General features: G+C 70.9%; 34 protein-coding genes, 1 tRNA gene and 1 pseudogene. 27 read left to right on the forward strand and 9 right to left on the reverse strand.

Annotation, left to right across the window (positions count from 1 at the left end; genetic code table 11):
* Positions 1 to 652 precede the first annotated feature (652 nt).
* The 15 genes from TsocGM_RS21175 (at position 653) to TsocGM_RS21245 (ending at position 15,080) form a co-directional block, all read left to right on the forward strand.
* The gene (locus TsocGM_RS21175) at positions 653 to 1,018 is read left to right on the forward strand and encodes a hypothetical protein (RefSeq protein ID WP_126727462.1); all 366 of its coding nucleotides are present in this window, start codon (positions 653 to 655) and stop codon (positions 1,016 to 1,018) included.
* A 137-nt stretch (positions 1,019 to 1,155) separates the two neighbouring features.
* Positions 1,156 to 1,512 (forward strand): hypothetical protein, encoded by a 357-nt coding sequence (locus TsocGM_RS21180; protein ID WP_126727463.1) that lies wholly within the window; start codon positions 1,156 to 1,158, stop codon positions 1,510 to 1,512.
* 102 nt (positions 1,513 to 1,614) lie between these two features.
* Positions 1,615 to 4,251 carry a heavy metal translocating P-type ATPase gene (locus TsocGM_RS21185; protein ID WP_126727464.1) on the forward strand — a complete coding sequence of 879 codons (2,637 nt, stop codon included), beginning with the start codon at positions 1,615 to 1,617 and terminating at the stop codon, positions 4,249 to 4,251.
* Positions 4,252 to 4,258: 7 nt separating this feature from the next.
* Positions 4,259 to 4,462 (forward strand): hypothetical protein, encoded by a 204-nt coding sequence (locus TsocGM_RS21190; protein WP_126727465.1) that lies wholly within the window; start codon positions 4,259 to 4,261, stop codon positions 4,460 to 4,462.
* Between the two features lie 64 nt (positions 4,463 to 4,526).
* The gene (locus TsocGM_RS21195; RefSeq protein WP_126727466.1) at positions 4,527 to 5,042 is read left to right on the forward strand and encodes a hypothetical protein; all 516 of its coding nucleotides are present in this window, start codon (positions 4,527 to 4,529) and stop codon (positions 5,040 to 5,042) included.
* 71 nt (positions 5,043 to 5,113) lie between these two features.
* Positions 5,114 to 5,308: a hypothetical protein gene (locus TsocGM_RS21200; protein ID WP_126727467.1), complete on the forward strand. Its 195-nt coding sequence runs from the start codon at positions 5,114 to 5,116 to the stop codon at positions 5,306 to 5,308.
* Positions 5,309 to 5,571: 263 nt separating this feature from the next.
* Positions 5,572 to 8,034, forward strand: a complete 2,463-nt coding sequence (locus TsocGM_RS21205; RefSeq protein ID WP_126727468.1) for a P-type ATPase — start codon at positions 5,572 to 5,574, stop codon at positions 8,032 to 8,034.
* Positions 8,035 to 8,165: 131 nt separating this feature from the next.
* Positions 8,166 to 8,423, forward strand: coding sequence for a hypothetical protein (locus TsocGM_RS21210; protein WP_126727469.1), 258 nt, complete (start codon positions 8,166 to 8,168; stop codon positions 8,421 to 8,423).
* Positions 8,424 to 8,475: 52 nt separating this feature from the next.
* Entirely contained in the window at positions 8,476 to 9,027 is a 552-nt protein-coding gene (locus TsocGM_RS21215) for a hypothetical protein (RefSeq protein WP_126727470.1), read from the forward strand.
* Between the two features lie 50 nt (positions 9,028 to 9,077).
* On the forward strand, positions 9,078 to 9,524 hold the full coding sequence (locus tag TsocGM_RS21220) for a hypothetical protein (protein ID WP_126727471.1): 447 nt from the start codon (positions 9,078 to 9,080) through the stop codon (positions 9,522 to 9,524).
* A 177-nt stretch (positions 9,525 to 9,701) separates the two neighbouring features.
* Positions 9,702 to 11,021 (forward strand): transporter, encoded by a 1,320-nt coding sequence (locus TsocGM_RS21225; protein ID WP_126727472.1) that lies wholly within the window; start codon positions 9,702 to 9,704, stop codon positions 11,019 to 11,021.
* A 311-nt stretch (positions 11,022 to 11,332) separates the two neighbouring features.
* Positions 11,333 to 12,289: a helix-turn-helix domain-containing protein gene (locus TsocGM_RS21230; protein WP_158633687.1), complete on the forward strand. Its 957-nt coding sequence runs from the start codon at positions 11,333 to 11,335 to the stop codon at positions 12,287 to 12,289.
* A 114-nt stretch (positions 12,290 to 12,403) separates the two neighbouring features.
* Entirely contained in the window at positions 12,404 to 12,769 is a 366-nt protein-coding gene (locus TsocGM_RS21235) for a hypothetical protein (RefSeq protein ID WP_126727474.1), read from the forward strand.
* A gap of 180 nt (positions 12,770 to 12,949) precedes the next feature.
* The gene (locus tag TsocGM_RS21240; protein ID WP_158633688.1) at positions 12,950 to 13,657 is read left to right on the forward strand and encodes a TerC family protein; all 708 of its coding nucleotides are present in this window, start codon (positions 12,950 to 12,952) and stop codon (positions 13,655 to 13,657) included.
* Between the two features lie 100 nt (positions 13,658 to 13,757).
* Positions 13,758 to 15,080 carry a Gfo/Idh/MocA family protein gene (locus tag TsocGM_RS21245; RefSeq protein ID WP_126727476.1) on the forward strand — a complete coding sequence of 441 codons (1,323 nt, stop codon included), beginning with the start codon at positions 13,758 to 13,760 and terminating at the stop codon, positions 15,078 to 15,080.
* A 110-nt stretch (positions 15,081 to 15,190) separates the two neighbouring features.
* Here TsocGM_RS21245 and TsocGM_RS21250 read toward each other — a convergent pair whose 3' ends face one another.
* The gene (locus tag TsocGM_RS21250; protein WP_199756859.1) at positions 15,191 to 16,936 is read right to left on the reverse strand and encodes an amidohydrolase; all 1,746 of its coding nucleotides are present in this window, start codon (positions 16,934 to 16,936) and stop codon (positions 15,191 to 15,193) included.
* Between the two features lie 229 nt (positions 16,937 to 17,165).
* Here TsocGM_RS21250 and TsocGM_RS21255 point away from each other — a divergent pair, with 229 nt between their 5' ends.
* The 4 genes from TsocGM_RS21255 to TsocGM_RS21270 are packed head-to-tail and all read left to right on the forward strand — an operon-like array spanning position 17,166 to position 22,356.
* Positions 17,166 to 18,500 (forward strand): right-handed parallel beta-helix repeat-containing protein, encoded by a 1,335-nt coding sequence (locus TsocGM_RS21255; protein ID WP_126727478.1) that lies wholly within the window; start codon positions 17,166 to 17,168, stop codon positions 18,498 to 18,500.
* The gene (locus TsocGM_RS21260; RefSeq protein WP_126727479.1) at positions 18,500 to 19,708 is read left to right on the forward strand and encodes an acyltransferase family protein; all 1,209 of its coding nucleotides are present in this window, start codon (positions 18,500 to 18,502) and stop codon (positions 19,706 to 19,708) included. The genes TsocGM_RS21255 and TsocGM_RS21260 overlap by 1 nt, the downstream gene beginning before the upstream one ends.
* Before the next feature lie 54 nt (positions 19,709 to 19,762).
* Positions 19,763 to 20,965, forward strand: coding sequence for a M20 family metallopeptidase (locus TsocGM_RS21265; protein WP_126727480.1), 1,203 nt, complete (start codon positions 19,763 to 19,765; stop codon positions 20,963 to 20,965).
* A 5-nt stretch (positions 20,966 to 20,970) separates the two neighbouring features.
* The gene (locus tag TsocGM_RS21270) at positions 20,971 to 22,356 is read left to right on the forward strand and encodes an aminotransferase family protein (protein WP_233579081.1); all 1,386 of its coding nucleotides are present in this window, start codon (positions 20,971 to 20,973) and stop codon (positions 22,354 to 22,356) included.
* 93 nt (positions 22,357 to 22,449) lie between these two features.
* Here the strand turns inward: TsocGM_RS21270 and TsocGM_RS21275 are convergent, their stop codons facing one another.
* Positions 22,450 to 23,328 (reverse strand): creatininase family protein, encoded by an 879-nt coding sequence (locus tag TsocGM_RS21275; protein ID WP_126727481.1) that lies wholly within the window; start codon positions 23,326 to 23,328, stop codon positions 22,450 to 22,452.
* Between the two features lie 197 nt (positions 23,329 to 23,525).
* Between TsocGM_RS21275 and TsocGM_RS21280 the strand changes: the two genes are divergently transcribed.
* The gene (locus TsocGM_RS21280) at positions 23,526 to 24,929 is read left to right on the forward strand and encodes an MFS transporter (protein WP_126727482.1); all 1,404 of its coding nucleotides are present in this window, start codon (positions 23,526 to 23,528) and stop codon (positions 24,927 to 24,929) included.
* Between the two features lie 83 nt (positions 24,930 to 25,012).
* On the opposite strand, the gene TsocGM_RS21285 is transcribed toward TsocGM_RS21280, so the two are convergent.
* Together TsocGM_RS21285 and TsocGM_RS21290 are read right to left on the reverse strand one after the other, a co-directional pair.
* Positions 25,013 to 26,491, reverse strand: coding sequence for a DUF1501 domain-containing protein (locus tag TsocGM_RS21285; protein WP_126727483.1), 1,479 nt, complete (start codon positions 26,489 to 26,491; stop codon positions 25,013 to 25,015).
* A 34-nt stretch (positions 26,492 to 26,525) separates the two neighbouring features.
* Entirely contained in the window at positions 26,526 to 29,216 is a 2,691-nt protein-coding gene (locus tag TsocGM_RS21290; RefSeq protein WP_126727484.1) for a DUF1553 domain-containing protein, read from the reverse strand.
* 242 nt (positions 29,217 to 29,458) lie between these two features.
* On the opposite strand from TsocGM_RS21290, the gene TsocGM_RS21295 reads away from it, so the two are divergent.
* Positions 29,459 to 30,451 (forward strand): aldo/keto reductase, encoded by a 993-nt coding sequence (locus TsocGM_RS21295; protein WP_126727485.1) that lies wholly within the window; start codon positions 29,459 to 29,461, stop codon positions 30,449 to 30,451.
* A 289-nt stretch (positions 30,452 to 30,740) separates the two neighbouring features.
* On the opposite strand, the gene TsocGM_RS21300 is transcribed toward TsocGM_RS21295, so the two are convergent.
* The 4 genes and pseudogenes from TsocGM_RS21300 to TsocGM_RS21315 all read right to left on the reverse strand — a co-directional run bounded on the left by TsocGM_RS21300 (position 30,741) and on the right by TsocGM_RS21315 (position 36,501).
* Complete coding sequence (locus TsocGM_RS21300; RefSeq protein ID WP_126727486.1) at positions 30,741 to 32,849, reverse strand: S8 family serine peptidase; 2,109 nt, start codon at positions 32,847 to 32,849, stop codon at positions 30,741 to 30,743.
* 365 nt (positions 32,850 to 33,214) lie between these two features.
* Positions 33,215 to 34,384: a Gfo/Idh/MocA family protein gene (locus TsocGM_RS21305; RefSeq protein ID WP_126727487.1), complete on the reverse strand. Its 1,170-nt coding sequence runs from the start codon at positions 34,382 to 34,384 to the stop codon at positions 33,215 to 33,217.
* A 436-nt stretch (positions 34,385 to 34,820) separates the two neighbouring features.
* Positions 34,821 to 35,216 (reverse strand): annotated as a pseudogene (gene nikR / locus TsocGM_RS21310) (nickel-responsive transcriptional regulator NikR); the annotation flags it as partial.
* A 115-nt stretch (positions 35,217 to 35,331) separates the two neighbouring features.
* The gene (locus TsocGM_RS21315) at positions 35,332 to 36,501 is read right to left on the reverse strand and encodes a Gfo/Idh/MocA family protein (RefSeq protein WP_126727489.1); all 1,170 of its coding nucleotides are present in this window, start codon (positions 36,499 to 36,501) and stop codon (positions 35,332 to 35,334) included.
* Between the two features lie 284 nt (positions 36,502 to 36,785).
* On the opposite strand from TsocGM_RS21315, the gene TsocGM_RS21320 reads away from it, so the two are divergent.
* From TsocGM_RS21320 to TsocGM_RS21325, 3 genes are all read left to right on the forward strand, one after another.
* Positions 36,786 to 37,655 (forward strand): serine/threonine-protein kinase, encoded by an 870-nt coding sequence (locus TsocGM_RS21320; protein WP_126727490.1) that lies wholly within the window; start codon positions 36,786 to 36,788, stop codon positions 37,653 to 37,655.
* Between the two features lie 318 nt (positions 37,656 to 37,973).
* Positions 37,974 to 38,135 carry a hypothetical protein gene (locus tag TsocGM_RS26255; protein WP_158633689.1) on the forward strand — a complete coding sequence of 54 codons (162 nt, stop codon included), beginning with the start codon at positions 37,974 to 37,976 and terminating at the stop codon, positions 38,133 to 38,135.
* A 215-nt stretch (positions 38,136 to 38,350) separates the two neighbouring features.
* A complete protein-coding gene (locus TsocGM_RS21325; RefSeq protein WP_126727491.1) occupies positions 38,351 to 39,184 on the forward strand; it encodes a hypothetical protein in 834 nt (277 codons plus the stop codon).
* Here the strand turns inward: TsocGM_RS21325 and TsocGM_RS21330 are convergent.
* Positions 39,185 to 39,266: transfer RNA gene (locus tag TsocGM_RS21330), tRNA-Leu, on the reverse strand. It lies immediately after the preceding gene.
* 88 nt (positions 39,267 to 39,354) lie between these two features.
* On the opposite strand from TsocGM_RS21330, the gene TsocGM_RS21335 reads away from it, so the two are divergent.
* The 3 genes from TsocGM_RS21335 to TsocGM_RS21345 all read left to right on the forward strand — a co-directional run bounded on the left by TsocGM_RS21335 (position 39,355) and on the right by TsocGM_RS21345 (position 43,991).
* Entirely contained in the window at positions 39,355 to 41,073 is a 1,719-nt protein-coding gene (locus TsocGM_RS21335) for an FAD-dependent oxidoreductase (RefSeq protein WP_233579082.1), read from the forward strand.
* Positions 41,074 to 41,271: 198 nt separating this feature from the next.
* The gene (locus tag TsocGM_RS21340) at positions 41,272 to 42,294 is read left to right on the forward strand and encodes a nucleoside hydrolase (RefSeq protein ID WP_126727492.1); all 1,023 of its coding nucleotides are present in this window, start codon (positions 41,272 to 41,274) and stop codon (positions 42,292 to 42,294) included.
* 293 nt (positions 42,295 to 42,587) lie between these two features.
* Positions 42,588 to 43,991 carry a YcjX family protein gene (locus TsocGM_RS21345; RefSeq protein ID WP_126727493.1) on the forward strand — a complete coding sequence of 468 codons (1,404 nt, stop codon included), beginning with the start codon at positions 42,588 to 42,590 and terminating at the stop codon, positions 43,989 to 43,991.
* Positions 43,992 to 44,339: the final 348 nt, after the last annotated feature.

Below are 44,339 nucleotides of genomic sequence, written 5' to 3' on the forward strand. Positions count from 1 at the left end.
CCGCATCGCTGGTGGGCGTGGTCTGGGACGGGCAGGCCGACCGACGCCGACGGCGAGGGGGAGGTGCCGGGGCCCCGAGCCCACCGAACCTGCACCGGCAGCTTGACAGTCCCCCTCTCATAGATGGGTTCGCTCCGCACCCGACACGGCCCCGGCAATGGCTTCGCTCCGCTCGGGACGACGCCCTGAGCTTGGGTTCGTTCCGCGCCTCGGGCGCCTCGAACTTGGCGTCGCTCGGCGAGCGAAGGCGTGTTGCGGAATCGCATCACGCCGACGAATGCATGCACCATCTTGCCAAGGAGACTCCGGGCCGCCTGGCCGAGGGAGGGAAGGTCTCCGAGGCCGGCGGCGGGGGGGAGGAAAGGAGCGGGAGGAGGCCCCTGCTCCAGAGTTTCGGGGGAACCCGGGGAGCCGGTGAGGAGAACTGCCGGAGGGGGGGCGGAAGCGCGATCGGGAAAGGGGGGTGTCTGGGAAGGCGGGAGCCGCCGCGTACCTGATCGACCGGCTCGTCGGTGAGGCGGCCCTCCCCCGGCCCATGCCTCGGAGACCGTTGGATTTCGATATTCAGGGAAAGAATTCCGTGAAAGCCGGGGCCGGCGAGTGAGGCTATCTTTGGCGGGTGGGACCATGTGCACCCTGTGGAGCCGATTCGATGTCGGACGAAGCCGTCAAGACGACGAATGAGGATCCCCTGAAGGCAGTCGCCGACGCACTCGACGCGGCGGTGCAGGCTGCGAAGCAGGGGGTGGAAGGGGCGGCAGCGACCGCCTCGGGCGCCATGCCCGCCGTCAACGGCTTCCTCTCGGGGATCGCCTACAAGACATGCTATGCCGTCTCCTACGGGGTCGTCTTCCCGACCGTGCTGGTGGCTCGGGCGATTCCGAAGGAGAACGCCGCGGTTCACGGGCTGATCGACGGGGCTCGGGCGGCGATGGATCTGGTGGACGAGATGAAGTCGAAACCCCAGGGGGCCGAGCCGCCCTCCTCGGGCACACCCTCGGGGGCCGGCGGCTCCTGATCGGGGGCGATCGCCCTCCGGCCGGCAGCCGACGCCGGCCGAGCCGAGCCGACCGAGACCGGACGAAGTGATTCCCCCGGAGGGCGCCGCGCGAGGATGCGGGACGCCTCATCGGCCACGAAGGCAGAGGGAACGTCATGGCGCTATCGCGTTCGAACGTGCTCGTCTTCGGCGCCGGGATCGCGGCTGGAGCCGTGGCCTCGGCGACCTATCCGAAGTGGAAGCAGAAGGTGGCCCCGCTGGTTTCCGCCGTGGTGGCCGGAGCGACCGAGGCGTTCCGGGACGCGACCGCCGCCGGCGGGGCCGACGGGCCCGCGGCGGAGCCGTCGGGCCCGGAGTCGTCGGCATCGGCGTCAGCGGCGGCGACGGCGGCGGTGACGGCGACGGCGTCAGCGACGGCCCCGCCCTGCTCCGCGCACGCGGGGCACGACGCCCCGAGAGGCCCCTGGGGGGGCCTGGAACGCCACGGATCGGGCGTCGCGCCGACGGTCTGACACCGACCTCCCGGTCGCCCGGGGCCGCGCGCGCCCTCCCCGCGCCCCTTGAGAGGCCGACCGATCCGACTCCCCACCCGGTTTCCGACGAGGCATCTCCTGATGAGCAGCGCCGATCTGGCCGTCTCCTTCCCCGCGCGGGGGGTCATCCGGCTCTCCAGCCGCTCCGTCTTCGGCGACGCCGAGGGCCCCGCCTGTCGCCGCTTCCTCGACCGCGTTGCCCGCGCGAGGGAAATCTCCGAGGTCCGGATCCTGCCCGGCGGCTCCGCCGCGGCCGAGCTGCGCTACTGCCCGAACTCATGGACGCTGGAGGTGGTCGCCCGCCGCGTGGTCGACTTCCTGAGGCTCGACGGCGAGGCCAACGGCCATGCCTCGGCCAACGGCCATGCCTCGGCCAACGGGCACGCCCCGGCCAACGGGCACGCCCAATCCGGCTCGAACGGTGTCGCGGTCTCCTCCTTCCGGGCGGTGACGCAGGGGTCCGACGGGGTGGTCCGGTACGTGAGGGCGGATCGGCCGGCGTCGAGCTGGCAGGTCCTCCAGGACCGCCCCGGGCGGATCAAGCTGAAGAACACGGTGCTCTACCGCAAGAGCGACCTCTGCCACGCGATCGAGCGTGAGCTGATGACCGTGCTCGGGGTGGAGAAGTACACAACCTCGGCGTTCCGGTCGTTCGTCCAGGTGGACTACGACCCGAGGCAACTGTCTCGGGACCAGATCATCGAGATCATCGACTCGGCCCTGGCCAACGCCGAGCAGCCGACGACGCTCGACCCGCTGGACCTGCACCTGCCGATCTGCACCGCCTCGCTGCCGCTGGCGGCGGCGGCGCAGTTCGCCTTTCCGCCGCTGTTGCCGGTGGCGGCGGCGGTCTTCGCCTACACGTCGATCCCGACGTTCAAGGAGGCCAGGCACGTTCTGTTCACGGAGAAGCGGTTGGGCGTCGACGTGCTGGACGCGATCGTCGTCATCGGCTGCCTGGGAACGATGTCCATCTTCCCCGGAGCGGTGCTCTGCTGGTGCCTGAGCTTCGGCCGGATGCTGGTGAACAAGACGCAGGACGACTCGAAGAAGCTGCTGCTGAACGCCTTCGGCAAGCAGCCGAGGTACGTCTGGCTGCTCAAGGACGGGGTTGAGGTCCAGGTGTCGGTCGACACGCTGCACCCGGGGGACATCATCGTCGTCAACACCGGCGAGGTGGTGCCGGTCGACGGCCACGTCGTCGAGGGGATGGCGATGATCGACCAGCACGCCCTGACCGGCGAGTCGACGCCGGCCGAGAAGGGGGTGGGGGACCGGGTCTTCGCCTCGACGGTGATGGTGGCGGGCAAGATCTTCGTCTCGGTCGAGACGGCCGGCAGCGCGACGGCCTCGGCCAAGATCAGCCAGATCCTCAACGACACGGCCGGCTACAAGATGGCCTCGCAGCACAAGGGGGAGCGGCTGGCCGACAAGGCGGTGATCCCCACGCTGGCGATCGGCACGGTGGGCATGGCCGCGATGGGGCCGGCCGGCGCCGTGGCGGTGCTCAACAGCGACTTCGGCACCGGCATCCGCATGGCCGCCCCGCTGGCGATGCTCAGCTCCCTGGCGCTGTGCGCCAACAAGGGGATCCTGGTGAAGGACGGCCGGGCCCTGGAGCTGATGAACGAGATCGACACCGTGCTCTTCGACAAGACCGGCACGCTGACCCGGGAACGCCCGGAGGTCGGCCGCGTGATCGCCTCGAAGGGGTTCTCGACGGACCAGATCCTCTCCTACGCCGCCGCCGCGGAGCGGAAGTTCCACCACCCGATCGCGCTGGCGATCCTGCACAAGGCCGAGGAGCTGGGCCTGCCGCTGCCGGAAACCGACGAGACGCAGTACAAGGTCGGCTACGGGATCAGCGTGCACATCGACGGGCATACGATCCGAGTGGGCAGCCAGCGCTACATGGAGATGGAGGGGATCACCCTGACCCCCGAGGCCCGAGAGGCGCTGGACGAGGCGCACCGAGAGGGGTACACGATGGTCATGGTCGGCGTCGACGACGAGCTCGGCGGCGCCATCGAGTTGCAGGCGGCGGTACGGCCGGAGGTGAAGGAGATCATCGCCGGGCTGAGGCAGCGGGGAATCAAGCACATCGCCATCATCTCCGGAGACCACGAGGCGCCGACGAAGAAGCTGGCCGAGTCGCTGGGCATGGACCGCTACTTCGCCCAGGTCCTGCCGGCCGACAAGGCGGATTACGTCGAGCGGCTGCAGAACGAGGGATGCAAGGTCTGCTTCGTCGGCGACGGGATCAACGACTCGATCGCGTTGAAGAAGGCGAATGTGTCCATCTCCCTGCGAGGGGCGTCGTCGATCGCCACCGACACGGCTCACATCGTCTTCCTGGAGGAGGGGCTGGCCAAGCTCTGCGAGCTCCGCGACATCGCCCGGGATCTGGACCATAATATCAAGCGGAGCTGGACCATGATCCTGGCCCCGAACATCGCCTGCATCCTGGGGGTGTTCACGATGGGATTCGGGATCATGGCGTCGGTGGTCACGAACAACGTCGCCGCGCTGGCCGCGCTGGCCAACGGCGTGCTCCCGATGAGAAAGGTGGCGCAGATCGAGGCGGAACGCCGACACCGACTGGAGATGACGCAGAGCCATGCCCTGGATCGAAACGCTGTACACCCGGCCGCTCCGTCGGCCGCTGGACGGGCCGACGCGACAGGCGATCGACAGCGAGTACTCTCGGCGTCGGCATGAGATCCCGATGCCGACCGAGCTGCACTGGCACCCCAACCAGACGCAGTTCACCATCCGGGCCCCGTTGTTGTCGCTGATTGTCCGCTTCACCCCGGAGCTGCTCCGGGTCGACGCCGAGCTGTCCTGGGCCGCCAAGATGATGGCGACCCAGGGACACCGGCAGAACGCGGTGCGGTTGATCGACTCCATCGCCGCCGACCTGGGCCTCTGATCCGACTCGACTCGACTCGACCCGATTCGACCCGACCTGAGCGTCCCCTCGAGGGCCGGCCGCCATGAGCACCACCACGACCGAGGCCACCTCTCCGGACGGCCTGCGCAGCCGGCCGGCGGCCGAGCCCCCGGCGCCGACGACCAAGCGGTTCGACATCTTCCTGATCGACACGAGATGGAACCAGCCGGTTTCCCGGCTGGTCCGATCCCTCCTGCCCACCTTGTATGAGTACCAGAAGCAAGACGCGCTCTATCTGCTCTCCCCCGAGCAGTCCGTCGAAATCCTCCGCCGAGAGCCCGAGCTGATCGGCCTGGATCCGACCATCCTCGTCTACGACCTGCACGCCCCTCGCGGCCAGGGGGCGGGCAAGTACAAGGGGTTCCGGATCCACCTCGGCCGCTTCCGCAACGGCGAGCAGGCCATGGCCCGGCTCCAGGAGTTCCTTCGCTTCATCAACCTGCACCGCACCAGCCGTTGCCTGGAATGCGAGGTCCGCCGCGAGCTGCACCGCGAGGGGTTCTCCGGGGCGGTGAAGATCCTGCGGGAGGCCTCGCAGACGACCCTCGAACTCATGTGACCCGGCCCGGAGCGCCGACTCCTCGACCGCCTGCCGACCTCGCCCTCGAACCCGACCGGAGGCCGACCCCCATGCAAGAAGACGTCCCGATCCTGCCGGCGCTGGTGGGCGTGCTGATCGCCTCATATATCGGCTTCGAGCTCCACCGCCAGCGGCACCGCCTGCGCGAGATTTTCAACGTGTTCGATCGGGAGGACAGCCTCGTGGCGGAGGCGCTGGAGGGGATGGTCGCCCGGGGGGAATTGCAGCCCTACCGCCCGGCGTGAGGGGCCGGCGGCCGCTCTGAGAACACCGGTCATGGAGCCCGGCCCCCCGAGACGAAGCCCCGCCATCACCTTGAAGCCCGAAGCCAGTCCGAGCGCGGCGTTCGTCCCGACCGCCAGATCCCAAGCCAGATGGGCCGCCGAGCATCCCGCGCCACCAGCCGGATCGCACCGACCATCGCGCATCCGATCCGTCCCCGATCCGTCAGTCAAGGCCGACGCCCCGGGGCAGCATCGCGAACGACGAACCGAGGGGAGCAGCGCCCGTGATCGCGACGACCCCCGAACGCCGGGCCGAGCTGGTCGAGCGCCTCGTCTGCTGGAAGGACGGCGGGGTGATGGTCCGCGACGACCGGCTGCTCGGCCCGCGGGAGGAAGCGGATCGGGCGTCGTTGCGGTTTCTGGAGCGGGCGTTCCGGGTGCCGGAGGTGGGCAGCGTGGCGGTCGACCGGGACCAGGCGGCCGCCTGGATCCGGCCGGCCCGGGTTCCGGGCAATCCGGCGGGGTTCCTCGGCAAGCTCGCCGCGGCGCTGAGGGCCGACGACGAGCGGGGCCTCGGCTCGGCGACGACGCTGCCCAGGGCCGTCCGGCTGCGGAGCTTCACCGTCTACCGCCACGGGCAGATGCTGTCGACCTGCGAGGTGCTCGCCGACCGCCCCGGCTGGCTCCGTCTGCGGCACCCGACCCTCCGAAGCGACCCGCTGCTGGCCCAGCGGTTCGAGCGGATGATGGCGGCGGTGCCGGGCGTCACCCGGTCGGCGCTGTCGGCCCGGGGGAGCGTGCTGGGCCTGCGCTACGACCGGGGGGTGATCGCCCCGCCGAGGCTCCTCCGAATGGCCGAGGAGGTGCTCGACGCCCCGGCCTGGTGGGACCGGGCCGTCCCTCCCCCGGAGCGGACGTCGTTCGCACTGCCGAACGCGAACCTGGCGATCGGAGCGGCGGCCGACCTGGCGCTGCCGGCGCTGGCGCCGCTGAGCGCGGCGCTGCTGATCTATAGCAACCTGAAGACGTTCCGCCTGGCCTGGCACCAGGGAAGGAGACGGCAGGTCGGCCTGCCGGTGCTCTACTCGTGCATCGTGGTCGGCACGCTGGCGAGCGGGCAGTTCCTCGCCTCGGCCCTGATGTCGTGGTCGTTGAAGTTCTGGCACGACCGCCTGCGGCGAGACCTGTCGGCCGAGCGTCGCCGGCTGCTGGCCGAGTGTCTGCCGCTGCCCGAGCTGGCCCGGGTGGCGAACCAGGGAGACGTGGACGTGCTGGTGCCGGTCGACCGCCTCCGGCCGGGGGACCGCGTCGCGGTCGCCGCCGGGGAGGTCGTGCCGGCCGACGGGAAGGTGGTCGGCGGGGGAGGGATTGTCGACGAGGGGGCGGTGCGGGGGCGTCCAGGGGCGTCGCGGGTGGCGGAAGGGGACCTCCTGCTGGCGGGGTCGACGGTGAGGGCGGGCTCGCTCCTGATGGAGGTTGGCCGGCCGGTGGCGGCGGCCCGGGTGTCGGCGATCAGCCGGGCGATCCTCTCGGCGACGACGCTGCCCGGCGGCGTCACCGCGCCGACGCTGAAGGCCGAGCGATCGGCCGAGCGGGCGGTGGTGCCCACGATCACGATGGCCGGCGTCGGCCTGCTGACGGGGGACCTGGCCACCGCGGCCGCCATCCTCCGGCCCGACTACGCCACCGGCCCGGCGATCGCCGTGCCGCTGGAAACGGTCAAGGACGCCGCCGACTGCGCCCGGAAGGGGATGGTGGTGCGCTCTCCCGAGGCGTTCGAGCGGCTGGCCCGCGTCGACACGATCCTGCTGGACGACAACCGATTCCTCCGGGACCGGGGGCTGGAGGTCTTCGAGGTCCGCACCAGGCTGCCCGAGGACCTGCTGCTTCGCCTGGCCGCCAGCGCCTACCGGCACCTGGCCGACGACCGGGCCGAGGCGCTTTCCAACGCCTGCCGACGCCGTCGGATCCACCTGCTGGACCTCCCCCCCCGGGAGTTCGACCCGGGCGTGGCGGTGGAGTACGGCGGGCGGCTCGTCCGGGTGCGGGACCTGGACGACGGGCCGTTGCCGAAGCGGTCGGGCCCGCTGGCGGTGGAGGTCGACGGCACGGTGGTCGGCGTCGTCGAGTTCGAGCCGGGGCCAAGGCCCCGGGCGTCGGAGGCGGTCTCCCGGCTGAGGGAGCGGCCGGGAACGGCGGTCCTGCTGCTCTCGGGACGCCCCGAGCCGGAGGCGGCGGCGCTGGCGGCGGCGCTGGGCATCCCGGCCTGGCGGGGAGGGATGTCGGCCGGCGACAAGGAGGCCTTCCTGAGAGCCTGCCGGGCGCTGGGCCGCCGAACGGCGTTCGTGGGAGACGGCCGGGAGGCCCCCGGGGCGGCCTCGGAGGCCGACGTGGCGATCTCGACCGGGGGCGACCCCGACTGCCCCGACGACCCGTCGGCGGTCGTTTTGCTGCACCCCGACTTGGATCGGGTCCCAGACTTGCTGGAGATCGCCCGGGCGCACTCGACCCGGATCCGGGGGGCCCAGACGTTCGTGGTCCTGCCGAACGTGCTGTGCGTCGCCGGGGCATTCTTCCTGGGCGTCTCGGCGCTGGCCGTCGTCGTGGTGAGCAACCTGAGCACCTTCGGGCTCTACCGACGGACCGCCTCGGCCCTGCGGTCGCCCCGGAAGGGGATCGCGGCCCTGCCGGCGCCGGTACTGGCCCCCGTTTCGAGCCCGATCGCATCTGCTGGGGGAACCTCATGAGCCAAACGATCGCCCCGACCGCACCCACCGCGCCGCGCTGCCGGCCGCCGATGGCGCCGGAGCCCGAGCCCCGAGCCGCCGCCGACCCTCAGCCCTCGGCCGATTTCGGGGGGTCGGCGGGAAGGGAGACCGTGACCAAGATCGGAGAGCTGCCCAAGGAGGTGGGCGTGATGCTCCTCTCGGTCGGGGCGCTGGGCTTCGTCCTGCCGGCCGTGGCGGGGACGCCCGCGATCCTGGCCGGGGGCCTGGTCCTCTGGCCGCGCACGTTCGGCAAGGTCGACCGCTGGCTCCAGCGGCGCTGCCCTGTGGCGTATCGTCAAGGTATGAAGCAGATCGGCCGCTACCTGGACGACCTGGAGCGGCGATACCCGGCATCGGACGGGGCCTGAGGGGCCCCGATCGGGACGGGGAAGGGGCTCGGGGAACCGGAGGGGCGAACACATGTGGCGATTCCCGTGGCAATTCAGCGAACCGGGAGACGACGGTCCCGACCCCTCTGAGGACCGGGGCAAGGGCGGGCCCGGAGGCGAGGAGGCGCCCGACCTCGGGGGAGAGCCCGGCTACGACCGCCTCGGCCCCGATGCCCTGGAACGCGCCGCCCGGTCCGAGGCCGAGGTCCGCGCCGCCGAGGCCCGGGCCGGAATGGTCGCCAACGGCACCCTCTCTGGAGGGTCCGGCGTGGGGCGAGCGACCGGAGCCGGAGCCTCCCCGCCGCTGGGAGAGGACATGGAACAGGTCCGTCGGATCGAGGCGATGCCCAAGGAGGTCGGCGTTCTGCTGATGGTCGCGGGCGTTGGCGGCGTTCTGCTGCCCGGCCCGGTCGGCTCGCCGTTTTTGGTGCTCGGCGGCCTGATCCTCTGGCCGAAGGCCTTCCGCGGGGTGGAGGACTTCTTCGTCCGGAAGTTCCCGAAGCTGCACCACCGGAGCGTCCGCCAGATCTCGAGGTTCCTCGATGACCTGGAGCGGCGCTACCCCCGTTCTGAGGAGCGTTGACCGTCGCCTCGGGTCCGAGCGGGGCCCCGGCCCCTTGGGGGAGAACGGGCATGAGCCTGGAAGTCGACAAGGAGGGACGGCCCGAGCCAGGATCGCCGACCCGGACGCGCGGAGGGATCCGGGGCCGGGCGACGAGGGCCGTGCGGTCGCTGAGGCGGTCGCTCGGCCGGCTCTCGCCGACCCGGGCCCCGTCAACGCCCGGCGATTCGGCCGAGGTGATCCGCCTGGAGGATGAGGTCCGGGAGCTGGCCGGGCAGGTGGCCTACCTGGCGGCCTTCGGCGTTGGCTTCGGCGTCGCGCTGCCGGCGGCGGCGCTGGGACGGGCCTCGACCCGGCTGCCAGACCCAGCCCGCCGCGGCCTCCGGGCCGGCGCCCGGGACGCCCGGCGGGACGCCGAGGAATTCCTGGCCGGCTGGTCCGAGGCCGTCGGACGGGCCGGGGGAGGGAGCGGAGCCGGGGGCAGAGACGGGTCGCCGGTGCCCGGAGCGGTTGGCTGATCCCCCCTCGGCGACGATCAGGCGGAACTTGCGGATTGGATCAATTTCTCCGCACAGGCGGTCGATCCCAATGAAGCACGCTCGTCGGCCTGGGGGTCCGATCGCGCCCGAAGCCTCCCCGGCGGGCCCGGATCGGGGGACGGCGACGATCGATCGCCCCCCGACAGGATTCGCCGGATGCGAGCGAACGTTCCGAATCAGCGAGCCGACGGCCGATCGCCAACCCTTAAGATCGCCCCGGCCGTCGTGCTCTGGCTCTGTTGCGGCTGTGCGACGCCCCGAATGCCGGGCCTCCCGGCGGCGATCGGCCCGATGGCCGCCGACGGCCCGATCGTCCGCTCCCAGGAGCCGGCCGAGGGCGTCCCCGCCGAGCCGGCCCCGACGGCCATCGAAGCGCTGCCGCCGGAGGACCGCGAGGCAATCCCTCCGGTGCCGGATCCGGGCGTCTCCGCGCCGGTCATCCCCCCGCCCAGACCGGCGATCGACGCCCCGGGGTTGCAGGGGCTCAGCCCGGCCGAGCGCGCTCGCCTGGCCTACGCTCCTCCCTCCGCTGGCGAGGAGGACGAGGTGGAATTCCCCCGGCTCCACGACGACCCGCTCAAGAACTCCGGCATCCCCCCGCACGAGCGCGACCCGTTCCTCTTCCCGGCCCTGATGAACCTGATCCACGAGGATCGCTGGCTGCTGGCCGAGAATCCCGCCCTGGGCCTGGCCCGACGGCAACGCCGCTGGTCGGTCGTCGACATCCGAGATCCGGCGCCCGACACGGCCAACTTCCCCAACGGCCCCTACACCCTGCCCAAGGGCCGCGCCTACGTGGAGAACTCGCCGCTGGGGCTCTACGGCCAGAGCCGCAACGGCGGCCAGTCGGCCATCTACCAGTGGGACTACCTGCTCCGCTACGGCCTGACGGACAACCTGGAATTCCGGCTCTTCTCCAACGGGATCACCTACCAGGACGGCCAGGGGCCCAGGCAGCCCGCCCAGTTCGGCTACGCGCCGTTGGCCTTCGACTTCAAGATGAACTTCTGGGAGGAGAACCTCCGCTACCACGTGCCCGCGCTGGGGATCGAGGTTTACATCCAGACCGAACTGGGCTCGCCCGCCTTCAACGCCGGCACCCAGCCGTCGATGAACCTGTTGCTCAGCCAGAGCCTGCCGTTCGAGCTGGGCCTGGAATACAACTTCGGGATTTCCGGCGTGCGGAACGCCGCGGGGCAGACGACCTACCAGTTCAGCGCGCAGTGGTCGCTGGAGCGCGAGGTGGTGGAAGATTTCGACGTCTTCTTCCACGGATTCTACAACGCCGCGGCCCTGCCCCGGCTGATCCGCTTCCAGTCGGTCGCGGCCGCCGAGGTCCCGGAGGTCATGGTGCTGGGGGTAGGCGCGATCTGGTCGATCAACGACCGCGTGGCGGCCTTCGGCAGCTACAACTTCGGCCTCACCGACGCCGCCCCCGAGACGATCGCCCTGACCGGGTTCGCCATCGCCTTCTAATTCACGATGGCCCGGAGGCTCGTCTTGATTGGCCGGTCCTTCCGGCCGATCACGGCTGAAAAAATCCGAAAACGATCCTATTAATGGTGGAACCTGGGTGTGCCGGGTTGTATGATCGGCCCGGAGTTCGCGACGGCTCCGGCCTCGCCGCCACGTCGCGGCCGGCAATCGCGGGCGGCGTCCCTCCCCGCCGTCCCGAGCGGGGCGACGCCGGGAAGAACCGATCGGCTTCCGATTGGTGCGGGCCATCCCGGCGGGCTGAGGATCGACGTCGCTGGGACTCGATCGGGGACTTCGGGAGATCCGAACCGATGATCGGCGAACAGGCCGCCTTCGAGCCCCAAGAGGCCGCGATGCGGTGGTCGGGGGCGGATCGAGTGAAGCTCATCGCCTCGAGCGCGGTCGGCGTGGGGGAAGTGGGGCACGGGATCATCCTGGAGGGGTGGCTGCCGGAATTCCGCTGGGACGACCCGGACTCCTCGGCGCTGTCGTTCGTGCTGGGAGGCCGGTCGTCGGTGGAATGGATACGGGGGGGACGGACCTGCCGGTTCGTGGCGGCGCCAGGCGGGTTCACGATCGCTCCCCCGGGCCAGGAGGATCGCTTCCGGCTGGACCGCCCGCTGCGGTCGCTGATCCTGACCTTCGGCATGGCCCGGCTCCGCGACCTGGCCGAGGAGGAGGAGCTGCTCGAGGGAGAGACGCTGGAGATCCTGCCGGCGGCCCAGCAGCGGATGCCGGAGCTGGTGGGCCTGGGCCAAGCGTTTGCCGGGCTGCTGAGGGCCCCGAGGAGGGGAAGCCGGCTGTATGCCGAGACGCTCTGGACCCAGATGGCGTTGCAGATCCTCTGGAACTACTCGACGCTGCCTCGGCCGGGATCGACCCCGGTGGAACGGCTCTCCGACGCCCGGCTGAGGAGGGTGGTGGATTTTCTGGAGTCGTCCCTCTCGGAGGAGATCTCCCTGGCCAACCTGGCCGACCTGGCGGGCCTGAGCCCCAACTACTTCCTCGCCTGCTTCAAGCGGGCCACGGGCCAGACCCCGCACCGCTTTTTGACCGAGCGTCGGGTGGCCCGGGCGTGCGAGCTGCTGCACAACCCGCAGCTTCCGATCGCGATGGTGGCGCTGCTGGTCGGCTACTCGTCGCAGAGCCACCTCACAACCGTCTTCCGACGGCACATGAAAACGACGCCCGCGACCTATCGTTCTCGTATTCTGGGAGGGCGCCCCGGGGAGCCGGCCGGCGACGGCGGGCCGCCCGATCGGCCGTAAGAACCGAGATCGCCAGGCGTGCCGATCCTGGAAGAATCGGAGCCGGACCGAACTCGAGTGGGTAGCGTGCCCGCTCTCGGATCGAGAAGACCTCCAACGCGAGGGCCAGCCCCCATGTCCGACCGCCCGCAGGCCAACCCGGCCTCCGACCCGATCGCCTCGGCCAACGGGACGCTCGACCTCGTCTCGCAGGCGGCCCGCCAGGGGGCCGTCGACGCCAGCGAGGCGGCCGCGCGCAGCTGGACCGCCGCCAGCCGGTTCGCCCGGCGGTTCGTCTACACGACGACCTACACCGTCTCCTACGGCGTGGTCTTCCCCTGCGTCTTCCTGGCCAAGTCGGTCCCGGTGAACAACGCCGCCGGCCGGGGGCTGATTGACGGCGCCCGGGCGGCCCGCACGCGGGTGGACCGGATGCTGTCTCCCGCCCCTGAGGTCGAGATGACGACCAACGGGGCCCTGCCGTCCTTCTCGCCGGCCTGAGATCGATCGGCCCGCCGGGCTCCCCGGTCATCGGGGTCTTCGCCCCGCTCCGCCCTGATCGGGGCGAGTCGGGGGCGTCCCCGGTGCGCGCCCGGCACCTCAACGCGACGACGCCACCCCCCCGAAGGCCGCGATCCCGGATGGGCTGGATCGCAACGTGCTCGACGAGGAGACGCCCCCTTGGAACCTTCGCTGCTCGCCTTCGCCTCGCTCTTCCAGATCATCCTGATCAACGTGGTGCTCTCCGGCGACAACGCGCTGGTGATTGCCATGGCCAGCCGGCACCTGCCCCCGCACCAGCGGAAGGCGGCGATGCTCTGGGGGGGAGCCATGGCCATCACGCTCCGGCTCGTGCTGACGCTGGCCGTGTCGTTCGTGATGCTCGTGCCTGGGGTTCGGTTCCTGGGAGCGCTGCTGCTGGTGGGAATCGCCTGCAAGCTGCTGCAAGACGAGGACCAGTCGGCCGAGCACGGCTGCCCGATGCCGACCGGCCTGCGGACGGCTGTCTTCCGGATCGCCGTGGCCGACATCGTGATGAGCCTGGACAACGTGGTGGCCATCGCCGGAGTCAGCGACTCGAACCCGGTGCTGCTGGTCGTCGGCCTGGCGATCTCGATCGTGATGATCCTGGCCTTCAGCCAGGTGATCTTCGAGCTGATGGCCCGGATGCGCTGGATCGTCTACGCCGGGACCGGGGTGCTCGCCCTGACCGCCGCCGGCATGATGCTGCACGACCTGGAGACGCTGGGCTTCGCCCTGGCCAGGCCGACCCTGGCCGAATCGCTCCCCCCCTGGGCCTCGTGGGGCTTCCGGGGAGCGGTGGTGGGGGCCTGCCTGACCTCCTCGAGGTGGTGGCCGAAGCCGGCGCCGGCGGCCGAGCCCGCCTGACGGCGGCCGGCCGTTGCGGAGGGGGGCCGCTCGGGGTAGCCTCGCGGGTGTTTAACACCGCGCGACGAGCCGCGCCCCCCCCACTCCGAGGTCCCCCGCCATGTCCCTCCTCCCGATGAACCGGCGATCGGCGCTGAAGGCCATCGCCGGCGGCCTGGCCTTCCCCGCGATCCTCCGTTCCGGAGCCCGGGCCGCGAGCCCGAACGAGACGCTCAACCACGCGAGCTTCGGCGCCTCGGGCATGGCCCTGGCCGACATCCGGTCGCTCTCCGCGAGCCCTCACCTGCGGCTGGTCGCCGTGGCCGAGGTGGACCTGAACCGCGTGGCCGAGGTGAAGTCGCTCTTCCCCGAGGTCCGCGTCTATCAGGACTATCGCGAGCTGTTGGACCAGGAGACGGACCTCGACTCGGTCAACGTCTCGACGCCCGATCACATGCATGCGCCGATCACCATGGAGGCGATCCACCGCGGCCTGAACGTCTACACGCAGAAGCCTCTGACGCAGACGATCCATGAGGCGAGGCAGCTCACCCGGGCGGCGGCCGATCGGGGGATCGTCAGCCAGATGGGGATCCAGATCCACTCGCACCCGGTGCACAAGGCGGTGGTGGCCACGATCCAGGGCGGGGCGATCGGCGAGGTGCGCGAGGTCCACAGCTGGAGCGGCAAGCAGTGGGGCGACCGGGCCCCCCGGCCCGACCGGGTCGACCCGGTCCCCGAGGGGTTTGACTGGGACGGCTGGCTCGGTGTGGCGGCGGAGCGGCCGTTCATCGCCGGCTGGTATCACCCGGGGAACTGGCGGAAGCGGCTCGACTTCGGCACCGGCACCTTCGGCGACATGGGCTGCCACATCCTCGACCCGGTCTTCGGCTCCCTGCAGTTGACTTCCCCCATCGAGGTCCGCTCCGAGGGCGGCTCTCCGAACGATCACAGCTGGGGGCTGGACTCGGTCGTCCGCTACACCTTCCCGAAGACCCCGCGGACGGCTGAGACGCTCACCCTGACCTGGTACGACGGCGACTGCCGCCCGCCGGCGGAGATCGTCGCGCTGATCGGAGACCGCCGGCTCAGCGACCAGGGCTCGATCTACATCGGCAGCGCCGGCGTGCTGTACTCCCCCTACATCGCCGACCCGGTGCTGCTGCCCGCCGAGCGGTTCGCCGACTACGACCGCCCCTCCCCCGAGGCGGACAATCATTACCTCCAGTTCGTCGAGGCCTGCCGAGGCAACGGCCAGACCTCCACGCCCTTCTCCTACGCCGGCCCGCTGACCGAGATGGTCCTGCTCGGCTGCCTGGCGACCCGGTTCCCCGAGCAGTCGCTCTCCTGGGACGCCGAGGCGATGCGGGTGACGAACCTGGCCGAGGCGAACCGGTTCGTGAGGCGGGAGTACCGGAAGGGGTACGAGGTGGAGGGGCTCTGAGCCGATCCCCGGCGAGCGGCCCATTTTGGGACCGGCGCCGGAGGGCTGAGGGCCGAGGGCGAGCGGCGGATCCCAGCCATCGCCTCGGCCCTCGGCCGATGGCCCCGCCCTTATTCGCCCGAGGCCTCGAAGACGGGCTCGCCGTTGAGGTAGGTCGCCTCGACGGTGATCTCCCGGATCTCGTCCTCGGGGCAGGTGAGGATGTCGCGGTCGAGGACGATGAAATCGGCGAGCTTGCCCCGCTCGAGGGAGCCGAGCTGGTCTTCGAGGAACAGGAGCCGGGCGTTGTTGATGGTATAGAGGCGGATGGCCTGCTCCCGGGAGAGGGCCTCCTCGGGATGGAGGCGGCCCTGGTACCCCCTGGCCTGGCGGGTGATGGCGACCCACATGCCGAGGAAGGGGTTATAGGGATTGATCGACCGGAAGGAGCCGACCTTCTGCATGTGGTCGGAGCCGCCGCCGACGGTGACGCCGGCCTCGAAGAGGCTCTTGAGCGGCTGGAACCAGCGGAGGCGGTCGTCGCCGAACTGGGCGGAGAGGGTGCGAACGTCGAGGTAGAGCCAGGCCGGCTGGATGTCGAGCACGACGCCGAGGCGGGCGGCCTGGTCGATGGCCTCCCGGCTCATGAAGTTGGAGTGGGTGATGCAGGGGCGGGTGGGGGCGACGGGAGTGTCTCGGTTGACCGCCTCGTAGGCGTCGAGCAGGGTATGGACCGCCCCGTCGCCCACGCTGTGCGCCGTGAACTGGATGCCAGACTCGACCGCGGCGCGGACCATCGGCTCCAGCCGATCCGGCGGGATGAACAGCACGCCTCGGTAGTGGGGGTCGTCGATCGCGTAGATCTCGCTCACGCCCCAGGGCTCCCGCATGAAGGCGCTGCCGGTGAGCATGCCGCCATCGAGGAACATCTTGATGCCGACGATCCGGAGCATCGGGCCGCCGTTGCGCAGCGGGTGGTTGGCGACGGATCGAATCTCCCGCTCGATCTCCTCGATCGGGCCGGAGTGGTCGACGCCGCGGGAGATGCCGATCCGAATGGGGAGGCGACCCGAGTCGAGGAGGCGTTCATACTGGTCGATGGCCGATGCGCTGGCGTTGCGGTCGATGATCGCCGTGAGGCCGACGGAGTTGTAGTCGCGGAGCAGGGTGAGCAGCCGCTCGTCCTGCTCGTCGGGCGTCGGCGACCGGCCGGGAGGGTCGGCCTTCACGTACCGGGTGAGGTTGCGGAGGATGCCGGTCGGCTCTCCGGTTTCCGGGTCGCGCTCGACCTTGCCGGGCCCCTCGGGCTCGAAGTTCTTGTCGATGCCGCTCAGCTCCAGGGCCATCGAGTTGAGCGAGGCGTCCGGTCCGGTCGCGAACAGGACGGGGTTCTTCGGGGCGACGCGGTCCAGCTCGGCCCGGGTGGGATAGCGCTGTTCCTTCAATCGAGTGATGAACACCTGACGGACGACGACCCATTGCCCCTCGCCGAGTTCCCGGGCACGCTGGCCGATGTAGTCGAGCACGTCGGCGATCGTCCGCAGGTCGGGGATCTCGTGGTCGAACTCCGTCAGAGAGGCGCCGGTGGGGTGGGTGTGCGAGTCGATCAGGCCGGGCAGCACGGTCTTGCCGCCAAGGTCGATCACGCGGGTGTCCGGCCCCCGAGTCGCCAGGACTTCGGCGTCGGTGCCGACCCGGAGGAGCGTGCCGTCGGAGACGGCGATGGCCTCGGCGATCGAGAAGGCGTCGTCCACGGTGACGATCTTGCCGTTGTGGAGGATCAGGTCGGCCTGCTGGGCGTCAGCGGTCGGGGAGGCAAGCGTCGCGACGGCCAGCAGCAGAGCGGGCAGCCGCGAGGCAAGTCGCGATGCGATCATGGGTCGGCCTCGATCGGGAGGGGTCGGATCGACGGGGGGCGTCCACCGGTTGCATCGCCCCGGATCGAGGCCCATTCTGACGGCCGCCGGGTCCCCCCGCAACGACCTCGGCCGGGACCAGGCCAGCGACTTCCGCCCGGGTCCGCCCCGAGTCATACTGGGACCGGAACGACGGCCAACCGCGGCCGATCCCCCCTCGCACCCCGTCCTTCGGGAACCGGAGGCCCTGATGACCCGCTTCGCCCCGGCCGCCCTCGGGCTCCTCCTGGCCGCCTCGCCCGCCGCCTCCCAGGACGCCGCCGGCCCGCCGCCGGACGAGCGCCAGTTGCCCTTCGCCATGCATTCGGAAATGAGCGAACGTCCAACGATCACCGTGGGCCGGGCCGACGCCGACCTCATCGGCGCCGACAACCGAGCGCTGCAGGCGGCCGTCGAGTACGTGGCCGCCCTTGGCGGCGGTATCGTGCAGATCGGAGAGGGGGAATACCTCATGCGCGACTCGCTCCACCTGCGGTCCCACGTCACCGTCCGAGGCGTGCCGGGGAAGACCATCCTGCGCAAGGCGGATGCGGCCGTCTCCCCCCTGGCGATGGACGGCGACTTCGGCGAGCAGCAGATCACCGTCGAGCAGCCGTCCGGCTTCGAGGTCGGTGCCGGCGTCGCCATCTGGGATAACCGCTCCGGGGGCTTCCACACCACCGTCGGCCGGATCACCGGCCGGCGCGGCGACACGTTCGCGATCGACGCCCCGCTGATGGCCGACTGCCTGGTGTCGAACCAGGCGATGGCCGCCACCGTCTTCCCGGTCGTCAGCGGCGTGAACATCCAAGGGGCCCGGGTGGAAGGGCTCGTCATCGACGGCAACAAGGCGGGCAACCCCTACCTCAACGGCTGCCGGGGAGCGGGCATCTACCTCTATCGCGGATTCGGCACGGTGATCGCCAACTGCGTCGTCCGCGACTACCACGGCGACGGCATCAGCTTCCAGCAGTCGAACGACGTGACGGTGATCGACTGCATCAGCGAGGAAAACACCCACCTCGGCCTGCACCCGGGCAGCGGCTCGCAGCGGCCCACGGTGCGGGGCTGCATCGCCCGGCGCAACGGGACGGACGGCCTGTTCCTCTGCTGGCGGGTCCGCCACGGCACGTTCGAGGAGAACCTGCTGGAGGAGAACGGCCAGTTCGGCATCTCGATCGGCCACAAGGATTCGGACAACCTCTTGCGCAACAACCGGATCGTCCGCAACGCCTCGAACGGCGTCTTCTTCCGCAACGAGGACGAGGCGATGTCCCCGCACCGGAACCGCCTGGAAGCGAACCTCATCGAGGACAACGGCCGGGAGCCCGGCACCGCGGCCATCCGGGTGCGCGGGGAGCCCTCGGGCCTGACCTTCGAGGGGAATGTGATCCGGGACACGAGGACCAGCGCCGACCAGACGCAGACCGTGGGCATCCTCGTCGAGCCGACGGTCGGCCCCATCGCGATCGGCCCGAACGAGATTGACGCCCCGACCAAGATCGACGACCGCCGATCGACCGCCATCGCCGGGGAGCCGGAGTGATGGCGGCGCCGGGGTCTCCCGATGGCCCCCTCCCGGAGAAGCCCGGGAGGCTCGCCTCGCTCGACGCCTTCCGAGGGGCCGTGATGATCCTCATGGCCTCCGGAGGCCTGGGCCTCGCCCGGGTGGCGGAGGAGTACGGCGACAGCCGGCCGTGGCTGCGGGCCGTCGGCGAGCAGGTCGAACACGTCCCCTGGGTGGGCTGCTCGCTCTGGGACCTGATTCAGCCGGCATTCATGTTCATGGTGGGCGTGGCCCTGCCGTTCTCGATCGCCAACCGGACGGCCCGGGGCCAGTCCTTCGGGCCGATGTTCGCCCACGCGCTCTGGCGATCGGCCGCGCTGGTCCTGCTGGCGGTCTATCTGACCTCGTCGTGGAGCGATCGCACGGTCTGGGTCTTCACCAACGTGCTGGCGCAAATCGGACTGGGATATCCATTCCTGTTTCTGCTCGCGTTCACGAGGCCGAGGACCCAGTGGCTGGCCGCCTTCGGCATCCTCGCGGGGTACTGGCTGCTGTTCGCGTCGTATCCGGCGCCGGGGACGGACGTGGACTGGAAGGCGATCGGGATCCCCGACGACTGGCCGCACCTCTCCGGATTCGCCGCCCACTGGGAGAAGAACGCCAACGCCGCCGCCGCGTTCGACTCCTGGTTTCTGAACCTGTTCCCCCGCGAGGAGCCGTTCCTGTACAGCGAGGGCGGGTATCAGACGCTCAATTTCGTCCCGTCGCTGGCGACGATGATCTTCGGCATGCAGGCGGGCCGCCTGTTGCGCCTCGACCTGACGCTTGCCGGGAAGCTGGCCCGGCTGGTCGGCCTCGGCGCGATCGGCGTGGCGATCGGGCTGGGGTTGCAGACGGTCGGGGTGTGCCCGATGGTCAAGCGAATCTGGACGCCGTCGTGGGCGATCTTCAGCGCGGGGGCGGTTTCCTTGCTCCTGGCGGGGTTCGTGGCGATCATCGAGGGGATGGGCTGGAAGCGATGGGCGTTTCCGATGGTGGTGGTCGGCATGAACCCGATCGCCCTGTACTGCCTGTGGCAGCTCTCGGGAGGTTATATCAAGACAAACCTCCGCCGACACATCGACCCGGGCCTCTTCGAAACGCTCGGCCCCGCGTTCCAGCCAATGCTGGAGCGGGGAGCGGTGCTGGTCGTGCTCTGGCTCGTGGTGTTCTGGATGTACCGGCGCAAGATTTTCCTCAGACTCTGATCGAGGCGTCGGAGAGTCGGGGAGGGATCGGTCACCCGCGGGGGCAAGAGGCTCATGGTCGGATCGGACGCTTCGGGATCAATCAGGGAGCGATCGGATCGGATCGCCCGGCACATCGACCGGGCGCGGTTGCTGGCGATCGCCGAGCGGCTGATCTCGGTGCCCAGCCCCACGGGGAACGCCGGCGGGGCGCTCGATGCGCTGGCCGAGTTCCTGACCGGGGAAGGGATCGCGGTCGAGCGGCCCCAGGCCGATCACCCGAAGGCCCCGGCCGTGGTGGCCCGCCTGTCGGCCGGAGCGGCGGGGAAAACGCTCCAGTTCGACGGGCACCTCGACACGGTCCACCTGCCGTTCGTCCCCTTCGGCCGGGAGGGCGAGACGATCACCGGCAGCGGCTCGTGCGACATGAAGGGCGGCACCGCCGCCGCGGTGGAGGCGATGCTCGCCGCCCGAGACTCGGGAGTGCTCGGCGGAGGATCGATCCTGCTGACCGCTCACGACCTGCACGAGGCCCCCTGGGGGTTCGGCACGCAGTTCGACCGGCTGATCTCGGACGGGGTCGTCGGCGACGCGGTGCTCATCCCCGAGCCGCTCTCGGGACACCTGCCGGTCGCCGGGAGGGGCCAGGCGTGCTGGAAGGTGACGATCCGGCGCGACGGGCCTCCGGTCCACGAGGTGATGCGGCCCGAGGGGGCCCCCCGGGTGATCGCCGTCGGGGCGGAGCTGATCCGAAGGCTCGGCGAGCTGGACGCCCGGGTCGCCGCGGAGGTCGATCCTGTGGCCGGACGGTCGAGCGCCTTCGTGGGGCAGGTGCACGCCGGGGAACTCTACAATCAAGATCCGCCGACCTGCTGGATTGAGGGAACCCGGCGGTGGGTCCCCGGCAAGGACCGCCACGCGATCGAGGCCGAATTCCGGTCGCTGCTCGACGAGCTGGCCGCCGAGACCGGCACGGCGATCGAGGCCGAGTACCAGCTCGTCCGAGACGCCTTCGCCCTCAACCTGGAGGCGCAGGCGGTCGCCGACTTCCGCCTCGCGTATGAGTCGATCGCCGGCTCCCCGCTGCCGACCGGGCCGAAGCCGTTCGTGGACGACGGCAACAGCGTCTGGGCCCTCGCCGGCGTGCCGGCCATCACCCACGGCCCCCGCTCCGGCGGCCAGCACACGACCGGGGAATGGGCCTCGGTCGACGACCTGGTCCGAGTCGCCCACACCTACGCCCTGACCGCCGCCCTGTTCTGCCCCCGAGGATCCTGACGCGCATGGCCACCGTCCCCAGCCCGATGCCCGACCTGATCGCCGAGGCCCAGGCCGTCGAGGAGCGCTTCCTCCGGCAGATCTTCGTCCGAGACCAGATGGCCGAGTGGTCGAAGCACCCGCTCGTGATGGCCAGGGCCGACGGCGTGTCGTACTGGGACGTGAACGGCAAGCACTATCTCGATGCGTTGTCCGGGATCTACGTCGCCTCGGTCGGCCACAACAACCGGAGGGTGATCGACGCGATCCGGGAGCAGTACGATCGGCTGTCCTTCTCTCCGCCAATGCACGGCACGAACCCGGTGGCCGTGCAGCTGGCCAACCTGCTGGCCGAGCTGGCTCCGGGAGACCTGTCGACCGTGAAGTTCCAGTGTGGCGGCGCCGAGGTGACGGAAGCGGCCATCAAGCTGGCCCGGCAGTACCACAAGCTGACCGGCGCTCCGGGCAAATTCAAGATCATCGGCCGGTACCAGTCGTGGCACGGCTCGACCCTGGGGGCGCTGTCGGCCTCGGGCCTGAAGTCCCGGAAAACGGTGAACGAGCCGATGGCTTCCGGGTTCTTGCACGTCTTCCCGCCGACCTGCTACCGCTGCCCGTTCGGCCAGTCGTACCCGAGCTGCGGGCTGACCTGCGCCTCGATCATCGAGAAGGTGATCGACTTCGAGGATCCGGACACCGTCGCCGCGATCATCGTCGAGCCGATCGGCCACACCGGCGGGGTGATCGACCCTCCCGAGGAGTATCTCCCGATGCTCCGGGAGATCTGCGATCGTCACAACATCCTCCTGATCTTCGACGAGATCATCACCGGCTTCGGCCGCACCGGGCACCTGTTCGCGGCCGAGACGTTCGGCGTGGTGCCGGATGTGCTCTGCGTGGCCAAGGGGATGAGCGGCGGGTATGCCCCCATCTCGGCGATGATCTGCCGAAGGCCGATCGCCGATGCCTTCTGGGGCCCGATCTCCGAGAACCCCGGCTTCGTGGAGGGGCACACGTTCGAGGGGAACCCGATCTCCTGCGCCGCGGGGATCGCCGTGATCCGGGAGATCCTCGAACGGGACCTTTGCGGCAACGCCCGGGCCCAGGGAGCCCGCCTGCGGGCCGGGTTCGAGCGGCTGTCGGAGAAGCACGGCGTGATCGGCGACCTCCGCGGCAAGGGGCTGTTCCAGGCGATCGAGTTCGTCCGGGACCGGGCGACGAAGGAGCCGATGCCGGAGGCCTTCGGCGTCCGAGTCGGCCGCAGGGCGCTGGAGCACGGGCTGCTCTGCCGGTTCGACCCCAACTGGATCGCGTTCGGGCCGCCGCTGGTCGTCACCGGAGCGCAGATCGACGAGATGGTGGCGATCCTCGACCGCTGCCTCGGCGAGGCGCTCGCCGAGGCGGGGTCCTGATCAATCGGGGGGAGGTCCAGGCTCCGACCGGGGGGCGATGCGCCCCCAACGGCCTCGACGCCCCCTCTCGACCGCCAATCGGGTCGTCCGGCCTCAGCCGCCGAAGGGCCGTTGTTCCCAGGGAAGAGGCATCGTCGGCGGTCGGCGGTGGAGGTCGCGGCGGACGTCCTTCGGACGGTCCTTGAACCAGGAGACGAGGCGGGAGAGCTGCTTCACCGCCTCGTCGTAGGCGCGCTTGCCCTTCTCGGGGGTCGCCTTGGCAGCCTCGCCGAGGGTACCCGTCTCGGAGTAGCTGCTGGTCCAGGAGATGATCGTGCCGGGGCCGGCGGCGAAGAGGTCGACCCAGTTGAAGGGGCTCTCCTCGGCATTGAAGCTGATGATGCCGGACTCGACCTTGTCGGCGCGGACGTTGTCGCCGTCGAGGTACATGTACAGGGACGTCTCCAGCTCGCAGGCGTGGGCGCATCCCCCGGGGAAATGGCTCTCTCGCCACGAGGGGAGGAAGTCCTTGTCCACCGTGAGCAGGTTCCACCAGGAGATCGGGATGCACTCGGCGTCCGTCTCCAGGTTCGTGCGCCGGGCGACGAGGTCGAGGTTCGGCCAGTTCGAGCCGTGGCCGTTGAGGAGGATGATCTTCTTGAAGCCGTGGTAGGCCAGGCTCCGGGTGATATCGAGCACCTGGTGCATGAAATGCTCGAAATGCGTGTTGATCGTACCGGGGAAGTCCATGACGTGCCCGGTATAGCCGTAGGCGACAACCGGCAGGACGAGCATCTTCTCCGGGATCGCCCGTCCGGCGCCCTGGGCGATGCCGACAGGGCAGACGAGGTCGACATCGAGCGGCAGGTGGTGGCCGTGTTGCTCGACGGCGCCGCAGGGGACGACGCAAACCTTGCCCAGCTCGACGGCGTCATTGATCTCCGGCCAGGTCAGCTTCTCGTAGCGGTGCTCGGATCGGGCTCGACTGCTCATCGGATGTGCTCCGACTCGGGGAGGAATGGCGGGTGGTTCGACCGGAGGGCGAGTAAACCCGATCGTGGTCGGAGAAGGAAGAACGTGCAGGGAGCGGTGCCTTGCCGTCGCGGCCAACGGCGGGGAGAATCGGGCCGACGGCCGGGCGGGATCGCCCGCGTGAGCCCCGAGCTTGACTGTTTGTCCCGGGAGGCACCATGCTCGACGAGGGACGCGACGCCCGGCCCGACGTCGAGGATGTCGGCCCGAAGCCGGAGCGCGGGGACAACCGGCCAACTCGGGTGCGGTTCCTGGTGCTGTTCTCCGCCTGCTCGCTGGCGGTGGTGACGTACATCCACCGCGTGGGCTTCGCCACCGCGTCGACACCGATGCGGGAGGAGTTCGGGCTGGACCAGCGACAGCTCGGCCTGCTGATGGCGGCGTTCATGGTCGCCTACGGGCTGGCCGAGGTTCCCTGGGGAATGGTCGGCGACCGTAAGGGGGTGCGCAACTCGCTGGCGGTCATCATCCTCGGCGGCTCGCTGGCGACCGCCGCCCTGGCCGCCGTGGCGTGGATCCCGGGCACGATCGCGGGGGCGTTCGCCATCCTGTTCGCCCTCCGCTTCCTGTTCGGAGCATTCCAGGCGGGAACGTTCCCGTCGATCACCCGAATGTTGGCCGACTGGATGCCGACCACCGAGCGGGGAGGCGCCCAGGGGCTGCTCTGGATGTCCAGCCGGATCGGGGGCACGGTGGCTCCGCTGCTGCTGGTGCCGCTGTTCGGGATGTTCGGCTCGTGGGAGACGCCGCTGGTGCTGGTGGCGGGGCTAGGGGCCGTCTGGTGCGTGCTGTTCTGGCCATGGTTCCGGAACCGGCCGGAGGAAAAGGCGTCGGTGAACCAGGCCGAGCTGGAGCGGATCGCCGCCGGCCGGCGCGAGCAGCCGACGGGGCACGGCGCCGTGCCGTGGGGGAGCATGGCCACCTCGGGGAGCGTCTGGGCGCTCTGCCTGATGTACGGGGCGCTCGGATACAGCGGCAATTTCTTCATCACGCTCTTGCCCGATTATTTGTCGACGCACCGGGGGTTCTCGCCCGGGACGATCCAGTGGATGACCTCCTTGCCGTTCGCCGTGGGGGTTGGCTCGTGCCTGCTGGGGGGGACGCTCTCGGACCTGATCATCCGGGTCTCGGGCAGCCGCCGGTGGGGCCGCCGCGTGGTCGGGGCGGTGGGCATGGCGATCGCGGGGGTAGCGATCCTGGCGACGCTCCGCGTCGAGGGGGTCTGGGCGCTGGGGGGACTGCTCTGCCTGACCTACTTCGGCAACGACCTGGCGATGGGCCCCGCCTGGGCCGCCGCGGCCGACAAGGGAGAGCGCCATGCCGGCACGCTCGGCGGGCTGATGAACATGACCGCCAGCCTCACCGCCGCGCTGGCGGCGGTCGTGACCGGGCACCTGCTCGAATCGAACGACGTGACGCTGCCGTTCTACCTGTTCGCCGCGTCATATGTGTTCGGAGCGCTCTGCTGGCTGCGCGTGGACGTGACGCACACGATCGCCGGGCGGGCCGAGGCCCCGGGCGAAGATGAAGGGGACGGCGACGGCGACGCCGAGGCGCTGTAGGGTGGGTCGCGCGCTCGATCGCTTGCAACGACCCACCGCTCGAGAGGGGGGCTTGGGGTCCCGATCCCGATCCGGATCGGGGATCAGGCGATGATCCCGGCGATCGGCTTGCCGTGGTCGATGTCCAGGCGCTTGTAGCCGGGGACCTCCAGGCGTCGGGAGTCGAGCCCGAGCTGGTGGAGGACGGTGGCGTGGATGTCGGTGACGTAGTGGCGGTCCTCGACGGCGTGGAAGCCGAGTTCGTCGGTGGCGCCGTGGACAACGCCCCCCTTGATGCCGCCGCCGGCCATCCAGCAGGAGAAGCCGAAGGGGTGGTGGTCTCGGCCGTCGCCGTTCTGGGAGCCGGGGGTGCGGCCGAACTCGGTGGCCCAGACGACGAGCGTGTCGTCGAGCAGGCCTCGGCGCTTCAGGTCGGTGAGCAGGCCGGCCATGGGGCGATCGACCTGAGTGCAGAGGCGCTGGTGGCCCGACCGGAGGTTGGAGTGGGCGTCCCAGGCGCCGGCTCCGCCGTTGGAGCCGTGGAAGATCTGGACGAAGCGGACGCCGCGCTCGGCCAGGCGGCGGGCGGCCAGACAGAGACGGCCGAATTCCCGGGTCTCGTCGCGGTCGAGCCCGTAGAGGGCCTGCGTCTCGGCGGTCTCGGCTTCGAGGTCGACGACCTCGGGCACCGACATCTGCATCCGGAAGGCCAGCTCATAGGACTTGATCCGGGCGCGAAGCTGGGCGTCGTCCGGGTACTTCACGGCGGAGATGCGGTTGAGGCGGTCGATCAGCTCGAACGAATCGGCCTGTTCCTCGTGGGAGACGTCGGGGCCGGGGGCGGCGAAGGGGAGGGGGTCCTTGGGGTCGACGGCGAGCGAGACGCCGTCGTGCTCGGGGCCGAGGTAGCTGGCGCCGTGGCCGTTCATGCCGCCGCAGCAGTCGGCGATGGGGGTGCCCAGGACGACGAACTGGGGCAGCTCGTCGTTCAGCGCGCCGAGGCCGTAGTGGACCCAGGAGCCGATGGTGGGGAACGGGCCCTCGAGCGAATGGCGGCCGGTGTGGAACTGGAGCTGGGCGCCGTGGTTGTCGTTGGTGGTGTAGAGGGAGCGGATCACGGCGAGGTCGTCGACGCGATCGCCGACGCAGGGCCACCAGTCGCTCACCTCGATGCCGCTCTCGCCCCGCTTGCGGTAGCCGACCTGGAGCGGGTAGAGCTCGTGGCGGATGTGGCCGTTGGCGTCGTTGGGGACGGCAATGCGGACGTTCTGGGTGTAGGGGGAGTCGAGCACGCCGGCGTGAGGAGACTCCTCGATCGTCTTGCCGGCGTGGCGGTTCAGCTCGGGCTTGGGATCGAAGCTCTCCAGGTGGCTGGTGCCGCCGATCATGAACAGCCAGATGACCCGCTTCGCCTTCGGCTCGAAGTGCGGGCGGCCGTCGGGAGGGGCCCACGCATCGAGGCCCGACGAGGCTCGGGCCACGCCATCGCGATGGAGCATCGCCCCGAGGGCGAGCCCGGTGAAGCCCATGCCGAGGTCGGCGAGGAAGGCGCGCCTGGGGGTCCGTCGCGGGAAAGGGGTCATCGTCGGGGCTCCCGGGGCGGTCGAGAACGTCGGGTCAACGGATGGTCACAAAATCGGAATGGTTTATGAGCACGTGGACCAGATTCTCCCGGGCGCGGCGGGAGGGGTCGTCCGATGGCATCACGGGAGGCTCCGGGCCTCGGTCGAAGGCGGAGAGCGCGGCCGGGTCGGCGAGGCGATCGGCCTGCTCGCGGAGGTAGGCGAGGCAGGCGTCTCGTTCGTCGGCATCCGGGGCTCGGCCGAGGACCTGCTCGAAGGCGACGGTAACGAAGGAGGCGTCCTCGTCGCCGCCGCACTCCTCGATCAGCCGGGCGGTCAGAACCCGGGCCTGCGAGCGCGAGAGCGTGCTGTTGGCCAGCGCCAGGGCCTGCTGGGGGGCGACGCTCACATCCCGTCGGTAGCAGGAGGTGACGTTGGCCGAGTCGAACAGCTTCAGGAAGGTGGCCCGCTTCTCCTTCGCGTGGCGGAAGTAGAGGCTGCGCCGGGCAGTGGCCAGGGCGGATTCGGGGTCGAGGTCAGGCCCGCCGAGCATGGGGTCGAGCGATCCGGCGACGTGCAGGACGTTGTCCCGGACCAGCTCCGACTCCATCCTCCTGGGGTTCATCCGCCAGTACCAGCGGTTCTCGGGGTCGGTCGCCACGTTCGGGTGGTCGAGCGGGGCGGACGATCGCATCTGGTACGCTCGGGAGGAGACGATCAACCGATGCAGATGCTTCAGGCTCCAGCCGGAGTCCATCAGCTCGACGGCCAGCCAGTCGAGCAGCTCCGGGTGGCTCGGCGGCTTGCCGTTGATCCCGAAGTCGAAGACCGACTCGACCAGGGGAGTGCCGAAGTGCCTCATCCAGACGTGATTGACCGCCACTCGGGCGGCGAGCGGGTTGTCCCGGGCGGTGATCCACTCCGCCAGCGCCCGACGGCGGCCGGTGCTGGTGCGGGGTCGGATCGGGGCGAACGGCGAGTAGTCCGAGGGCAGGGGACCGTCGATCGCCTTCGACGCCTCCTCGACGGCCTTGCTCGCCTCGGCCAGGGACTGCTCGGCGGCCTCGACGGCCTTCTTCGTCGCGGGGTCCCCTTCCTTGAGGGCGGCGCGGGCGTCGGCCAGGGACTTCTCGGCGAGTAACCGCTCCGACCGAGCCTTCTCCAGCGCGGCGCGGCGCTCGGCCAGGCCGGCGCGGAGGGCGAGCACTTCGGATCGCTCCTCGTCGGGAGGCTCGGCGAATCGAGCGGCGTCGGCGGCGAGGCGGGCCTCGACCGATTCCAGCTCGGCGAGGGCGGCTTTGAGCCGGGCCTCGGCCAATCGGATCGGAGTCGGGGCGTCCGCCTCGTCCGGGGTCGACGCCTCGGCGGAAGACTCGCCCTTCTCCCGGGCGGCGATGAGCGCGTCTCGGGCCTCGGCCACCGCCTGCTCAGCCGATGCAAGGGCCTCTCGGCGGATGAACTCCTTGAGGCCGGGGTAGGACGCGGTGATCGGCAGAACGACCGGGGCGATCTCCAGGGCGGCGCCGAACATCCCGGGGACGGCGGGGTCGAGGGGGCGGTCCTCGACCGGTTGCTTCTCGTCTCCCCTCACATAAAGAAAGGTGGGCATGTCGGCGTGGGCGTCGTAAACGCGGACGAGGCCGTCCTTCGCCGTGTCGGGCTGGCCGGGGAGGCGATCGGTGGCGATCTCGTGGGGCTCGAACAGGGCTCGGAAGCGGTAGTAGTCAACCTGGGGGATCGGATCGTATTTGTGGTCGTGGCAGCGGGCGCAGTTGATCGTCAGGCCGAGGAACGCCTTGCCGGTGTGTTCCACCGTTTGATCCAGCCAGATGTTTCGGTTGAACTTGTACCAGTTGCGGACGAGGAAGCCGGTGGCGCGGAGGGCGTCGGGGTCGTCCGGGGCGATCTCGTCGGCGGCGAGCATCAGGCGGACCATCCGGTCGTAGCCGAGGTCGGCGTTGAGGGACTCGACGATCCAGTCGCGCCACCGCCAGATGTGGGGCTGGCTCTCTCGGACCTCCGAACCGTAGCCGTCCCAGTCGCTGTAGCGCCAGATGTCCATCCAGTGCCGTCCCCAGCGCTCGCCGAAGTGAGGGCTCTGCAGCAAGCGATCAACGGCGCGAGCATAGGCGTCGGGATCGGGGTCGGAGACAAAGGCGAGCAGTTCCTCGCGAGTCGGCGCCAGGCCGGTCAGGTCGAGCGCGACCCGGCGCAGGAGCGTGGCCCGGTCGGCCCGGGGCAGGGGGGAGAGCCCAAGGCGTTCGTGCTCCCGGGAGAGGAAGGCGTCGATGGGGTTCGAGCCCCACTCGGGGTCGCCGACGCCGGGCACCTCGGGGCGGGTCGGGGGGCGGAAGGCCCAGTGCTCTCGAGGGTCGGCCTGGGGCTCCTCCCCCTCGGGGGCGGGGGCGCCGGCGGCAATCCAGTCTCGGATGAGGCCGATCTGGGCGTCGGTCAGCGGCTCCCCCTCGGGAGGCATGCGGAAGCCGGCGGCGCCGGTGAGCACGTCCACCAGGTAGCTGCCGGCCACGTCTCCCGGGGCGATCACCGGCCCGGCGTTGCTCCCCTCGATCATCAGGGCGACCGTATCCACCCGCAGCTCCGCCTCCTGCTTCAGCGCGCCGTGGCAGGCGAAACAACGCTCGGCCAGCACCGGCTTGATCGCTCGGAGGTAGTCGACCTCCCCGGTCCGGCCGGTCGTCGGCAGCACGGCCAGCAGGGCGGGGAGCAGCAGCAGGCGAGGGCTCATGAGCGATTCGCTCCCGATTCGGATCGGATCGGATCGGCGCACCGGAGCCGGCGCCGGGAGAGCGTGCCGCCCCGTCCTCGAGGACGGGCAACAAACCGTTGTTGTACAGCCACCCGGGGCCGATGCACAATGCGTCTCCGCGCTCCCCGGCGCTCCGCCCTCCCGGGCCCGGCCGGCAGATTGTCCCGCCCGGTACAATCGGACGATCGATCGGAACACGGAACTCGGAGGGAAGATCAGCCATGAGGGAACGCACCCTGGGGCGCGGCGGCCCCCGCATCTCGGCGATCGGCCTGGGCTGCATGGGGATGAGCGAGTTCTACTCTCCCGGAGAGATGGACGAGGCCGAGTCGATCCGGGTCATCCACCGTTACCTCGACCTCGGCGGCAACTTCATCGACACGGCCGACATGTACGGCGTCGGCCGCAACGAGGAGCTGGTCGGCCGAGCCATCCGGGATCGGCGCGACCGGGTCGTGCTCGCCACCAAGTTCGGCAACGTCCGCGGGCCGAACGGCGAGTTCCTCGGCATCCGGGGGGATCCGGAGTACGTGCGATCGGCTTGCGACGCCAGCCTGAAGCGGTTGGGGGTCGAGACGATCGACCTGTACTACCAGCACCGGGTCGATCCGAAGACGCCGATCGAGGAGACCGTCGGCGCCATGGCCGAGCTGGTGGCGGCGGGCAAGGTCCGCCACCTCGGGCTGTCGGAGGCCGCGCCGCGGACGATCCGGAGGGCGACGCAGGTCCATCCGATCGCCGCGCTGCAAACCGAGTATTCCCTCTGGAGCCGGGACGCGGAGGACGCCATCCTGCCGACCGTCCGGGAGCTGGGCATCACCTTCGTCGCCTACAGCCCGCTCGGCCGGGGCTTCCTGACCGGCCGGTTCAAGAGGTTCGACGACCTGCCGGCCGACGACTCTCGCCGCAACTCCCCCCGGTTCCAGGGGGAGAACTTCGCGAAGAACCTGGAGCTGGTGGCGAAGATCAACGACCTGGCCGCGTCGAAGGGCTGCACGCCCAGCCAGCTCGCGCTGGCGTGGGTGCTGGCGCAGGGAGAGGATCTCGTCCCGATCCCCGGCACGAAGCGGATCGCCTACCTGGAGGAGAACCTCGGCGCGGCGGAGATCCGCCTGACCCCCGAGGAGCTGCGTCAGATCGACGCGATCTTGCCGCCCGGGGCCGCCTCGGGGAACCGCTACCACGCCCAGGCGATGCAGGCGATCGACCGATAATCGCGTCTCGGGCCGGCGTCCGAGGGGAGAGACGCCCGGGGAGCCGGCCCGGTCGCACCGCTCGAAACCGAGATCCGCAGGCATTGCCAGAGCCGTGGCAACTCGCCGCAGGTCGTCTCGGGCTTCGGACCGGCACAGGCCGCACGGCGTTCCCGGCGCGAACGAGCCATCGGCCGCAGCCGGGATCCGGTCTGGAGGATCGTCGGTTGTTGGATGGTGCCGTCGCGGGCCGTGTGCCAGGTCGCGACGGCCCCAACGCGGGCGAGCGTCCGTCCCGAGCGAGGCCGGCTCAGCCTCGGCCGAGCATCGCGGCCCAGTAGGCCACGCCGGAGTCGTCCTTCAGCGTGGCCACGGACTCAGACCGGCCGAGTAGGGCGCGATACCAGAAGGCCACCTTGGTGCGGACCGCCTCGTCGGTCGTCTGGACCGAGAGAATTAGCGTCTGGGGATTCCAGGAGCCGGTCGAGAGCCGGGAGGAGGCGGTGAGCCGGGTGGCGGCGTTGGGCTCCCGGTCCAGCAGCGAGCGATAGACCCCGACAATCAGTCCGTCGGTCGTCCCTCCCTGCCGGGCGGCGAACTCGACCGAGCCGAGGATCGCGGCCCGGATCTCGTCGGGCCGGAACCCGGCGGCGAGCCGATCGGCCCAGAAGATCACGCCCGGGTCGTACTTCAGCGCCTCGATCGAGGCGGTGCGGCCGAGATCCGACCGGTACCAGCCGGCGACCATCACCCGGCGGGCCTCGTCCGAGTCGATGATCCCCGAAGCCACGTCGAACCGGCTGCCGCCCGACCGGAGCCGGGAGGCCCAGAAGGCCAGCCCGGCCGGCTCGGCCGGGCGATTCAGCACCACGCGGTAGAGCGCGTCGACGTAACGCTCGGGGGTCGCCCCCGCCCGGAGATAGAACTCCTCGGACGAGACGAGGTAGGTCCGAACCGTCGCGTCGTCGGCCGTGCCCGCCACCGGCCTCGGCGAGACGGGCAGGGGGTCGGCCGTCGGGGACGGCGAGGGCGAGGGCGAGGGGGTGGGCGTTGGTGTTGGCGTCGGCGTCGAGGAGGGAGAGGTGACGACGGACGGCGAGCCGACGGCCTTCGCGGCGTCGAGCAGGCCGCCGGAGGCGACCAGGCCGGTCAGCGAGGGCAGGGGGCGGGCGGCGCCGACCACACGGCGGACCAGCTGCGCGGCCGTCTCCCCCGGATACTGGGCCGCGACCAGGGCGACGACTCCGGTGACGTGGGGGGCGGCCATCGAGGTCCCCGAGTAGTAGGCGTAGCCGCCGGGCACCGTGCTCAGGATGGAGTCCCCCGGCGCCGCCAGGTCGACCGTCCGGTCGCCGTAGTTGGAGTACGAGGCGAGCCGGCCCGACTGGTCGATCGCCGCCACGGCGATGGTACTGGCGTAGCGGTTGTTCGGCGGGTAGCTGGGGCGGACGTCGTTGTCGACCGCCTCGTTGCCGGCGGCGGAGACGAAGACGGTGCCCAGCGCCCCGGTGCTCGGGTTGGCCTGGCCGACCGCCCGGATGGCGTCGTCGAGCGACTTGGAGTAGCCGGGGCCCCCCCAACTGGCGTTGATGACCCGGGCACCGTGGGCGGCGGCGTAGTAGATGGCGTCGACGGCCTTGGAGATCGAGCCGCTGCCGTCGGCGCCGAGCACCTTCAGCGGCATGACCGTGGCGCCGAAGGCGACGCCGGTGACGCCGATGCCGTTGCCGGCGACGGCCGCGATGGTGCCCGAGACGTGGGTGCCGTGGCCGTTGTCGTCGCGGACGTCGGAGGTCCGGGAGACGAAGTTCCAGCCGTTGACGTCGTCGATGTAGCCATTGCGGTCGTCGTCGATGCCGTTGCCGGGGATCTCGCCCGGGTTGGTCCAGATCCGGCCGGCGAGGTCGGGGTGGGTCAGGTCGATGCCGGTGTCGAGCACGGCGACCAACACTCCCTGGCCTCCCCCGGCGGCGGCCCAGGCCTCGGGAGCGTTGATGTCGAGGTCGGAGGCGTTGTCCAGGCCCCAGAGCTGGCCGAAGGAGGGGTCGTTGGGGACGACCCGGCCGCCGTCGGCCTGGATCAGCGGCCCGTCGGGCTCGGCGTATTCCACCCAGGGGCGCGAGGCCAGGAGGGAGACGGCCGCGTCCCGGGCCCGCTGGCTGGGCAACTGAAGCAGGGTCGGCCCGTCGGGATAGCTGCGCTGCACCGTTGCCCCCAGCGCCCGGTAGAACCGCTGGACCAGGCCCGAGGCCACCCCGTCAATCGGACGAACCAGCAGCCCCCGAGACGCTTCGACGTCCGCGGCGGGGATCGGCACATCCTCTGAGCCCGGCGGGGAGGCGAGCGTGCTGAGGAGGGTCCGCGATTCGAACGCCTCGACGATCGGCGCGCAGCGTGCCCGATGAGCCTTGCGTGGCATGGTCGAAAACCCGGTTGTGCAATCAAGGGAGCGCGTCAGTGGGAAGTGGCGTCCCTTCCGCCCCCGGGGCCGTCGGCGGTCGATCGGACGGGGAAGAAGCGGCCCTGGGCTCGGCCCGGCCGCTGACGTCCGTCGCGGGGTGATTCCGGCTGATGCCGTCGCCGACGGCCGATCCGGGGCGAATCGGGGTGGAAACCCCCGATCCTCCTTCGATCGGCCGCTCTACTATAGGATCCGCTTCGATCCCTCGCCAGCACACAACCGGCCCCTCGCAACCAACCGCCCCGACCGGACGCCGGACGCCCGGGCCGGGGCCAGAGGCCCGCCCCGCGGCGTCGCGGGACGGGGGGGTGGGAGCGCCCTGGTCAGGAGACGCCCTCCCAGGTGCCTGCCTGGGCGCTCCGGGCGATGGCCTCGCAGAGCTGGACCTCGTGGTGGCCGTCGGCGAAGGTGGGGAACGGCGCCGGGCCCGAGCAGCCGGCGGCGATCCAGCCGTAGAAGGAGAGGGCGAGCTGCTTGAAGGCGTCGGGGAACCCTTCGGCGTGGCCGCCGGGGTAGTGCGAGATGGCGGCGGCGGCGGGATCCAGGATCGAGGGGTCGCGCTCGAGCAGCTCGCTGGGGCGGCCCCGGCGGCCGATCCACATGCGGTTGGGCGTCTCGCTGTCCCAGACGATGGAGCCCTCGGTGCCGCTGATCTCCAGCGCCAGCCGGTTCTTGCGGCCCGCCTGGCACTGGGAGACGTGGTAGACGCCCCGGACGCCGCCGGTCCAGTGCAGGACGACGGCGCCGTAGTCCTCGGTGACGATCCTCACCGGCTCGGTCGGCCGCTCGGCGGCGGCGGAGCCGGTGAACGTCTCCGAGCCGCCGACCGGCTTGCGCCGCTCAGGGTGGAAGATGGCCAGGTCCGCCAGCACGCGCTCGATCTTCAGGCCGGTGGCGAACTGGGCCAGGTCCATCCAGTGCGTGCCGATGTCGGAGATGGCCCGCAGGTTGGTGGCGTGATCGGGCTCGACCCGCCAGTTGTAGTCGGTGGCCTGGAGCAGCCAGTCCTGGGTGTAGGAGCCGGTGATCGAGAGGAGCTGGCCCAAGTCGCCCCGGGCCACCCGGGCCCGGATCTCATGGCAGAGGGGGTAGAACCGCACATTATAGTTCACGCCGGCGGCCTGCTGGGGGCGGTCGGCGGCAAGCCGGGCGAGCTCCCCCGTCTGCTTCGAGGTTAGCGCCAGCGGCTTCTCGCAGAGCACGTGCTTGCCGGCCATCAGCGCGGCGCGGGCCTGCTCGAAGTGGACGAAGTTGGGCGAGGCGATGTGCACCGAGCCGACCTCGGGATCGGCCAGCAACTCGTCCAGGTCCTTGAACACCTTGGGGATGCCCAGGCGGTCGGCGGTCTTCTGGCCCAGCTCCGGATTGAGTTCCAGCACGCCGACCACGGGCACGCCGATCCGGCGGAGCGTCTCACAGTGGACCGGGCCAATGAAGCCGCCGCCGATCAGCGCGACCTTGGGCGAGTTGTTCAGGAAGGTCGGAGCACCCATGGGTCTTCTCCAATCGATCAAATCGGGTCGGGTCGGGACGGGACGCGACGGGTCCGGACCGGGGGCGCGGCGACGGGCCAGGGCATCAGGCCCGGTTTGCGTTGAGTTGAACCGCGTCCCTCGCGTCGCACGACGGCCGGGCCCGGTGGGACCGGCTTCCCGTCTCCCGGGGCGTAGCGGGGGCGTCGCCGCCATGCCGACCACGATAGCCGACCGCCCCGCCCCCGCCTAGGCCCCGCCCCCCGGCCGCCCGGGGTCTTGATCGCCCGATCCGGGAGGCCGGCCGGCCGATCCCTCCCGCCGCCCCCGCCGGGGGGGGGGATCAGTCCCCGAGATCGTGCCCGTGATCGAGTGGGGGGCCGTGGCCGTGGCTGTGCCCGTGGCCGTGCCCGTGCCCGTGGCTGTGCCCCGGGTCGGCGATCGGCGACGCCGGGGCGAGCACGAGCCGGCCGGTCTCGACCCCCTTGGTGCCGATCAGGCCGTCGGCCAGCTCCCGGACCAGGCGCACGGGGCCTCTCAGGAGGATGACCTCCAGGCAGCGATCGTGGTCGAGGTGGACGTGGGTCGTGGTCACCACGCGGTCGAAGTGGCGGTGCTGGAGGTCGTTGAGGCGGTCGGAGATGCCGGATCGGTGGTGGTCGTAGACGAGGGTGAGCACGCCCATGGTCTCGGCGTCGTCCTGGGCGACGACGTCCTGAATCAGCGCCGCGCGCATCAGGCCGCGCACGGCCTCCGACCGGTTCGGGTAGCGGTGCTCCTCCCGGTAGCGGTCGAACTTCTCGAGCAGGTCGCCGCCAATGGCGACGCTGAAGCGGACGAGGGGGTCTTTCATGGGAGTCGGCCGGTGAGGGGGAGCGAGGCGTCCGGGGAAGCCGCCCCTCGGCCCGGCCCCCGTCCCCGGACGGCGAGGGGAGGGGAGGGGGGCGGGGGAGACCGGGCGGGGCGGGTCAGCCGACCTTCGGGACCTCGACCCACTCGCCGTCCTGCCGGCCGCTCTGGACGGCGGCCTCGATGAACGCCATGCCGGCCACGCCGTCCTCGATTCCCGGCAGGGGCATCGCGTCGGGGACGGACTCGCCGAGCGTCTTCGAGCGGATCTGCCACTCCAGGCAGCGATGCAGGTTGGCCAGGGCCTCGTGGAAGCCCTCGGGGTGCCCCTCGGGCACCCGGATGTAGGGGGTGATCGACGAGGGGAAATACGTGTACATGCCGCCGAGCCGGTAGAGGGAAACCGGCTCGCCGCCCCGGTAGTACTTGAGGGTGTTGTGGTCGGTGATCGACCACTCCAGGGTGCCCTCGGTGCCGACGATCCGGAAGCCGTTGTCGTTCTGGGCGCCGATGGTGACCTGGCTGGCGGTGATGGTGGCGATGCCGCCGTTGTCCAGCTCGGCCAGGACGGTGAAGTCGTCGTCCAGGGCTCGGCCAGGGACGAAGGTCTTGAGCCGGGCGCGGAGCCTCGTGGCGGTCAGGCCGGCGACGAAGCGGACGAACTCGTAGGCGTGGGTGCCGATGTCGCCGCCGCAGCCGGAGGCGCCCGACTTCGACGGGTCGACCCGCCATGACGCCTGCTTCTGCCCAGCGGCGTCGGCGGTCGTCTCCCGGCTGCCGGCCAGCCAGCCCTGGGGGTACCAGGCCTCGACCTTGCGGACCTCGCCGACCTTGCCGTCGGCGACCATGGCCCTGGCCATCATCACCATCGGGAAGGCGGTGTAGGTATAGGCGACGACGAACGGCACGCCCTTGGCCTTCACCGCCTGGTAAAGCCGCTTCGCCTCGTCCAGGTTCATCACCAGCGGCTTTTCGCAGAGCACGCCCATGCCGGCCTCGGCGGCGGCGAGGGCCGGGCCGAAGTGAGCGTCGTTGGGGGTGACGATGGTGACGTAGTCGATGCCGTCGTCTCGCTTCGCTTCCTCGGCGATCATCGACTGCCAGTCGCCGTAGCCCCGGGCGAAGAACAGCTCCTTGGCCGAGGCGATGGCCTCCTCGGGCCGGGAGCGGAGGGCGCCGGCGGTCAGCTCGGCGGAGTTGTCGATCAGGATGCCCCGGCGGTGCGGCCCGCCGAAGAAGTTCGCCGGCCCGCCGCCGCCCACCATCCCCACGCGAAGCTTGCGACTCATGGTCGACGCCCCCTGTCCGGTCGGATCGGAGATTGATCCGGATGAGATCGATCCAGTGCGATCGAGTCGAGATCGGCCCTGAGATTCGGCAGGGGCCGGGCAGGCCCCGAGGAAGGCCAATCTAGTGCGGCGTCGGGGCCCCCGCAAGCCCTCGCCGACGCCCCTGGGCGCTGGCGTCGGGCCGACCGATCTGCGAGAGTGGGCGCTGGTTCGGACGGCCCCGCCGAGTCGGCGGCAACGGGCCGGATCGTCCCCGGGCCAGGGGGGGAGGGGAGGGCATCGCCGTGTCCAAAGCCGCCGCCGAGTCGGGCCCGACGCTCTCGGGCATGAAGTACCAGGTCGAGGAGCTGATCGACACTAGCGGCTCGGGCAAGGTCGTCCGGGTCGGCGATCGGGGGCAGCTCGGCCGCCGCTACGCCCTGAAGTTCATCGCCCGGGAGGGGCCCGAGGACGACGTGAATCTCGCCCGGGCGAAGGCCGCCGTCGAGGCCAGCGCCAAGCTCGGACACCCGGTGCCGCTGAAGTATCATGACTTCCGGCTGAAGCGCAAGTGGTTCCGCGTCGAGCGCGGCGAGCTGCTGATGGAGTACGTCCCGGGCCAGGGGATCGACACCCTGCCCGACCTGTCGCTCGATCAGCTCGTGCTGATCTCCCAGAAGCTCGCCTCCGGGCTGGCCCACATGCACCGCCGGGGGGTTCGCCACGGCGCCCTCTCCCCCAGAAGGGTCATGCTCACCCGGTCGGGAGAGGTCAAGCTGCTGGGCTTCGGGCTGCACCTGGTCCCCGGCCCGCTGCGCGAGCAGTACAAGGGAGATCGGCTCTACATGGCGCCGGAGCAGATCCGGGGCAAGATCCTCGGCGAGCGCTCCGACGTCTACGCGCTCGGCGCGCTGATGTACCACCTGATGACCGGCCAGCCGGCCAACGTCGGCGGCCGGGCCCAGGGAGATAGGGAGAAAATCTCCCTGCCCTCCCGGTTGAACCCGGCGATCCCGGCCTCGCTCAACAACCTGCTCGTCTCCTGCCTCCAGAGCGACCCCCCGAAGCGCCCGGAGACAATGTACGAGGTCAGCCAGAGGCTCGACGCCATCGTCCAGGAGATGAAGCTCGACGACACGATGCTCAAGGGGGGAGGGGCCTCGGCCGTCGAGTGATCCCCGGATCGCCGGCGAGGATCGGCCGAGGACCAGGCCGAGGCCGCCCTCCCCTCCGCCGACGGCTTCGACTCGTACTTCGGCATCTCCCACAGCAACAACATGGACCGCGCCGGCTCGGCCCCCCTTGGACGTATCGCCATCACCGACCCCCGGGTCGAATCGAATGCTTCAACGTCCCGCGGCAGCGCGGCACCCAGGTCGTCGAGCGTCCCGCCGACCAACGCACCAGCACCCGGCGCCACACCGAGGAGGCCGTCCGGTTCATCGAGAGCCACAACGACGGCGGTTCGTTCTTCCCTCGACCTGGCCCCCGCGATGCCCCACATCCGGCTTGTTCGCGGTGACGCCTGGGAGGGGATCAGCCGTCGCGGCCTGAACGGCGACGTGATCGCCTCCTTCCGACGGCTCGTCTCCTCCCACCGGGAGACCCTCGAGCCCGTCCCCAACCAACTTGAGCGCCGGATCGGAGACGACTAACCTGCTCCTCCCCCCCGCTCGAAACCCGGCCGGCCCCCCCGGGGTAGCCCCCTCGCCCCAACCGGGCCGGCCCTCCCCCTCGGCGTCAAGCCTGAGGCTCCCTTGCCTCGGCCAGTCCCCCCACCCCCCTCCCGAGGCACCCCTCCCCCCTGCCAAGATCCGATCTCCCGCACCGGCCACCCGGCATCGATCCTCCGAGTCCCAGGACCCGCCCCATGCTTCCACTGCTCCTGATGACCGCCGCCTCCGCCCTGCCGCCCGCCGACGACCCCGCCGACGCCCTGGCCCCCCTCCAAGGCTCCTGGCGGGCCGAGGCCGGGCCGACCGGCGAGGTGATCGTCACCCTGACCATCAACGGCGACCGCTTCGAGCAGGTCGTCGCAACCGCCCCCGGCGTCGAGTTCACCTTCCGGGGGCGACTGCTCGCCGATGATTCGAGCGATCCGGGGCGGCTCGACTGGATCGAGGTCGTCGGCCCCGACGGCGAGGCCATCCCCGACGCCCCGGCCCGCTACCGGCTCGACGGCGACACCCTCACCGTCTGCACCGCCGCCCCCGGCGGCGGCCTCCCCGACACCCTCGCCGCCGGCCGGGGCCGCTATCCCAGCCTGCGGGTCTACCACCGCAGGCAGGAGGAGCAAGCCGTCGACGGCGACCTGCTCGCCATGCAAGGCGAGTGGTCCGGCGCCGTCGGCCCGAACGGCCTGCTGAGGGCCTCGCTCTCAATCCAGGGCCGTTCCGCCCGCTTCGTCCTGCTCGGCCCCGACGGTCAGGAGGTTTTCTCCGCCTCCGGCCTCGTCCGGCTCGACGAGACCGTCACCCCCCGAGCGATGGACTGGATCCCCGACGACGGCCAGTCCGACCGCCCCGTGCTCTCCATCTACGAGCTTGACGGCTCCTCGCTCCGCATCTGTCTCGGCATCGCCCGGCGAGACGGCCCCACCCCCCGACCGGAGGCCTTCACCGAGGACGTGCGGACGATCACCCTCTCGCGGAAACCGGAGCAGGCGCCGTCCGATCCCGGCGATCCACCGGGATCGGACGGCTGATGCGAGAGGAGGGACTCGAACCCTCACGCCTTTCGGCATGGGAACCTAAATCCCACGCGTCTGCCAGTTCCGCCACTCTCGCAACGACTGACGACGATCGACCCGGATCGGGCCGGCCGGCTCGATCCGGGCCTGAGTGTAACTTCCCAGCCCTCTCGCGGTCCACGCTCATGTCTGATCGACGAACCGTCCTGCACCGTCGCCGCTTCCTGACCGCCAGCAGTTCCGGGCTGGCCGCGCTGCTGGCCGCCCGATCGGGCCGCCCCGCCGCCGAGGCGGCGGCGTACCGGGGCCGGCAGATCGAGGCCGACGTGGCCGTCATCGGCGGCGGCCTGGGGGGCTGCTCGGCGGCGCTGGCGGCCCTGAGGCTGGGCAAGACGGTCGTGATGACCGAGGCCACCGACTGGGTCGGCGGCCAGCTCACCAGCCAGGCCGTCCCGCCGGACGAGCACCCCTGGATCGAGCAGTTCGGCCGCAACGCCTCGTATGCCGAGCTGCGCAACCGCACCCGATCCTTCTACCGACGCAACTACCCCCTGACCGCCGACGCCCGGGACGCCCGCCACCTCGACCCCGGCAACGGCTCCGTCTCGGCCCTCTGCGCCGAGCCGAAGGCGTTTCTGTGGGCCTTGACGGAAATGCTCGCCCCGTTCGCGTCGAGCGGCCGGCTGACCGTGCTGCTCGAACACGAGCCGGTCTCGGCCGAGGTGGAGGGGGACCTCGTGCGCGGCGTCACCGTCCGAGACGCGAACTCGGGAGATCGTCGCACCCTCGCCGCCCCGTACATCCTCGACGCCACCGAGCTGGGCGACCTGCTCGAGCTGGCCGGCGTCGAGCACGTCGTCGGCTTCGAGGCCGCCTCCGTCACCGGGGACCGCTTTGCCCCCGAGACGGCCGAGCCGCTCAACCAGCAGGCCCTCACCGTCTGCTTCCCCCTGGAGCACCGGCCGGGGGAGGACCACACGATCGACCGCCCCGCCGAGTACGCATTCTGGCGCGAGTTCGTCCCCGACCTCTCCCCGCCCTGGCCCGGCCCGCTGTTGAGCCTGACGTACAGCAACCCCCAGACCCTCCAACCGCGCACCTTGCCCTTCGACCCGACGAGCAACGCCTCCGGCTGGTGGACGTATCGCCGCATCCTCGACCCCGCCCATTTCCGTCCCGACGTCTTCGCCGGCTCCCACGGCGTGACGATCGTCAACTGGCCCCAGAACGACTACCTGCTCGGCCCGATCATCGGCGTGACGGCCGACGAGGCCGCTCGGCACCTCGAGCGGGCGAAGCAGCTCAGCCTGTCGCTCCTCTACTGGCTCCAGACCGAATGCCCCCGCCCCGACGGCGGGCTCGGCTGGCCCGGCCTTCGGCCGCGGCCGGACCTGGTCGGCTCGGCCGACGGGCTGGCCAAGGCCCCCTACATCCGGGAATCGCGCCGGATCACCGCCGAGTTCACCGTGCTTGAGCGCCACGTCGGCACTGAGGCCCGTCGCGCCGCCGACGGCCCCGACGTGGCCGAGGCCACCTTCCCCGACAGCGTCGGCGTGGGCAGCTACCGCATCGACCTGCACCCCAGCACCGGGGGAGACAACTATATCGACGTCAGCTCGCTCCCCTTCGAGATCCCGCTCGGCGCCCTGATCCCCGTCCGCGTCAAGAACCTCTTGCCCGCCTGCAAGAACCTCGGCACCACGCACCTGACCAACGGCTGCTACCGCCTCCATCCCGTCGAGTGGGCCATCGGCGAGGCGGCCGGCACCCTCGCCTCCTTCTGCCTCGACCGCGGCCTCTCCCCCCGGGCCGTCCGCAACACCCCCGATCACCTGCGCGCGTTCCAGGCGCTGCTCTCCTCCCGGGGCGTCGAGCTTCACTGGCCCCACGCCCGGCCTCGATAACCGTCCGAGGGGCGACCGAAGGCGGTAGGATTCCTGCGGCCCGATACCCGATGGTTGATGGCCGATGCCCGATGGCGGATGCTGGATGACCGGACGGCCCTCGGCAGCCAACACTCGGACTCCGCCGACCGCCTTCCGCCTTCGGCCGCCCTCAATCGCCGGGAGCCCGCATTCTCAACCCCCGAGCCCGCCCTTCCGATGATCACCACCCTCCTCTCCTTGCTGCTCCTGACCGCCCCCCCGGCCCCGGCCAGCGCCGAGGAGCGGAAGCCCGTCCGGCTGATCTTCGACACCGACATCGGCAACGACGTCGACGACGCCATGGCCCTCGGCCTGATCCACGCCCTCCAGTCTCGGGGCAAGTGCGAGCTGCTGGCGGTGACCGTGACCAAGGATCACGAGCTGGCCGCCCCGCTGGTCGACGCGATCAACCACGTTTATGGCAGGGGGGACATCCCCATCGGCGTCGTGAGGGGCGGCAAGACCCCCGAGCCGGGCAAGTTCCTGGGCCTCGCCGCCGAGGAGGAGGGGCCGGGCAACCTCCGCTACCCGCACGACCTCCGCTCCGGCGCCGACGCCCCCGAGGCCGTCTCCCTGCTCCGTCGCGTCCTGGCCGACCAGCCGGACGGCTCGGTGGTGATCGCCCAGGTCGGCTTCTCCACGAACCTCGCCCGGCTGCTCGCCTCGGGCCCCGACGACTCCTCGCCGCTCTCCGGCCGAGACCTGGCGGCGCGGAAGGTCCGGCTGCTGTCGGTCATGGCAGGGGCCTTCGCCCCCATCGACGGCAAGCCCCGCTTCGGCGAGTACAACATCGTCCAGGACCTCGACGCCGCCCGCGCCCTGGTGCGCGACTGGCCGACGCCCATCGTCTTCAGCGGCTTCGAGATCGGCATCGCCATCCCCTATCCGGCCGTCAGCATCGAGCGCGACTTCTCCTACCTCGCCCATCACCCCATCGCCGAGGCCTACCGCCTCTACGAGCCCCCGCCGCACGAGCGCCCCACCTGGGACCTCACCAGCGTCCTGTTCGCCGTCGAGCCCGACCGCGGCTACTTCGACCTCTCCCCCCCCGGGCTCGTGTCCATCGCCGACGACGGCCACACCCGCTTCGAGCCCGAGCCCGACGGCCCCCACCGCGTCCTGATCGCCTCCCCCGAGCAGGCCGCCCGAGTCCGGGAGGCCTTCGTCCAGCTCGTCAGCCAGCCCCCGGCCCCCCGCTGACCGGCCCTCGGTCGGCGCCCTCATCCCGACGCGGCCTCGGCCAGGGAGCCGACCTTCCCCACTCGACCGTGCCAGCGACGGTCGCGGTGTGCCGTCCCCGCTCAAGAGCCAGCACGCCGATCCGATGCCGGGAGGCCCCGCGTACCGGCTTCGCCGCCGGGACCGATCGCGGCAACGGAGCTTGATGCCAGAGCCCCGGAACGCGACCATGAAGGCCCGCCGCGTCCCGATCGCGACCGTCGCCGCGATCGGCGGCCATCGGCGCCGCCCCAGGTCGACCCGAGCCCCCCGAGATGATCCACCCGCTCCGCCGCCAGCCGTTCCGCTCCCGACGCTCCGTGGGCCTGGTCGGACTGTTCTACAGCGGCAAGACGGTGCTGCTGACCTCGCTGATCGCCCACCTGAGGAATCACGACCCCGACCGCCTGCCGCTGGACCCCAGCGGCTCCGACGACGAGCTGACCCTCCTCGACGAGCTGCCGCCGGCCCTCTGCGCCGAGCGGTTCGACGTGGACGACCACTACAACCGCCTGAGCGTGGCCGACTGGCCCGCCAAAACCGACCGCCTGAGCGAATACCGAGCCGAGCTGGTCATCGGCCGGAAGAGCTGGTGGACGATCGATCTGTCGCTGGTCGACCTGCCCGGTGAACGGCTGGCCGACATGGTGATCGCCCGGCACCCGACGTTCGAGGGGTGGAGCGACACCGTGCTCGGCGTCTTCCGCAAGTTCGCCGAGTTCGCCGAGGTCGCCCGGCCGTATTTCGACACCCTCGGCCGCAACCTGGCCGAAGACGACGTGCTGCTCGCCTACCGGACGCTGCTGGCGACCTTGCACTCGCGGTTCATGCCGTTCATCTCGCCATCGAGCTTCGTGCTCGACCCGGAGGGCGTCCCCATCGACGCCCGACTCGGCCCAAGCCCGCCCTGCTCGGTCGCCGAAGCGATCCGGCGGAAGGCCGAGCGGGGCACCTGCGGGCTGTCCAGCTCCGAGCAGTTCGCCCCGCTGCCGGCGGACGTCCGGGAGCGTGCTCCCGAACTGGCCGCCGCCTTCGCCCAACGGTACCAGCGGTATCGGACCCAACTGGTGCTGCCGTTCGCCCGGGCGCTGGCCCGGTGCGACGACCTCGTCGTGCTCGTCGACGTGACCGTCTTGCTCGAAGGGGGCCACGGCATGGTCAACGCCAACCGGGCGTTCCTGGAGCAGGTGCTCTCCTACGTCGATCCGGGCCTGTCGCCGGGCAGACAGCTCTACGCGGCGGCGGTGTCGGCGCTGTCGTTCGGCCTCACCAGGCTCGAGCACGTCCGTCGGGTCGCCTTCGTCGCCACGAAGGCCGACCGCGTCGTGCGCGATGACCGCGACCGGCTGCTCGATCTGCTCTCCCGCCTCACCCGACCGATCATCCGCCCCCACCTGGCGACCAAGCATCTAACCGTCGAACACCTGATCGTCGCCGCGGTGAACTCCACCTGGAGCGAGCCCGGCGACCCTCCCGACATGCTCCGCTACAACACCCCCCGGGGCGAGGTGAAGGCCCCCGTCTCCCGGCTCCCCGACGACTGGCCCGACCACTTCGACCCCGGCCGCTTCCGCTTCCCCCGCCCCGAGCCCTCGCTGCCCCGAGCCCGCATCAAGGTGCCCCCCCACATCAACCTCGACCGGCTCGCCCGGTTCGTCCTCGACAAGAAAACGGTCTGAGAACCCGCGTTGCCCGACCGCGTCCTCGATCCGAGAATGGCCGATGGCCGATGGCCGAGCCCGGGCTCTTGGCATCCCTCGCTCGAGGCGCTCCCGTTCCTCCTCCCCCTGGAACCCGATCGCGTCTCGATCCGCTGGAACCCCGGGCGCGTCACCGCCCGCGACTGGGACGCCCGAATCCGTCATCACGGCGTTGACTTCTGATTTCCGATCTTCGATCTCCGATCTCCACCCCCGCTCTTTCCCCCAACCCGAGGGCCCCCCGATGAGCACCCCTCCCGGCTATGGCCCCTCGTCCGGCCTCCCCGGCGGCGACGACGACGACTTCTTCCCCCCCCCACCCCCCCC

The sequence above is a fragment of the Tautonia sociabilis genome (genome assembly GCF_003977685.1).
In the GTDB taxonomy this organism is placed as follows: Bacteria; Planctomycetota; Planctomycetia; order Isosphaerales; family Isosphaeraceae; genus Tautonia; species Tautonia sociabilis.

Excerpts from the sequence above, each read along its gene's own strand:
- TsocGM_RS21175 (WP_126727462.1), top strand. The coding sequence starts at position 653 with ATGTCGGACGAAGCCGTCAAGACGACGAATGAGGATCCCCTGAAGGCA.
- TsocGM_RS21180 (WP_126727463.1), top strand. The coding sequence starts at position 1,156 with ATGGCGCTATCGCGTTCGAACGTGCTCGTCTTCGGCGCCGGGATCGCG.
- TsocGM_RS21185 (WP_126727464.1), top strand. The coding sequence starts at position 1,615 with ATGAGCAGCGCCGATCTGGCCGTCTCCTTCCCCGCGCGGGGGGTCATC.
- TsocGM_RS21190 (WP_126727465.1), top strand. The coding sequence starts at position 4,259 with ATGCCGACCGAGCTGCACTGGCACCCCAACCAGACGCAGTTCACCATC.
- TsocGM_RS21195 (WP_126727466.1), top strand. The coding sequence starts at position 4,527 with ATGAGCACCACCACGACCGAGGCCACCTCTCCGGACGGCCTGCGCAGC.
- TsocGM_RS21200 (WP_126727467.1), top strand. The coding sequence starts at position 5,114 with ATGCAAGAAGACGTCCCGATCCTGCCGGCGCTGGTGGGCGTGCTGATC.
- TsocGM_RS21215 (WP_126727470.1), top strand. The coding sequence starts at position 8,476 with ATGTGGCGATTCCCGTGGCAATTCAGCGAACCGGGAGACGACGGTCCC.
- TsocGM_RS21220 (WP_126727471.1), top strand. The coding sequence starts at position 9,078 with ATGAGCCTGGAAGTCGACAAGGAGGGACGGCCCGAGCCAGGATCGCCG.
- TsocGM_RS21225 (WP_126727472.1), top strand. The coding sequence starts at position 9,702 with ATGCGAGCGAACGTTCCGAATCAGCGAGCCGACGGCCGATCGCCAACC.
- TsocGM_RS21230 (WP_158633687.1), top strand. The coding sequence starts at position 11,333 with ATGATCGGCGAACAGGCCGCCTTCGAGCCCCAAGAGGCCGCGATGCGG.
- TsocGM_RS21235 (WP_126727474.1), top strand. The coding sequence starts at position 12,404 with ATGTCCGACCGCCCGCAGGCCAACCCGGCCTCCGACCCGATCGCCTCG.
- TsocGM_RS21245 (WP_126727476.1), top strand. The coding sequence starts at position 13,758 with ATGTCCCTCCTCCCGATGAACCGGCGATCGGCGCTGAAGGCCATCGCC.
- TsocGM_RS21250 (WP_199756859.1), bottom strand. The coding sequence starts at position 16,936 with ATGATCGCATCGCGACTTGCCTCGCGGCTGCCCGCTCTGCTGCTGGCC.
- TsocGM_RS21255 (WP_126727478.1), top strand. The coding sequence starts at position 17,166 with ATGACCCGCTTCGCCCCGGCCGCCCTCGGGCTCCTCCTGGCCGCCTCG.
- TsocGM_RS21260 (WP_126727479.1), top strand. The coding sequence starts at position 18,500 with ATGGCGGCGCCGGGGTCTCCCGATGGCCCCCTCCCGGAGAAGCCCGGG.
- TsocGM_RS21265 (WP_126727480.1), top strand. The coding sequence starts at position 19,763 with ATGGTCGGATCGGACGCTTCGGGATCAATCAGGGAGCGATCGGATCGG.
- TsocGM_RS21270 (WP_233579081.1), top strand. The coding sequence starts at position 20,971 with ATGGCCACCGTCCCCAGCCCGATGCCCGACCTGATCGCCGAGGCCCAG.
- TsocGM_RS21275 (WP_126727481.1), bottom strand. The coding sequence starts at position 23,328 with ATGAGCAGTCGAGCCCGATCCGAGCACCGCTACGAGAAGCTGACCTGG.
- TsocGM_RS21280 (WP_126727482.1), top strand. The coding sequence starts at position 23,526 with ATGCTCGACGAGGGACGCGACGCCCGGCCCGACGTCGAGGATGTCGGC.
- TsocGM_RS21285 (WP_126727483.1), bottom strand. The coding sequence starts at position 26,491 with ATGACCCCTTTCCCGCGACGGACCCCCAGGCGCGCCTTCCTCGCCGAC.
- TsocGM_RS21290 (WP_126727484.1), bottom strand. The coding sequence starts at position 29,216 with ATGAGCCCTCGCCTGCTGCTGCTCCCCGCCCTGCTGGCCGTGCTGCCG.
- TsocGM_RS21295 (WP_126727485.1), top strand. The coding sequence starts at position 29,459 with ATGAGGGAACGCACCCTGGGGCGCGGCGGCCCCCGCATCTCGGCGATC.
- TsocGM_RS21300 (WP_126727486.1), bottom strand. The coding sequence starts at position 32,849 with ATGCCACGCAAGGCTCATCGGGCACGCTGCGCGCCGATCGTCGAGGCG.
- TsocGM_RS21305 (WP_126727487.1), bottom strand. The coding sequence starts at position 34,384 with ATGGGTGCTCCGACCTTCCTGAACAACTCGCCCAAGGTCGCGCTGATC.
- TsocGM_RS21315 (WP_126727489.1), bottom strand. The coding sequence starts at position 36,501 with ATGAGTCGCAAGCTTCGCGTGGGGATGGTGGGCGGCGGCGGGCCGGCG.
- TsocGM_RS26255 (WP_158633689.1), top strand. The coding sequence starts at position 37,974 with ATGCCCCACATCCGGCTTGTTCGCGGTGACGCCTGGGAGGGGATCAGC.
- TsocGM_RS21325 (WP_126727491.1), top strand. The coding sequence starts at position 38,351 with ATGCTTCCACTGCTCCTGATGACCGCCGCCTCCGCCCTGCCGCCCGCC.
- TsocGM_RS21335 (WP_233579082.1), top strand. The coding sequence starts at position 39,355 with ATGTCTGATCGACGAACCGTCCTGCACCGTCGCCGCTTCCTGACCGCC.
- TsocGM_RS21340 (WP_126727492.1), top strand. The coding sequence starts at position 41,272 with ATGATCACCACCCTCCTCTCCTTGCTGCTCCTGACCGCCCCCCCGGCC.
- TsocGM_RS21345 (WP_126727493.1), top strand. The coding sequence starts at position 42,588 with ATGATCCACCCGCTCCGCCGCCAGCCGTTCCGCTCCCGACGCTCCGTG.